The following is a 57,671-nucleotide window of genomic DNA, read 5'->3' as shown; positions in this document are numbered from 1 at the left end:
GCTGTGGCTTCTTCGAGGATGACGACTACTGTCGGCGGGTCGAACAAGCGGGCTATTTCAACGCCTGCGCACGGGATGTATTCATTCACCATCACTTGTCCGCCAGCTTCAAGCTGATGGGAACGCAGGCACGCCAAGCGCTGTTTGAACGCAACAAAGCGATTTATGAAAGCAAGTGGGGAACCTGGATACCCCATCGCCATGGATGACGTCATGCAGACATGCAAAGTGATGGTCGTGGTGGGCACGCGCCCGGAAGTCATCAAGATGGCGCCGGTCATCCAGGCGCTCAAGCGCTCGACGCTGTTCGACTGCCGTGTGGTAGCGACGGCTCAGCATCGTGAATTGATGGACCAGGCGCTGCACGAATTCGGCCTCGTGCCGGATATGGACCTTGACCTGATGCGCGCCGACCAATCGCTGAGCGCGCTCACCAGCCGCCTGCTGACCCAACTTGAACAGTTACTGATCGAGTGGCGCCCCGACGCCGTACTGGCGCAAGGAGACACCACGACGGTGTTCGCAACCGCACTCGCCTGCTTTTACCTGCAAATACCCTTTGGCCATGTGGAAGCAGGACTGCGCACAGGCGACCTTGGCAACCCGTTCCCGGAAGAGCTCAACCGAACCCTGGCCAGCACAATCGCGAAATGGCACTTCGCGCCCACCCAGGCAGCACGCAGCAACCTGCTTGGCGAACGTATTGCCGAGCACCGTATCCATGTCGTGGGAAACACGGTGATCGATGCTTTGCACCTTAGCCTCAGCCGCGACGACGTGGCCTGCGAGCGGCCGTCTGATGGACAGCGCGTATTGCTGGTGACCTTGCACCGCAGGGAGAGTTTTGGCGCCCCCTTGCGTGACATCTGCACGGCGCTTCATACGCTGGTGGAGCGTAATGAGGACCTTCGGGTGATACTTCCCGTCCACCCGAATCCGAATGTGAAAGTTCCGATAGAGACTGCCTTGGGCCGGCATGCACGCGTCGACCTGTGCTCGCCCATGGGCTACCACAGGTTTATCCGCGTGATGAAAAGCGCCTACCTGGTCGTGAGTGATTCCGGCGGCATTCAAGAGGAGGCGCCGGCTCTGGGAGTGCCTGTACTGGTATTGCGCAATGAAACCGAACGCCAGGAGGCCGTGGCACATGGCATGGTCCAACTGATTGGCACCCGCACCGATGACATCGTCGAGTCGGTGCAGTCGCTCCTCGACAACGACAGCCTTTACGCGGCGATGATCAAGGATCACTCCCCCTATGGGGATGGCAGGGCTGCAGAGCGCATCGTCCAGGTGCTGGTGGAGCATTTTTTCATATGCGCCTGATCTACCTTTCCCCAACCCCCTGGCACAGTTTCAGCCAGCGTCCCCATGAGCTGGTTCGATGTTTCCATGAGACACACCAACAACCCGTGCTTTGGATAGACCCCTACCCCACGCGTCTCCCTGCTCTGAGCGATCTACGTCGTCCCCAGCCAGCACCCGGGCACACCGAAGTCCCCCCCTGGCTCACGGTGTACCGGGCCCGCGCCCTACCCATCGAGCCTATTGCGGGTTCAGGGTGGGTCAACCGACTGCTCTGGCAACCCCTGTTTACGCGCGTGCGGCAATTGGCACTGCAGCCCACGGTGCTGGGCATTGGAAAACCCTCTTGCCTAGCGTCAATGCTGCTGCGAGAACCGTTGTTTGAAGCAAGTTTCTACGACGCCATGGACAACTTCTGCGAGTTTTATACCGGCTTATCGCGTCGGGCCATGGCGCGGCGCCAGCGGACAACAGCGCAAACCGTCTCCACCGTGCTGACATCCTCCTCCGCGCTGCACGCGCAATTGTCGACGTATTGCGACAGGGTGACATTACTCGGCAACGCCTGTGCCACAGAGCGTCTTCCTTACCGCATCACCAGGCACGCAGGAAACGCCAACCCGCTGGTGGTGGGCTATGTCGGCACTATTGCGAAGTGGTTCGCCTGGGAAATCGTCGTGGCGCTTGCCGAGGCATTTCCCCTGGCGCAAATACGCTTGGTCGGGCCAATACACACACGCCCGCCTGGGGATCTGCCCAGCAATATCCAATTGATCGGGGAGCTCTCGCACCCGGATGCCATGGCCGCCATGGCTGGCTTCGATATCGGGCTGATCCCCTTCAAATGCGACGCGCTGACACAGTTTGTCGACCCCATCAAATACTACGAGTACCGCGCACTCGGCCTGCCGGTGATCAGCACCGTGTTTGGCGAGATGGCGCACCGGGGCGCTTGCCCTGGCACGTTTTTGCTGGACGGCCCCGAAGGGGTCGGCGCGGCGATGGAAAAAGCCCTGCGTTTCAATCCATCAGATGAGCAGACCCGGAGTTTTCGTCGTGATAACTCGTGGACGGTTCGTTTTTCTACGGCAATACCTTGAGTACACAGGGAGTGGCGACGTTGGCTGTACTGGAAACACCTCAAAAGCACGTGTTGCTCACCTCGCAAGCCCAGGCTGAGTGCGATGTCATTATCGTCAACTACAACGCAGGGCAGATGCTGTTGGCCTGTGTCACATCGGTTTTCAACGCGGGGGCGACGCGGATCATCGTCATTGATAACGCTTCCCACGATGATAGCCTGGGCCTGTTGGAGGGCGAGCCTCTCCTCAGCGATTCACTGCACATCATGCGCAATGAGGCCAACCTCGGTTTCGCCGTGGCCTGCAACCAGGGCGCGCGCCTTTCCACGGCGGCGAACCTGCTCTTCCTCAATCCCGACACCGTGATCGCCGCCGATGCGATAGCCCGTTTACTCGCCGTACTGCGTAGCACCCCGCACGTCGGCGCCGTCGGTGGGTTACTGTGCGGCCTGGACGGCCGTGAGCAACCGGGCGGGCGGCGGGTATTCCCAACCCCACGGCGCGCATTCATGCGGGCCTTTGGCCTGTCGCGCCTTGCGCGGGTAATGCCGTCGCTGTTCTCTGATTTTTTATTGCACCAGGAGCCATTGCCCTCCACGCCCATTGCCGTGGAAGCCATCTCCGGCGCCTGTATGCTGATCAAGCGGGAAACCATCGAGCACATCGGCTTATGGGACGAACGCTACTTCCTGCATTGCGAAGACCTGGATTGGTGTATGCGTTTGCGCCAGGCTGGATGGGTCGTCCTGTTTGTGCCGGACGCCCGGGTAACCCACGCATTGGGCGGCTGCAGCCAACATCGGCCTTACTTCGTCGAATGGCATAAGCACAGGGGCATATTGCACTTCTATCGGAAGTTCTTTCGTCGCAAGTACCCCTTTCTGTTATGGGTGATGGTGGCGGTGGGTGTTTGGTTCCGGTTCAGCCTGGTGGTGACGTATCACCTGGCCACGCGGCTATGGCGGGTGACGTTCAAGTGACTCCAGAATCAGAACGCCCACCGATGTCGGGTCACCGGCACCGGTGGGCGAGCCTATCTCACGAAGTCCATTGCTCCCCGCCTGGCCAATCCTTGGTAGGAATATCGGCAATCGTTCCATCCTTGACGCCATCGATGCCATAACGCTGGATTGAATCCCCCAGCACTTCGCCGAACTTATCCGACTTGGCCTGTGCCTGTCCTTCCTTGACCAGGCCGGGCACGATGGCCGCCAGTACCGCCACGCCAGCCGCCAGGAAGCCCAGCACGCCCGCCGTGGCCGCCAGGCCCGGGAGAAACCGTGGCAGGTTCGCCCCGAGTAAACCCAGGCCGCCCTCCGCGGCCGAGGCGCTGCCGGCCAGCACACCCAGCGAGCCTGCGGTAATGCCGAAGCCACCGCTCAGCTTGTCGCCACGACGCAACGCGTTGACGCCATCAAAAATGCCATACGCCCCGGCGACGATGCCGGCCAGGCCGCCGATACCTTTGGCGGCTTCCTCGAAGTTCTTCGCCACGACCTTGGCGTGCTTGCCATCCTTGACGTTGTCCTTGACCTCATCGAGCAGGTCGAGCATGACCTTGCCGTCTTTCATATCCTTGAGGGTCTGCTCACCGTTCTTGATCGACTTGGCGAGGTGTTCCTGGTAGCCCTTGGTGCCGCCCTCGATCAGCACGGTGGTGGTCTGCACGGAGCCGGTGGTGATGTCGACGATGTTGCGCGTGGTCAGCTTTCCACCGCTCTGCGCCCCGCGTGCAATGGTGACACCCGCCAGGAACAGGCCGCTTACACCATGCAGTACACCGCTGCCGTAGGCGCCTTTGGCGCCGCCATTGGGGTCGAAGTCCGACAACTTGCCCATCTTGTCCAGGGCCTTGGTGCCCTGGCGGAGCAGGTCCCAGTTGCCACGGAAACCCGCCAGGACCTGGTCGGTGGTGGCCACGGTGCCGTCCTGGTTCAGCAGCAGCTCGGGACTTTCCTTGCGCATTTGGTCGATCAACGTGCGGACCTTGTCTTCGTCCAACTCCGCGCCGCCGTCCTTGCCGAAAGCGGTCTTGATGTCGTCGAAGCCAGCCCCCTTGAACAGGTTCTCCTGGGCGATGCTGGAGAAATTCTCGTTGAGCTGTTGGTCGTGCTGGGCCGTGAAGGCCGGATCGAGCGCGGCGTTATAAAGCGCTACTTCCAGGCTGAACTCCGAGGCGGCCTGCTCGGGCGTGTTGTGCTTGAGCAACTCACGCAGGCGGTCGCCACTGGCCAACTGATCCTTGTAGAAGGTCTTGAAGTCTTCGTTATGCGTGGATTTGGCGACCGCGCCCTGGATCGCCTTGGCATCGTCGATACCCAGAATCGACTGCAGGCTGGTGGCGGTGGCGTAGAAACCGGCTAGCGCTGTGTGCTGGTCGGTCTTGCCGTCCTTGGTGTTGGCGTCCCACGCGGCGTCCAGGGCCTTGCCGGACTTGACCTGGTCCTCATAGGTCTTGGTAACGGCGTCCTTCAGGCCGGGATTCTCTTCAAACAGGGTCTTCACCGCCTGGTCGCCGGCGTTCTTGATGTACTCGGCAGTTGGCTTGTCGCCCTGCAAGATGGCCATGTGGTCGTTGATGTCTTGCAGCAGCTTTTGCGGCTCCCAGATCGCGCCCGAGCGGTTGGCGATGGAAACCTTGCCATAGTCGCTGTTCCAGACCCCGGCGTTGGCGCCGTCGACCACAAGTTTCTGCGTCTCCTGCAGTTCCAGCAGCACTGCGGCCTTCTGCTCGGCCGAGTACTTTTCCGGATGCTCGAAGATGTCCTTGTCCAGCTTGCTGGTGGCGACCTTGCCCGTGAGGTTACCGGTGGCCACGTCGGTGATCAGGCTGGCCAGACTCCGGGCATCGGTGGGTGCGGATGTCTTCAGCCAGGCCTGCACGTCGTCGCGGCTGACCTTGCCGTCGGGCTTATCACCGATACTGTTGCCGGCGGTGTCGAGCTTGCGGAAGGCGCCAGGCTGGGCGAAGAAGTTGAGCGCCTCTTTCTCGTCCTTGCTCAGTTGCGGGTTTTGCTTGAGGTAGTCCTTGATATTCTGTTCGGTGACAGCGCCATCGCCGCCGGTCTTGCCGCGGATCGAATCGAACTTGGCATCCAGGATCGCGCCGTACTGAGCGATCTGCCTGGAGCCTGCGTCGGCCTCCGGATGGGTCTTGAGAAAGTCTTTGTAGCTACCGATCTGGTCGTTGGACGGGGGCTTGACCAGCGCTTCGTAACCGTACTTGCCGAAATCCTGCAAGCGCCCCGCTTCGGTGCCATGGCGCGCTTCACCGCTCTTGGTAAAGCCGTCGACACTGCTGTTGGCCACATCCTTGCCTGTCAACGCGTTGCCTTTCTCGTCATAACCCACCACCCGGTCGAGCACCTGGCTGGCACGGAAGGCCGCGTTCGGGTCCTTGTCGAAGTCCCCGACCTGCTCTTTCAACGCATCCTTCACCCCACTCTGGTTGCCAAGGTTCTTCAGCAACGGGTTGTCATTGATGATGTCCTGCGCCGAACGCTTGTCGCCCTCCGGCAGCACCCAGACGATGCCAGCCTTGTCCGCCGCCTCACGGCGCTTATCGTCCTGGCCCACCGTGTCCGCGTGCGGCAGCTCGCCCTTGAGGTTCTCCCAGCCATACTTGCCGAAGTCTTGAAGGCGCCCGGCCTCGGTGCCGTGCTTGGCATCGCCGCCCTTGGTGAAACCGTCCACGCGACCATTGTCGATCGTGTTGCCAGCCAGGCGCGAACCGTTTTCATCGAAGCGCTCGACGTGGCCCAGCACCTGGTTGGCGCGATAAGCCGCGTCCGCATCGTGCTCAAAATCACCGACACGTTCGCGCAACTTGTCCTTCACTCCGCTCTGGTTGCCGAGGTTCTTCAGCAGCGGGCTATCGTCGATGATGTCTTGGGCCGAGCGGTGGTCATCCTTGGGGCGCTGCCATTCGATACCGGCGTCCTTGGCCTTGGCCCGATCGACCGCGTTACCCCATTCGGCGCTGGAATCGTTATTCGTGACAGTCTTGATCGCGGGTGCATTGCTGACCGGTGCTGACATGCGCGTGCTCCTTGATGACGGGGGCCAGTGCATGATCGTCATGGGCGATCATGTCGGGCCGGTCAGGAGAGCAAAGACCTTGAGGGTTACTGAAAGATGACAGGCCGACCTAGTGGGTCGACGTCGCGCGCCTTGCAAGCCACTGATGCACCGATGCCGAAGGGATGAAACCCAGCTTGTGAAATGTTGTGAAAAAATCCGCCGCAGAGCCTGCGGCGGCAACCAAAGGATGTTGTCGAAGCAGAGCGGCTAAGACAGGTTCAACGTACACCCGAAAGAAATTAAACAGCGTGAAGTTAAATTAATTGAGTTTCATCCCTTGACCCGCTGCCGGCCGCGCAGACTGTGCCTGGAATCCACCTCGGCAACCACGCCGAACACAATAAAAAACCGTAACAGCTCACCTGCAAACATCTGCCCAAACAACGTTATGCGCCATTCAATAAGTGCGGTGTTTCTGTGCGCGTTCATTATTCCGGGGAAGTCACAATATGATTAAACAGTCGAGCCTATTGGCACTGGCGGTGTGTGCCGGTATCAGCCAGATGGCCTTTGCCGAGTCGGTCAGCGACCAGGCGGATGCCAAGGGATTTGTCGAGGGCAGCAGCGTCACCGGGTTGTTGCGCAACTACTACATGAACCGCAACCGTGAAGGCGGCCGGGCCGATAATATCGACTGGACCCAGGGCGCAATGCTCAACTACGCCTCGGGTTTCACCCAGGGCACCCTCGGCTTCGGCGTGGACGCCTATGCCTACGGCGGGCTGAAACTCGATGCCACCCATGCGGACGCCGGCACCGGCAACCTGCCGACCGACCGCCATGGCGATCCCGAAGACGCCTACGGCTCAGTCGGCGCCGCAGTGAAGATCAAAGTCTCCAAGACCCAGCTCAAATTCGGCGACATGCAGCCCACCGCCCCGGTCTTCGCCACCGGCGGCACTCGCCTGTTGCCGCAGACCGCCACCGGGTTTGACCTGACCAGCAGCGAAATCGCCGGCCTGGACCTGGAAGCCGGGCATTTCACCAGCACCAACAGTGGCATGACCAGCAACCATGACCACGATATCTACGCCACCTACGCCAACATCGCCGCCAACAGCGCAAGTTTTGTCGGCGGCAAGTACAGCTTCAGCCCGTCCCTGAGCGCGACGCTGTATGCCGGTGAACTGGAAGACATCTGGCGCCAGTACTACACCAACCTCAACTACGTGATCCCGTTGGCGCATGACCAGTCCCTGACGCTGGACGGCAACCTGTACCGCACCCTCGACACTGGCAGCGCCAAGGCCGGGGCGATCAACAATACCACCTACTCGGTGGCGGCGGCGTATTCGTTCCTGCAGGCGCACACCCTGACGCTGTCGTTCCAGAAGGTGCATGGCGACACGCCGTTCGACTACATCGGCACCGGCAACAACGGCGCCGGCGAAGGCGGCGATTCGGTGTACCTGGCCAACTCGGTGCAATGGAACGACTTCAACGGCCCGGGCGAGCAGTCCTGGGGTATCCGCTATGACCTGAACATGGCCAGTTATGGCGTGCCGGGGTTGAGTTTCATGGGCCGCTATATCAACGGCTCGGATATCGATGGCACCCACACGCCGGCCCATAGCGCCTATGTCGGTAATTACGGTGCGGATGGCGCACACCACGAGACCGACCTGGAAGCCAAGTACGTAATCCAGAGTGGCCCGGCGAAGAATCTGTCGTTGCGTGTGCGTGATGCGATCGTGGCGTCGAATGCCGACCAGCGCGATGGTGACCTGAACGAGCTGCGGTTGATCGTCGACTATCCGTTTACCCTGCTCTAAACAAGGCCCACTGGAGGAGCGAGCTTGCTCGCTCCTCCAAATGGAGAGCGTCAGCCTACCCAGCCGACCGCAGTCTTGGGTATGACTTCCGACTCATCCAGTTTCGACGCGAACATGCTCACCGCCTGCACCGCATCGCTGGTGCTGGTGCGAATCTGCAGGATCACCGAACCCGCCTGATCAGCCAGGCTGACGCCGCGTTGCGCGCCTTCCTGGGTCGCGTTCATGCTGGTCACCGCGTCGCGGGTTTCCGAGAGGATCATGCCGATCATCTCGGCGATTTCCGCCGTGGAGCGGCTGGTGCGTCCGGCCAGTTGCCGCACCTCATCGGCCACCACCGCGAAACCACGCCCCTGGTCCCCGGCGCGCGCCGCCTCGATGGCGGCGTTGAGCGCCAACAGGTTGGTCTGGTCGGCAATGCCGCGAATGGTATTGACGATGGCCGTGATCTGTTCGGAACGGTCGCCCAGTTGCCCCACCAGCCGCGCAGACGCGCCAATGTTCTCGGCGATGCGGCGCATTTCCGTGGCGGTCTCCTGGATCACCTGGGTGCCATGCTCGGCAAACCGCTCGGTCTCGGAGGAAATATGGTAGGCGCGTGAGGCGCCACGAGAGTCCTCTTCGAATTTTTCCACGCGCTCGGTGATGTCGCTGGCGAACTTGGCGATCTTGATCAGTTTGCCGTCGCCGTCGTACACCGGGTTGTAACTGGCCTCCAGCCACACCACACGCCCGTGCTTGCCCAGGCGCTTGAATTGCCCGGTGAAGAACTCACCATTGTTCAAGCGGCGCCAGAAGTCGGCATATTCATGGCTGTTGACCAGCGCAGGCTCGCAAAACAGCCGGTGGTGCTTGCCTTTGATTTCCGCCAGGGAATAGCCCATTACGTTGAGGAAGTTCGCGTTGGCGTCCAGCACCTGGCCACTCAAGTCGAACTCGATAACGGCCATCGCACGGTCCACGGCCGTCAACTTGCTGCGGGTGGCCGCGTCCTGCTCCACTTGATGGGTGACGTCCAGTGCGTACTTGACCACTTTCAGCACTTGGCCGCTTTCGTCGAGCACCGGGTTGTAGCTGGCTTCCAGCCAGATGGTCCGGCCATTGGCATCCACGCGCTTGAACGTACCGGAGACAAATTTGCCGGCTTTCAAATCACTCCAGAACTGGCTGTAGGCCGGGCTGCTGGTCAGCGCCGGCAGGCAAAAATCGCGATGGGACTTGCCGGCCAGTTGACTGGCGCTGTAGCCCAGGGTCTTGAGGAAATTGTCGTTGGCCCGCAGCACGTTGCCATTCAGGTCGAATTCGACCACGGCCATGGAGCGCTCCAGTGCGCCGATCAGTCCTTTGTACTCGGTGGCTTCGGCCGTCCTGGCCGCCAGTTCTGTTTTCAGTGTTGTATTGAACATGACGTACCCTCAGCGGCGCGAAAAAACCCGTGTCTTATAGAGGGCTATCGGCTGTGAAATACGCGACTTTACAGGCCTTGAGGGGATTATTTTCTGGCGTCAAATACTTGCGCAATCAGGGTTTTGCGCCTAGCAAAGCGAGGCGCTCGCGCATGCCGACACTGGCCGCCGGCCCGGCCTGTAGCGTGCACTGGTCAAACCCCACCACTTGGCCATCCGCGCTGGCCAACATGGGCTGCACCGGCTTGCCTGTTTCACGCTCCACCAACTCGACACTGGTGCCCTCTTCGGCGTAATGCCGATTGCCCCAAGCCACCAGTGACATCAGCACCATGCGGAAATCCTCGCCTTTGGCCGTCGGCACATATTCATGGCGCGGCGGTCGTTCGCTGTAGGCGCGGCGCTCCAGCATCCCCGCCTCCACCAGCGCGTTCAAGCGACGCGTGAGCATATTCGGCGCGATGCCCAGGCTGCGCGAGAACTCATCGAACCGACGCAAGCCCTGCAATGCGTCGCGCATGATCAGGATGCTCCACCACTCCCCTACCCGTTCAAGGCTGCGGGCGATGGGGCATTCGTCGCGGGTGAGGGACTTGCGTTGCATGGGGATTCCTGTGGGTCAGTGCCAATGTGCGTGACACCATGTTACTTTCATGATGATAGTGACGTCCACAGGGTCTGTTCCTTCACCGCAACTGGAGTCGATTGATCATGAGTAAACGCATCGTTGTAACAGGTATGGGCGCACTGACGCCATTGGGCGCTGACGTGGAATCCACCTGGCAACGCCTGCTGGCCGGGCAGTCGGGTATTCGTCGCTTACCGGAAGACCTGATCGGAGACCTGGCCGTGAGCATCGGTGGCCAGGTGCAGAGCGTGCAGCAGGATCCAGACGCCGGGTTCGACCCTGATCGACTGCTGGCAGCCAAGGAACAGCGCAAGATGGACCGCTTCATCCTGTTCGCACTGGCGGCGGCGGATGAAGCCTTGAAGCAGGCCGGCTGGGCGCCGAGCACGCCCGAAGCGCAGGAACGCACCGCGACCATCATCGCCTCGGGTGTCGGCGGCTTCCCGGCGATTGCCGACGCGGTACGCACCACCGACAGCAAAGGCCCGCGGCGTTTGTCGCCGTTCACCATCCCCTCCTTTCTGAGCAACATGGCCGCCGGGCATGTGTCGATCAACTACGGGTTGAAAGGCCCGTTGGGTGCGCCGGTAACGGCCTGCGCAGCGGGTGTGCAAGCCATCGGTGATGCGGCGCGCATGATCCGCGCCGGTGAAGTGGATGTGGCGGTGTGCGGCGGTGCCGAAGCAGCGATCCATCGGGTCAGCCTTGCCGGGTTTGCGGCGGCACGAGCGTTGTCCAGTGACTTTAACGATAGCCCGGAGCAGGCTTCGCGCCCTTTCGACCAGGCACGAGACGGCTTCGTCATGGGCGAAGGCGCCGGCATCCTGGTCATCGAGGAGCTGGAGCACGCCCTGGCCCGAGGTGCGCAGCCGATTGCCGAATTGGTCGGCTACGGCACCAGTGCCGATGCCTATCACATGACCGCCGGCCCGGAAGACGGCGACGGCGCACGCCGAGCGATGCAGCAGGCCTTGCGTCAGGCGGGGATCGGCGCAGACCAGGTGCAGTACTTGAATGCCCACGCCACCTCGACGCCGGTGGGTGACAAAGGCGAATTGGCCGCGATCAGGACGGTATTCGGTGCAAACGGCAGCCCGGCGATCAGTTCGACCAAATCCGCCACCGGCCATCTGCTGGGGGCGGCGGGCGGTATCGAGGCCATCTTCACCGTGCTTGCCCTGCGCGACCAGATCGCCCCGGTCACCCTCAACCTGCAAAACCCCGACGCCCTCGCCGACGGCCTCGACATGCTGCGCGGTGCTGCCCGGCCGATGCCGATTGACTATGCACTGTCCAACGGTTTCGGCTTTGGCGGCGTAAATGCCAGCGTGCTGTTCCGCCGCTGGGCGTAGTTTGCCCCTGCGGTGATTTTCGGGGACCATGGGCGCCTTTCTGAACCTGCCAACGCGAGGCGCCCATGGCCAACCACGACCTGCACTACACCCCTGACCCCGATGCCGACTCGATTTCTTCGGATGTGATCGGCTTCAACGGCATCCTGGTGTCCACCCAGATCCCGACCCGCGCCGATGGCAGCCTGGAACTGGGCGACATCACCCTGCAAAGCGAATGCACCCTGCAAGCCCTGAAAGTCGCCCTGGAAAAGGCCGGCAGCTCCATGGACCGGGTGATGCACCTGACCATTTATCTGACGGACATGGCCGATCGCGCCGCTTTCAACGAAGTCTACAAACGCTTCTTCGCCAAGCCCTGGCCCGTGCGCGCGGCGGTTGGCGTAGCTGCGTTGGCGGTCGACGGCATGCGCGTGGAAGTCACGGCGATGGCCGCTCAGGCCTGAGTGGGTGCCGGTCAGGCATTTCACAGCTACAATGCGCGCCTCAACCGTGACAAGCCTGACTAAAAAAACTATGTCCTTGCCCAAGCACCACCTTGAATTGCTCAGCCCTGCCCGCGATGTCGCCATCGCGCGCGAGGCGATCCTGCATGGCGCCGACGCCGTGTACATCGGCGGCCCGAGCTTCGGCGCACGCCATAACGCCTGTAACGACGTGAGCGATATCGCGCAGCTGGTGGAATTCGCCCGCCGTTACCACGCCCGCGTCTTCACCACGATCAACACCATCCTGCATGACAACGAACTGGAACCTGCGCGCAAGCTGATCCATCAGCTCTACGACGCCGGCGTCGATGCGTTGATCGTGCAAGACCTGGGCGTGATGGAGCTGGATATTCCGCCCATCGAGCTGCACGCCAGCACCCAGACCGATATCCGTACCCTGGGCCGTGCCAAGTTTCTCGACCAGGCCGGTTTCTCGCAGTTGGTATTGGCCCGTGAGCTGAACCTGCAAGAGATCCGCGCCATTGCCGACGAAACCGATGCCGCCATCGAGTTCTTCATCCACGGCGCCCTGTGCGTGGCGTTCTCCGGGCAGTGCAACATCTCTCACGCGCAGAACGGCCGCAGCGCCAACCGTGGCGATTGCTCCCAGGCTTGCCGCCTGCCGTATACGCTCAAAGACGATCAAGGCCGCGTCGTGGCCTTTGAGAAACACCTGCTGTCGATGAAAGACAACAACCAGAGCGCCAACATCCGTGCGCTGGTCGAAGCCGGCGTGCGTTCGTTCAAGATCGAAGGCCGCTACAAGGACATGGGCTATGTGAAGAACATCACTGCCTATTACCGCCAGCGCCTGGATGACGTGCTGGAAGACCGCCCGGACCTGGCGCGCGCGTCCAGCGGCCGCACCGTGCATTTCTTCCTGCCCGACCCAGAAAAGACCTTCCACCGGGGCAGCACCGACTATTTCGTCACCGACCGCAAGGTCGACATCGGCGCCTTCGACACCCCGACCTTCACCGGCCTGCCGGTGGGTGTGGTGGAAAAAGCCGGCAAGCGTGACCTGCAAGTGGTCACCCATGAGCCGCTGTCCAATGGCGACGGCCTGAATGTGCTGGTCAAGCGCGAAGTGGTGGGTTTCCGCGCCAACATCGCCGAGCCTAAAGGCGAGTTCGAGGAAGACGGTGAGAAGCGCTACCGCTATCGCGTCGAGCCGAACGAGATGCCGGCCGGCCTGCATCAGCTGCGCCCGAATCACCCGTTGAACCGCAACCTCGATCACAACTGGCAACAGGCGCTGCTCAAGACCTCATCCGAGCGCCGTATCGGCCTGACCTGGGCCGCACGTCTGCGCGAAGCACAGCTGGAAGTCACCGCCACCAGCGAAGAAGGTATCAGCGCCTGCGTCACCCTGCCCGGCCCGTTCGGCGTGGCCAACAAACCGGAACAGGCGCTGGACACCCTGCGCGACCTGCTCGGCCAACTGGGCACCACCGAATACCACGCGACCGACATCCAACTGGATGCGCCGCAGGCGTTCTTCATCCCCAACTCACAGCTCAAGGCCCTGCGCCGTGAAGTGATCGAAGCGCTGACCGCCGCGCGCGTGGCTGCGCACCCAAGGGGTGGCCGCAAGGCGGAAACAACGCCACCGCCGGTGTACCCGGACGCGCACCTGTCGTTCCTCGCCAACGTCTACAACCAGAAAGCCCGCGACTTCTACCACCGCCACGGGGTGAAGCTGATCGACGCCGCCTTCGAAGCCCACGAAGAAACCGGCGAAGTACCGGTGATGATCACCAAGCACTGCCTGCGTTTCTCGTTCAACCTCTGCCCTAAACAGGCCAAGGGGGTCACGGGCGTGAAGACCAAGGTGGCGCCGATGCAGTTGATCCATGGCGATGAAGTGCTGACCCTGAAATTCGACTGCAAACCCTGCGAGATGCACGTGGTGGGCAAGATCAAGGGGCATATCCTTGGCTTGCCACAGCCGGGCAGCGCGGTGGAGCACTTCAACCCGGAAAACATTATTTTCCAGGGCACGCACTGATCCCCAACGTATAGGAGAGCGTGCTCACAAAAAGTCGGTGAGCACGTTCGCTTTTACAAACGGCAGTTTTTAATGATACGCCGCCTTGTTCTAAAGCGGCCCGTCAGTGAGAGAAGAGCGTCACCGGGTGAAATGTACCGGTTTATATTCAATCCTAAGTATATGCTCACCGATGTTGGCGCCCTGAGGCGCCGTTTGTATTTGCACGAGGGTGCCGTCGGCTTTGTTGACGAAGATGGACTTTTGACTAAAGAGTTTTTCTATCTCGGCTTGGACCAAAAGTTCGATACCGTTGTCATCCAAGTCTGGATGTAAGGCGCGCATGTCTTTTATTAACTCTTTGCGAACATATTCCATGGCCGTCGCGCCATGCGACGTGGTGACGGTTCCTTCAAAGGCCTTAACAGGTTTACCCACAATCTTTTGAAAATCGCTGGCAAACGAATGCTTTCCGCCGTCTGCCGCATAACATATCAACAGCCGGACATTTTTATAGCGCGGATTTGCGGGATCAATACCCTGTGTCTTCAAATACGCAACCAACTCTTTTGCGCTGTAAGCTTTGCCATCAACCATCACTTTAGAAGGAACGCCCGCCGCTACTTCCGCAGGGCTCCGTTCTATGCCATGCGCGACAACATTCAGCCGTGCCTCGCCCTTATAGATATCCGTAAACGTATGTATTTCACCGCCTAGGACACCGAGCTCTTGCATTGTCCCCTTCATCTGCGTCATGGGCGCGCCGCTTACATCTCGACCCGCCCTTTCGGGCATTTTCCAAACACCTGCCTCATCAGGCTTGGCAACTTTCCCGCTATTGATTAGCTTCGTCGAGTCATCCGGGCTCACCACTCGCAGACTGTAGTGGACGCCATCCCCTGCGTCAGGCTTTGCGGCAACAAAATACTTGATACCTCCCAACTCAATTTCTCTAACGCCCGGCTGGGTCAGAGGTATGGTAGCCATAGCGCCCCTGAATTGTTCTGCCCCCTTGGCTGCCCCCTTGGAAGCGCTCGATGTCCATTTCAGCCCCTGCACGCCACCTTCCCATTTAATTCCTGCAACACCCGGTTTGAAGGTGTAGCTGGCGAAGTTTGTCGACAGTTTCAAAAACTTTGGAATCACGCGTTTAATCATCTGGAAACCGGCCCTCACTACACCTGCGGCGGCTTTTTCAACGGGCATCATGAATGTCAGGATATCTATCCATATTTGTGCGATCCCTTCGATTGGGCGACCGTCAATAATTGCCTCGATTCCGCGCCAGAAAGGCACAAAACCTTTGAGCAATTGGCGACGTTTCTCCCTGTCCTCTTTGAAAGTCTGATAGTTCTCCCTGTCCTTTTTTTCGGATTCGGTGACCCGCTCCGGGTCTTCTTCCGCCATCAGCAGCAAATCCAGGTCCTTCGCATAAAACAGTTTTTGGGATACGGCGGTCCCGATCTGATTGCTTCGCTCTAAGAAGGATGCCTGCGGGCTGGCGCTTCCCTCTGCGTCTTCCGGTGCCGCAGGCCATTTCGCCAGCGGCTCCAACGTATGAAGCTGTGCTGAAAAAGGCGTATTGTCCAATGCCGCGCCAGGTCGGTGATCCACCCTTGGCTGATACCGGCCGTCTTGAATATTCGGCCTTTCCCAAGCAGTGAACACACTGGAATAACTGCCATCGGATAATTTTTGCTTCCCGATAACGTCGTTGCCGTTGAAGAGTTTGATGAAGTCATCACGCTTGGTGGCAGTTCCCCGTTCAGGGGCAATTTGATAAACCGTTGTCTTTCCCTTGTGAACCGTTTTAATCAAGAATTCGGTGCGTTCAAGCTCACCGCCCTCTCCCGGCGCCTTCATTGCGTACACTTCGACTTCACCCTGCCCGATGGCTATCCGATCCGGCAATGGAAGCGTAGCGACCAACTGTTGGATGATCGTGCCATAAGCGGCTTTTTTGGACGCTAGATCAACTTTAAAGTCTTCCGCAAACTTTTTGTCATCATAGAGCGCCACCGGGTATTTTGGATTATCCGGATCGGCATGGCCCTTGATGGGCGATACGAGTTGTGTACCGATGAAGTAATTTTTTCTCATCGGCATAGGCGTGGTCAGCGTGCTGACTGCATTCGCCATTTTTTCGAAATGGAGATTCAGCGCCGTAATAGCCTCGTGAATTTCCGCTTGTGAGTAATCGGTTTTTTCTTCAAGGACTCCGTTAGCTACAGCCCACTCCAGCGCAGGACCAACGCGTGTCGCAGCAATCAACTCTTCTTGCTCAGGTGTAACGGCCGCTGCGCTCATTTTTTCCGGTAGGGCGATCAGTTCTTCCTGAGTCATTCGCTTCGAAGAACCAGGTTCCAGCGCTTCGGCAAGATTGACGCCGTGTTGATAACTCACCCAACGCATTGAGCTTTTGGGGAGCTCTGATGAGGACTCCCTTGATGTAACGTTGGGCTTGGAAATACCTCCGGATTTAGGCTGCGCTACTTCCGGTGGTCCTGGTTCGGTTCGAACGGCAGGGGATTCAACCTCGCGTCGATGACGGTTATTCGTGGGTTGCGACTCCTGTTGAATCTGCGTTGCCAGAGATTTATGCGTCGGAGAGCTGAGTAAGTTGGATTTCATCTTTCATCATCACGGGAGAGAGTTTTCGCTAAAACGGGCAGTACGCTTCGTCTTAAAGTTGTCTCCATGTGTGGCGCAGGCGTAGGAACTCGTTCCCTCGACTTGAGTGAATAAACGCGGTTCAAGCGTCCTCAGTCCACCCATTCGGTTTTAATCGCCACCACCAACCGCGTTGCAATCCAGCCGCCGCCAATAGAATCGCCAGCACCCCCAACCATTGCAGCCAGCCCAGGCGATGCCCGAAGGCGATCCAATCGACGAAGATCGCCGCAATCGGGTAGATAAACGACAGTGCACCGGTCAGGGCTGTCGGCAGTTTCTGGATCGCGCCGTACAACAACACATACATCACGCCGGTGTGCACCACGCCGAGTGTCACCAGTGCGCCCCAGGCGCTGGTCGTAGCCGGCAAGCTGTTCCAAGGCACCAGCGGCGCCAGTAACAACGCGCCGGTGGTTACCTGGATCAACGCCATCAAATGTGGCGGCACTGCTTTCAAGCGTTTGATGATCAGCGCGGCAATCGCGTACAGCAACGCTGCGCCCAGTGCCAATGCGATGCCGGTCAGGTAATCGTCGCCGGTTGTTTGATCACCATGGGCGTTAACAATCGCCAACATGCCCAGGAACGCCACGCTCAGCCACGCGAGTTTCTGCACGGTGATCTTTTCCCCTAAAAACACGGCGGCGAGCACGACCAGCATGAACGGCTGCACGTTGTACACCGCCGTACTGATGGCAATCGACGCGCGGGAATAGGATTCGAACAGCAGCAACCAGTTGCCGACAATCGCCACGCCACTGAGCATCGCCAGGCTGAGCTTGGCCCAGCTGATCAGGTCCAGACGCAGATAACCGAGCAACGCGCACACCAACAGCAACGTCAGCCCGCCGATCACACAGCGCCAGAACACCACTTCGATCACCGACACGCCGGAGACCAGGACAAACCAGCCAATGGTGCCCGAGATCAGCATGGCGGCGACCATTTCCCACGACCCGCGACGGATGGATGTATCCATGATTGAGGCTCCTCAAGTGAGGCCCAATTATGGCAATCTGGTTGAGACTGGCTCCAGCGACTAAAAAAGGCAAAAGCCTTGAGTTGCCTTTACTTATTAGGTGGACACCATGATTGACACCATTGACCAGCAACTGATCGCTGCTTTAATGGACGACTCGCGTCTGTCCCTCAAGGCCCTGGCCGGGATTGCCGGGCTGTCTTCGCCGAGCGTCGGCGAACGCCTGCGCCGTCTCGAAGAGCGCGGCGTGTTGACCCACTACACCGTCGACATCGACCCCAGGCACTTTGGCTACCTGCTGCAGGCCATCGTGCGCATCCGCCCGTTGCCGGGCAAATTGCATGAGGTGGAGCGGCAGATCCAGGCGATCCCCGAGTTTACCGAGTGCGACAAGGTGACCGGCGAAGACTGTTTTATTGCGCGATTGCATGTGCGCACTATGGATCATCTCGACAGCCTGCTTGACCGGCTTAACGCCTACGCGGAAACCAACACGGCCATCGTCAAGAAAACCCCGGTGAAACGGCGTCTGCCGCCCTTGGGGGACTAGCGGTAGTAGCTTGCTTTAGTGAGGGGCCTGTTGTGGGGAGCGAGCTTGCTGTGGCGAGCGGGCTTGCCCCGCGTTGGGGCGCGAAGCGGCCCCCTCTCGGCATCACCGCGTTTCTCCAGAAAAACCGTGGCGCCTGGGTTTGGGGCTGCTTCGCAGCCCAACGCGGGGCAAGCCCGCTCGCCACAACAGGCCCCCCCAATCATAACCAGGCGGCATCCCATAGTGGGTAATCTCCAATGTGCTCCACCAACCCTGCACGCAACGGGTTCGCGACGATGTAACGCGCCATTTTCCGAATATCGTCTTCAGCCCGCACTGCCCGGTCGTGATAGCCACGCTGCCAGAATTTTTCCCGACTGCAACGCGCTCTATTAATGCTCAAGGTGCTGCGCGACTTGGTCTGCCGCATCACATCGGGAAGCGTCGAATGGTTTAGGTCAAACAGCCAATGGAAGTGGTCCGGCATGACGACCCAGGCGAGGGAGTTCACTAAGCCGGCATCATGAATTCGCTTGAACTCGGCGACCAGTAACCGCCCCAATCGGAATTCCCTGAACAAGGGCTGGCGTTGATGCACCACAGCAGTCACGAGGTAAGCACGGCCGGTTTCCGAATAGCGGCCACGGCGTAACAAATGAGAGTTGGGCTGGCGAGGCAATCCATTGCTCCTTTGAGTGGATTTGGCCTTTTCACGCTAGCAATAGGTGCGGCTCAGTCGCGTTGATTTCAGTGTCTTGGTGTTACCCGATTACACCAAGCGTTGATAAGGGCGCTAGTTGTGGCGAGCGGGCTTGCCCCGCGTTGGGGCGCAAAGCGGCCCCCTCTCGGCATCACCGCGTTTCTCCAGAAAAACTGTGGTACCTGGGTTTGGGGCTGCTTCGCAGCCCAACGCGGGGCAAGCCCGCTCGCCACAACAGGCCCTCTCACCACAACAGGCCTCCTCACTACAACAAATCCCCTCACCACAGGAAACCCGGTCATCAGTCGTGAAGGGCCTTGGCAGCGCTCAGCAAAGCTTGAAACTTGTGATAACGCGCCTCCAACACGGGTTGGTGCATAAGATCCGGGCTGTACCGGACCTTGACCGGCATCCCCGCCTCGAGCAATTGCGCACCCTGCCCTATCGCCACAAACCCCAGCTTCGCCGCACCGATACACGCGCTCAATTCGCTGCCATGCAGGGTGAAGATGTCCCGCTGCAGGATATTAGCCAGCAACTGCGCCCAGTATTCACTGCGCGCCCCTCCGCCCACCAACGCGCAGGCGCCCACGTCGGCACCGGTTGATTGCACGGCACGCAACGCATCCAACAGCCCGAACCCCACGCCTTCCATCACCGCATAACCGAGCATCGCCGGTGTACAGTCATGGCCCAGGCCCATGAAACCACCGCGCAGCAGCGGGTCGTTATGCGGGGTGCGTTCACCGGCCAAGTACGGTAGGAACAACGGCGTACTAAGTGACACTGGCTGTTCGATCGGCAACTGCGCCTGCACCTGGTCCAGCAAGGTTTGCTCATCCGCCGTTCCCGTGAGCCGCGTGACCCAACGCAGGCAACTGGCACCGGCGAGCATGGCGCCCATGGTGTACCAGCGATCAGGCAGCGCATGGCAGAAGCTGTGCACGGCACTCGCGGGATTACCGGCGGCGTGATCGGTAATCGCGACAATGGCAGCACTGGTGCCGAGGGTGATGAAGCCATCACCGGCATTGATCGCCCCGATCCCCACGGCCGCCACCGGGTTGTCACCACCGCCGCCGGCAATCACCACCGAGGGCGCCAAGCCAAGGCCTTGCGCCGTCAGCACGGCACTCGCAGCGCCGCCTTCCACCAGCCGAGGCATCTGCTCCAGCGAGAGGCCCGTGGCCCGCAGCATCGGCGCGAACCACTCACGTTGCGCCACATCCAGCCACAACGTCCCCGCTGCATCGGACATCTCGCTGATGCGCTCGCCACTCAAGCGCAAACGCAGGTAATCCTTGGGCGACAGTACGCAATCAATGGCCTTGAACACCTCGGGCTCATGGCGTTGCAGCCACAGCAGTTTCGGCGCCGTCAGCCCGGCCATGGGCAGGCTGCCGGTGATGTCGGCAAACGCAGGACCCAACTCTTCGGCCTCGGCGATGGCACGGGAGTCGTCCCACAGGATCGCCGGGTACAACACGCGGTTGTCCGTGCCCAGCAACACCGCGCCGTGCATCTGCCCGGACAGGCCGATACAGGCCACGCGGGCAAATCCAGGATGCCCGCGCAATTCGGCCAGCGCCTGCAGGCACGCTTGCCACCAATCTTCAGGCGCCTGCTCGGACCAGCCGCTGTGGCGCCGCGACACACTCAAGCGCACGCCGGCATGGGCCAGCACCGTACCGTCAAGATCCATGAGGATGGCCTTGAGTTCCGAGGTGCCGAGGTCGATGCCGAGGGAAACGGGACTGCTCATAAGGGGGTCATTCCAATCCATAACAGCCACATGAACTACGCCATTGCAGAGTCGGCGCCAGGCGCACACTGTGGGCGGGTGCGTCGGGCGACGCCATGCGCTGCAACAAGAGGTTCACTGCCTGCGTGCCCAGCGCCTGGACCGGCTGCGCGATCAGGGTCAGGCGCGGCACGAAAAAATCCGCCCAGTCAAAATCATCAAAACCCACCAGGGCCATTTGCGCCGGTACGTCGATCTGCGCCTCACGCAGGGCCTGCATCGCGCCGAGGGTCATCAGGTTATTGCCGGCCATGATCGCCGTGGGTGGCGCCGCCAGGCCCAGCAACTGCACCGTCGCCTGGCGCGCCGGCGCAGTATTGGAGCCGCCGTTGACCAGCAACTGCGGATCAAACGCCAGCCCCGCGCCGTGCAGCGCCGCGCGGTATCCGGCAACCCGCTCATCGGTGGTGCTGAACCCCTCACGCCCGGCGATAAAGCCGATGCGCCGGTGGCCGTGTTCAATCAAGTGGGTAACCAAGGCTTGGGTGGACTGCGTGTTCTCCACCCCGACCTGGTCGAATTGTTCGCTCATCATGCGGTCCACCAACACCGCCGGGATCTGGTTGTCCCGTAGGTACTGCAGGGCCTTGGAACCGTTGGAGGGCGCCAGCACTATGCCGTCGACCCGTCGATGATGCAGCGCCGTGACCACCCGTAGCTCCTGCTCCGGGTCGTCATGGGTGTCCACAAACAGCATCATGTAGCCGTGCTTGGCGCACTCGTTTTCAATGGCGTGCACGGTTTCGCTGAAGTAATGGTTGGACAGTGCCGAAATCGCCACGCCAATCGTGCTGGTGCTCGACCGTGCCAGCGAACGCGCCAGGGTGTTGGGGATGTAGCCCAACGCCTGGATCGCTTGCTGCACCGCGTGCACCGTTGCCGGGCTGACCTTGCGGGTGCCGTTCAACACATGGGAAACCGTCGACGTTGACACCCCCGCCCTGCTTGCCACGTCATCCATGGTGACCACGGCGCTGTTCCTCTCACTGAATCAATGTTGGCTCGACCAACCGCTGTACGTCGCGACGTTGTCACGGGTGATCAATTTTGGCGTGAGCAGGGTAACCGCTTCGGCCGGGGCTTTGTCATTGAGAATATCGTTGCCCACGTTGACGGCGGTCTGCGCCATGGCCCAAGGGTTCTGGCTGGCCGACGCCTGGATCTGCGTGTCGGTCTTCAGCGCGTTCTCGATATCCGGCGCACCGTCCACCGAGGTGATGATGATGCCGCTGCGCTTGAGCTGCTTGGCCGCCAGGTCGCTGCCGATGGCTTGCGGGTCGTTGATCGCGAACAGGCCGTCGATTTTCGGGAAGCGTGTGAGGTAACCCTGCATCACGTTCAGGCCACCTTCGCGGGAGCCTTTGCCGTCCTGGTCATCAGACAGCACCTTGATCTCCGGTGCGCCGGCCAGTGCCGCCTTGCAGCCTTTGACCCGGTCGGTCACGGCGGTGACCTGCGGGCCGTTCTGGATGATCACATTGCCCTTGCCGGAGAGCTTGTCCACCAGGTACTGGCACGCCAGCTTGCCGGCTTCGACGTTGTCGGTCTGCACCGTGGCGTTGACGCCCTTGGCGTCCACATCCACGGCAACCACGACGATGCCGGCATCCCGGGCTTTCTTGATCGCCGAGGCCATGGCGGACGGGTCGACGGCGTTGATCAGGATCAGGTCGACCTTGGACGAGATGAAGTTATCGATCTGCGAGAACTGCTTGCTCAGGTCATAGTCGGCCGACACCGAGGTGACCTTGACGTTGGGGTTCAGCTCCTTGGCGCGGGCGGTTGCGCCATCGGCCAGGGTCACGAAATACGGGTTGCCCAGCGAGCCCATGCTGATGCCGAGGGCCTTCAATTCACGGGCTTCGACGGCTTGGGACATCAGGGCAGCCAAGGCAATGACCGGAAAGATACGTTTGAGGTTCATGCGGGTCTCTCTTGTGATTGTTTTTGGAGTGAATTCAGGTCCGTGCGCCGGACTGGCGATAACGATCCAGCGCCACCGCGCCGATGATCACGATGCCCTTGATGATGTACTGCCAGATGTCCGACACGCCCAGCAGCACCAGGCCGTTGGTGAGTACTGCAATGATCAGCGCGCCGATCAGCGTGCCGCCGATGGTGCCGACACCGCCGGTGAAACTGGTGCCGCCGAGGATCACCGCGGCAATCGCATCCAGCTCGTAGGATTGCCCAAGTTGCAGGCCATTGGCGGCGAACAGGCGCGACGCGCTCATCACCGCGCCCAGCCCGGCCAACGCACCGGACATGGCGTAGACGAACAGCAGCACCTTCCACACCTTGATCCCCGACAGCCGCGCCGCTTCCGGGTTGCCACCCACCGAGTAGATCTGCACGCCCATCACGGTGCGGCGCAGGATGAACCACGACAACGCCACCACTGCCACGGCGATCACCACCAGCCAGGGCACACCGAGGATCGAGTCGTTGCCGATAAAGGCAAACGGCAGGTCCGGGTTGAACACGGTCTTGTCGTCCGCCAGCAGGCGCGCCAGGCCACGCATGGCCGTGAGTGCGCCAAGGGTGACGATAAACGGCGGCAGGCGCATAAAGGCGATCAAGCCGCCATTGACCAGGCCCAGCAACAGGCCAAAGCCGATACCGGCGGCTATCCCGAACATGCCGAACTGCGGCGACATCGACGCCTGCAACGCCACCACCGCCGACGCCGCGAGGATCGCACCCACCGACAGGTCAATGCCCGCCGTGAGGATCACAAAGGTCATGCCCGCCGCCAGCACCACGTTCACCGACGCCTGCTGGGTGATGATCGACAGGTTCTGTACCGTCAGGAAGTTCTCGCTGGCCAGGGCAAAGCCCACCAGCAGCAGGATCAGCACCGGCAACATGCCGACCGTGCGCATCAGCTCGCGGGCGCGCTCTGCCTTACCGGTTGTTGCGATATTCAATTCAGCCATGGGCCACCACCTGATCGCCACCGGTGGCGAGGTCAATAATACGTTCCTGGGAAATTGCGTCGCCGGAGGCGCCGCCGACTTCTGCGACCAACTGGCCTTCACGCATGATCAGCACGCGGTCGCAGGTGCCGATGATTTCCGGCAGCTCGCTGGAGATCACCACGATGCCGACGCCGGCCTGGGCCAATTGGTTGATGATGCGGTAGATCTCGGACTTGGAGCCGATGTCGACGCCACGGGTGGGTTCATCGAGGATCAGCACGTGCGGCTTGACCTCCAGCAGGCGCGCCAGCAGCACCTTCTGTTGGTTGCCACCGGACAACGCACCGACATTGACCTTGCCCGAGGCCACGCGAATCGACAGCGACTTGATCGCCTGCGTGGCGCGCTGCGCGGCATGGGCGCGATCGAGTACCCCGCCGGCATGGGCATCCGGCACGCAGGCGCAGACATTGATGTTGTCCGCCACGCTCATGTCCAGGAACAGGCCCTGGGCCTTGCGGTCTTCGGTGAGGTAGACGACGCCGGCGCGGATCGCATCCGCCGGGGTACGCAGTTGGGTGACTGTCTTGCCGACCACTTCCAGGGTGCCCGAGGTGCGTGGGTCGGCGCCGAAGATCAGGCGCGCCAGTTCGGTGCGCCCTGCCCCGACCAGGCCGGCGATGCCCAGCACTTCACCGGCATGCAGGTCGAAACTGCACGGGCGCACGCGCTTGCCATCGGCCATGTCGCGCACGCGCATCACCACGTTGCCGGGGTTATAGGCGGCGTGTTGCTTTTTGTAGAACCCTGACAGGTCGCGACCGACCATCATCTTCACCAGCACTTCGGCCGACAGCGCCTCGCGGGTCAGTTCGCCGATGTATTGGCCGTCACGCAGTACCGAGACGCGGTCCGACAGCTCGTAGATCTCGGCCATGCGGTGGCTGATATAGATGATCGCCAGGCCCTGGCTGCGCAGTTGTTTGATCAGCGCAAACAGGCGGTCGGTCTCACGGGAGGACAGCGGCGTGGTCGGTTCGTCCATCACCAGGATCTTGGCGTGGGCGTGCAAGGCGCGGGCGATTTCCACCAATTGGCGTTCGGCAATCGACAGGCTGCTGACCCGCGTGGCCGGGGTGAACTCGGCGCCCAGGCGTTGCAGCACTTCGCTGCACCCCGCCTGCATGCCCTTGCGGTCGATGGTCCAGCCACGCCGCAGTTCACGGCCCAGGTAGATGTTCTCGGCCACACTCAGATTGGGGCACAGGCTCAGTTCCTGGTAGATGACGGCGATGCCGAAGGCTTTGGCGGTAGCAGGAGTGAACGTGGGGACGGGTTGGCCGGCAATGCGGATTTCACCGCCGGGGTCGGCTTGGTAGGCGCCGGAGAGGATCTTCATCAGCGTCGATTTGCCGGCGCCGTTCTCCCCCATCAAGGCGTGGATTTCGCCGGGGTAGACCTTCAGGCCGACATTCTTGAGCACGCGCAAACCATTGAAGGTTTTGCTGATGCCCTGCATTTCAAGCAAGGGTTCAAGGCTCATGAATGAGCTCCTGGTTTTATTATTTTTGTCGTCAGTGGGTCGACTCTAATGTAGAAACATTTCCTTACGCAAGCGCTTGCGTTGCTCATTTGTCGACAGATGAAACGTTTCATCAGCCGTTAATCCGAAAAGCAGCCAATTTGACCCGAAGATATTCATTTGAAGTGGGATAGCCGTTGGCCCGCCATCAAAAAGCCATAATCTCTGCTATTGTCCAAGTACCTCATCTCCTCCTCGTCGCCCTCAAGCGATCTTCTGTGAGCATGCTCTGCGCCATCGTCGTTCGATGATGGCGGGCCTGAACGTCACGGAACGCCAAAGCGATGGACACACCGTTACCCGAACAACCGCAATCGCGGGCTGAAAAGATCGTCGAGTTCAAGCGGCAGAAAACCCTGCTCAAGACCGGCGCCCTGCAAGACGCAATCTTCAACAGCGCGTACTTCTCCAGCATCGCCACCGACGAGAAAGGCGTGATCCAGATCTTCAATGTCGGCGCCGAACGCATGCTCGGCTATGCCGCCGCCGATGTGGTCAACCGCATCACCCCCGCCGATATCTCCGACCCCGTCGAACTGATCACCCGCGCCGCCGCCCTCAGCCTGGAACTGGATACGCCGATCACGCCGGGCTTCGAAGCGCTGGTGTTCAAGGCCTCGAGGGGTATCGAAGACATCTACGAGCTGACCTACATCCGCAAGGACGGCAGTCGCCTGTCGGCCATGGTTTCGGTGACGGCCCTGCGCAATCGGTATGACACCATCATCGGCTACCTGCTGATCGGCACCGACAACACCGCGCGCAAGCAGGAAGAAGCCGAGCGCAAAGGTTTCGAGCGGGCACTGGAAGAAAAGAACCTGGAGCTGGAGCACGCCAGCCATATGAAGTCCGAATTCCTCGCCACCATGTCCCATGAATTGCGCACGCCGTTGAACGCGGTGATCGGCTTTTCCGAAGCGCTCAAGGATGGCCTGGTCGGCGACATGAGCGAGACCCAGCGCGAATACATCGGCGACATTTTCACCAGCGGCCAGCACTTGCTGTCGTTGATCAACGACATTCTCGACCTGTCCAAGGTCGAGGCCGGCATGATGGAACTGGAACTGGAAAACGCAGAACTGGCGGGGCTGTTGGCCAACAGCCTGCTGATCGTGCGGGAAAAGGCCGCGTTGCAACGCATCCAATTGAAGCTGGAGTGTCCCGACGATCTCGGCCTTCTACAGCTGGACCTGCGCAAGACCAAACAGATCGTCTACAACCTGCTGGCCAATGCCGTAAAGTTCAGCGCCCACGGCAGCTCAGTGACGTTGACCGTGCGCCAGGTGCCTCGCGCACAGGTCGGCCAGATTCCCGGCGACTGGCCGGTGTACCGCTTTGCCCTGCCCGACGGCGCTGATCAACCGTTCCTCGAACTCAGCGTCAGCGACACCGGCATCGGGATCGCCGAGGCGGACATGGACAAGCTGTTCAAGGCGTTCAGCCAGATCGACAGCAGCCTGGCACGCAAATTCGAAGGCACCGGCCTGGGCCTGGCGATGGTCAAGCGGCTGACCGACCTGCATGGTGGCAGTGTCGCCGTGGCCAGCCGTGAAGGCTGCGGGGCGCGGTTCGTTGCCTGGCTGCCGCTGCACCGCGCCCCGGAGGCCACATGGCCCACATCCTGATCGTTGAAGACAATGAAGCCAATATGCGCCTGGCGCGCCTGTTACTGGTCAATGCTGGCTACGACGTGCTGTGGGCCGCGGATGCGGAGACCGGCCTGACCCTGGCCCGCGAACAGCAACCGGCGCTGATCCTGATGGACATCCAGTTGCCCGGCATGGACGGCCTGGCTGCCACCGCGCTTCTCAAGCGCGACCCGCTCACGGCCCACATCCCGGTGATCGCCCTGACTGCAATGGCGATGAAAGAAGATCGCGAAAAGACCCGGCTCGCCGGTTGCGACGCCTACATCATCAAGCCACTGCGCTACAAAGAGCTGTACCAGGTGATCGATACCTTGTTGCAACAGCACACCCGCCCTCTCACATGAGTCCTCTCCATGGCCAGCCAACCCGCAACGTTGTTGATCGTTGATGATGAACCCCAGGTGCGCAAACTCCTGGAAACCCTACTGCAACATGAGGGCTACCAGACCCTGAGCGCGAGCAGCGGCGAGGAAGCCTTGCAGTTGGTGGCCCGGCAACCGCCGGACCTGATCCTGCTGGACATCATGATGCCGGGCATGGACGGCTACGAGGTTGCCAGCCAGTTGAAAAACGATGAAACCACGGCGGGTATTCCGATCATCATGCTGTCGGCCCTCAGTGAACCGAGCGCCCGTGTCAGCGGGTTGCAGGCCGGTGCCGAAGAATTCATCAGCAAGCCGGTGGAACGTGTCGAGCTATGGTTGCGCGTGCGTAACCTGCTGCGGCTCAAGGAACGCGGCGACCTGGTCAGCCACTCCCGTGAGTTGGCGCAACGACAGATCGGCATGAACGTGCATGACCTGGCCCACCAGGCCCTGGAAAACGACTTGCGCCAAGCGGTGGCACGCCATGACTTCACGGTGCATTACCAACCCAAGGTCGAGGTGCTGAGCGGTCGCATCTGTGCCCTAGAAGCGCTGCTGCGCTGGGAACGGCCGGAATACGGCGCGGTATCGCCAGCAGTGTTCATACCGATCCTGGAAAGCCTCGGCTTGATCGTGCCCGTGGGGCGTTGGGTGATCGAGCAGGTCTGCCAACAGATCGCCGAGTGGCAACGCGGCGCGATAGGCGCGGTGGAGGTGTCGGTGAACGTCTCCGGCCATCAATTGATCGAAGGCGACCTGATCGCCGATATTGCGCGCACCCTTGCGCGCACCGGGGTCGAGCCGCATTGGCTGGAGGTGGAACTGACCGAGGGCTCGCTGATGGAAAACACCCAGCATACCATCGCCAGCCTGCAGCGCCTGCACGCCATGGGGGTGAAGATCTCCATCGATGACTTCGGCACCGGCTATTCGAGCCTGGCGTACCTGCGACGGTTTCCCATCGACACGCTGAAGATCGACATCGCGTTTATCCGCGAAGTCACCAGCAACCCGCAGGACGCGGCGATCACCCGTACCATCATCGAACTGGCCCACAGCCTCAGCCTGCGGGTGGTGGCCGAAGGCGTGGAAACCCAGGCGCAACTGGCGTTCTTGAAGGAGGCCGGCTGTGATCAGATCCAAGGCTACCTGTTCAGCCGGCCGCTGCCGGTGGACACCCTGGAGCGCCTGTTGCTGGAGCGTTTAGAGAGTCCGTGAGATTTCCGCACACAGGCACTCGATCAAGCCCCGGTGGGTGGTGCATTTCTGTGCCAGCCCGCATCTGGACAGTGCGATGCGGCGGTTGAAGCGGTTGGGCTCACACTTCGACCAATGGCACACTGCGCTAAAAAAGTGGGAGGGGGCTTGCCCCCGATAGCACCAGGCCAGTCAACTCATCTACAGCTGATCCACCGCAATCGGGGGCAAGCCCCCTCCCACACAGACACCGCTACGGGTCCAGCACGCCACCGCTGTAGCTGTCGGATAAGCGCGTCCCGGTGAACTTGGCGACCACCGAACCCTGGGCCACCAGGCGTTCGCGGTGGCCTGTGACCATACGGCCGGCCTGGGCGGCGTGCAGGATCACTTCGGAACACGGGTCACCGGGGCGGCCGATGATGCGTGCGAAACGCTGGCCTTCCTCCACGTAATCCCCCAGGGCTTTCTCGAACACCAGCACCCCGGCGCAAGGCGCGAGGATGGTTTCCATGCAGCCCATGTCGACCACGTCCCCCGGCCACTCGGCGATGGCGGCCACCTCGTCGATCACGCCGTTGATGCACAACCACGCCCACAGGCCGTCGGCATCCTGTTGCGCCAGCGCATCGCTGACGTCCGCCTGGCCGCGCAGTTCAATGGTCGCGGCCAGTTGCGGCGATGCATGGTTGATGATGGTCTCTTCAAAGGAACCATCGCCGCCCTCGTCCCAGACGATCACCAGGTCCACGCGCAAGGCCGCCGCCAACGCCAGGCCCTGGTCGGGCCAGAAGCTGCGGTGGATGTAGAGGTACGGCAGCGCTTCGTCATCGGTGTGCAGGTCCAGCACCAGGTCGGCTTCAGCGGCCAGTTGCACCAGGCGTTTTTGCCACTGCGCCAGGTTGCTCGCCGGCTGCGCCATGGCCAGGGAGTGATCGAAAGCGCGGTTGAAGTTCTGCCCGGTGGCTTCATGAAAGCGCCCCAGCAAACGGCCCTGGCGGAACTGGCCGATGCCGAACGGGTTGGCCTGGGGCACCACGGTGACGTTGCCCTTGAGGCGGCCTTGGTCCTGGCACGCCTGCAAGCGTGGCAACAGCTGATGCAGGACCAGCATGCCGGCGATTTCATCCGCGTGCACACCCGCCTGCAGGTGCACCCTTGGCCCGCTGCCGTCGCCTTCGAAGCGCCAGGCGCCAATGTGCAGCGGGTTGCCGGCGTCGCCGATGACCTGCCACGAAAGGTCGTTTGCCATGCCTTGCCCTCCTCTCATTCATTAACCGCTAGAGATTGAACACACGTTCAACTAACCTGAGCGCTGTGGTGTTTCCATCAAAGGCCTGTCCATGACCGTCGACCCTCCCAAACTGCGCCGTGCCGACCCCGACGAGCGCCGCGACCTGCTGATCGCCGCCGCCCTCACCTGCCTGGCCCGCGACGGGCACGCCGGGATTTCCGTGCGCCGCATCGCCTCCGAAGCCGGTGTATCGGTAGGCTTGCTCAACCACCATTTCGGCAGCATCGACGCGTTGATTGCCGAGACCTACCACAAGCTGGCCAACGAGCTGACCACTGCCCTGTGGGAACAGGTCGAACTGGCTGACGGCGCCGCCGCACGGCTGGACGCGTTTCTCAGTGCCTCGTTCTCGCCACGGGTCATGGACCCCGACCTGCTCGGCGTGTGGGTGGTGTTCTGGAGCCTGATCCGCCACTCGCCCCACGTTAACCAGTCCCACGAAAACAGTTACCACGCCTACCTGGGGCTGATCCAACGCCTGCTGGACGACCTGGCCCGCAGTGAAAGCCTGCTGATCCACGACAGCCACCTGGCCGCCATTGGCCTATCGGCGATGCTCGACGGACTCTGGCTCGAGGGCTGCCTCAACCCCGGCACCTTCAGCCCTGCCAACGGGTTGCACATCTGCCGCTGCTGGGTACAAGGCTTGCGTCACGGTGCCTTCAGCGCCGATCACATCCTGTGACACCGGCTCATCCGGCCGACCTGCGCAGCGGCGTACCGCGCCGTTCGGCGATGGCGTAGACGCCTTCGATCAGGAAGGTCAGGCACAGGTAGACGCCCGCCACCAGCAGCAGCGGCTGGTAGATCTGCAAGGTCTGCGCGCGTACCACGTTGGCCGCGCCGAGCAGGTCGACCACGGCAATGGTCGATGCGAGCGCGGTGGATTTGAGCAGCATTACCGTCTCCCCGGCCAGGGTCGGCAGCAACAGACGCATCGCCCGTGGCAAACGCACGCGCAACAAGGCTTGGCGTGGGGTCATGCCGAACGCCGAGGCGGCTTCCATCTCGCCTTTGGGCACCGCCAGCAGGCCACCGCGAATCACCTCGCCGACATAGGCGCCTACCGACAACACCAGGGCAAACACGATGTACCAGTAGCCATCGCGCAGATACGGCCACAGGAAGCTGCCACGGATCATCGGGAACTGGGCGAACAGGCTGCCCAGGCCGTAGTAGAAAATGTAGATCTGGATCAGCAACGGCGTACCGCGCAGCACGCTGGTGTAGGCCAGCGCACTGCGCGCCAGCCACTTGCGCCGCGACAACCGTGCCAGCGCCACCAGCACCGCCAGGGCAAAACCGAGTACTGCCGAAATCACCAGCAGCGACAAGGTGGTCTGCAACCCCTTGGCGATCAGCCCGGCGTAGTAGCTTATCCACTCAGGCATGTGCGCCTCACTCGACAACCGGCATCCAGCGACGGATACGTCGCTCCAGGCGCCCGGACAGGTAGTTGGAAGCCAGCGTCACCAGGTAATACAAGACGGCGGCCGCGAGGTAGAACAGCAGGTATTGGCGGGTAGACCCCGCCGCCTGCTTGGCGGTGTACAGCAGCTCGTTGGTGCCGACCACGCTGATCAAGGCACTGTCCTTGATCAGGTTGATCCACAGGTTGGACATGCCGGCCAGGGCGTACGGCGCCATGATCGGCAACGTCACCCGCCGGAACAGCCCCAGCCCGCTCAGGCCAAAAGCCCGCGCCGCTTCGATCTGCCCATGGGGGATCGCCAGGATCGCCGCGCGAAAAATCTCCGAGGCATAGGCGCCCTGCACCAGCCCCAGCACCAGGATCGCCACCAGCGGGCCGCTGATATTCACCTGGGCGAAGCCCAGCCACAGCATCAGCGCGTTGAGGCCCATGGAGCCGGCGTAGTACAGCAGCAGGATCAGCAGCAGTTCCGGCACCGCGCGAAACACCGTGGTGTAGCCGCGCATCAGCAGCGCGATGGGACGCGGCGCGCTGAGCTTGGCGCAGGCCACCACCAGGCCGATCAGCAAGCCCACCGCAAATGACCCGGCGGAGATCTGCAGGGTCATCCATAACCCCTTGAGCAACGCCTGGCCCCACCCTTGTTCGCCGAAACCGAGAAGGTCGAGCATGGTTATTCGGTCTTCTGGGCGATTTGCTGGTACGGGCTGTCACAGGTCTTGCTCACAAACGCCGGGGTATCGGTGCGCTTGCACGGGCTGACCGACAGGCCGAAATAGTGCTGTGACAGGTCGTCGTAGTCCTTGCTCACCAGCAACTCGCCGATGGCCTTGTCCAGCCGGGCCTTGAGCGCGGTGTCTTCCTTGCGCAGGCCGGCACCGACGCCACGGCCGATGATCGGGTCGTAGGGCACGCTGGCGATGTGCGCCAGGCCGCTGGCTTCCGGGGTCTTGACCATCCTGGCGATGGCGGTGTCGTCGGCCATCATGTAGTCGATACGCCCGGCGATCAGGTCGGCGTTGGCCGATTCCTGGGTGTCGTAGTACTTGAGGTCGGCGATGTTTTCGTAATACTTCTTCAGGTAATTGGCGCTGACCGTGGAGATCTGCACGCCGATCAACTTGCCCTTGAGGCCCGCCGGGGATATCTCCACTTCGCTGCCTTTTGGCCCCGCAACCCCCAGCAGGGAGTCGTAGTAGGCGCGGCTGAACGCGATCTGTTTTTCGCGCTCGTCGGTCACCGACATCGACGAGAAAATCACGTCGATCTTCTTCGCCAGCAGTGATGGAATGATGCCGTCCCACGCCACTTCCTTGATCTGGCATTCGGCTTTCATGCCTTCACAGAGCTTGTGGATCAGGTCCACCTCGAACCCGGACCACTGGCCGTTACCGCCCTTCACGGTAAACGGCGGGTAGGGTTCGGCCGCCACCGCAAACACGATGGGCTTGTCGGCCGCCCAGGTGAAACCTGCGGCCAGCATCAACACTGCACTGCTCAACCACGTTGCCATACGTTTGAATTGCATGATGTTGCCCCGTCTTTTTCTGGAGTTAGCGAGTTTGGTGCGCGTTGACGAACTGTCGGCAACGTTCACTGCGTGGGTCGATAAACACCGCGTCCGGCGAGCCGGTTTCTTCGATCCTGCCTTGGTGCAGGAACGCCACTTTCGACGACACATCCCGGGCGAATGCCATTTCATGGGTGACCAGGATCATGGTGCGGCCCTCTTCGGCCAGGGAGCGGATCACCCGCAGCACTTCGCCCACCAGCTCCGGGTCGAGGGCCGAAGTGGGTTCGTCGAACAGCATGACTTTTGGGCGCATGGCCAGCGCCCGGGCAATCGCCACGCGCTGTTGCTGACCACCGGAAAGGAAGGCCGGGTATTCGTTGCGCTTGGCGGCCAGGCCGACGCGGTCGAGCAGGCTTTCTGCGCGTTCGATGGCCTCGGCGCGGCTTTCGCGCAATACCTGGGTGGGGGCTTCGATGAGGTTTTCGAGCACTGTGCGATGGGGCCACAGGTTGAAGTTCTGGAACACCATGCCCAGGGTCGAGCGGATGCGCACCAACTGCCTGGCATCCGCCACCAGCGGTGCACCGGGGCGGTCGTAGTTGAGCTTGATGCTTTCGCCGTCCACCTGAATGCTGCCTTGGTCGGGCACTTCGAGCATGTTGATACAGCGCAGCAAGGTGCTTTTGCCCGAGCCGCTGGCGCCGATCAGCGAGATCACCTCGCCTTCGTGGGCCGTGAGGGAGATGCCCTTGAGCACTTCGATATTGCCGAAGCGCTTATGCAGGTCGATGACCTCGATCATCTTCCTGGCTGCGACGGGTTGCACCACTTCAACCCTGGGCGCGGCGGCGATACGCGGCTCACCGGCCAGCTTGGCGACAAACTGCACGATACGTTGGCAGGCCTGCGCCAGGCGCTCTTCGCCGAGGGTGAACGACAACCGCACGAAACCTTGTGCGGGTTCGCCGAATGCCGCCGCGTCCAGCACCGACACCCCGGCCTCGCGAAACAGGCGCCAGGCAAAATCCAGGGAGCCCAGGCCGGTGCCGCGCACGTCCACCAGTACAAACATCCCCGCTTGCGGCGCCTGCACCTGGATACCGGGGCACGCACTCAGCCCGGCCACTACCAGGTCGCGGCGGCGCCGGTAAATCTCGCGCATGCCCTGGGTCACTTCATCATGGGCCAGCACGGCGGCGGTGGCGGCTTCCATCACAAAGCCCGGCAAGCCGTACAGCATGCTGAGCACCAGGGTTTCGGCATGGGCGATCAGCGCGGGCGTGGCGATGAGCCAACCGATGCGCCAACCGGTCATGGCATGGGACTTGGATAGGCTGCCAATCACCACGCAGCGCTCGGCCATGCCCGGCAGTGCAGCGAGGCTGTGGTACTCGCCGTCGAATACCAGGCTTTCGTAGACCTCATCCACCACCACCCACAGGTCATGGGCGCTGGCCAGGTCTGCGATGGCTTGCAGCTCCTGCGGGTTGAGCACCACGCCGGTGGGGTTGTTCGGGTTGGAGAAGAAAATCGCCCGTGTGCGCGGGCTGATCGCGGCGGCGAGCAACGCGGCATCGACACGAAAGCCCGACTCAGGGGAACACGGCACGCGCACCAGTGTCGCGCCGCTGGCCTTGAGCGTGGCTTCGTAGGTGACGTACATCGGGTCGAGCACCAGCACCTCGTCACCGGCCTGCAACAGGCACAACGACGTCACGAACAACGCGTTCTGCGCACCGGCCACGGTGATGACGTTTGCGGCGTTGAGCGGGCGTGCCAGCGTCTGGCTGTAACGTGCGGCAATGGCCTCGCGCAGTGCCGGGCGCCCAGGGATTTCGGTGTAGTGAGTGTCGCCTTCACGCAAGGCGCTGACGGCGGCATCGGTAATGAAGGACGGCGTGGCGAAATCCGGGTCACCGACGCTGAGGATGATGATGTCTTCGCCCTGGCTGGCGGCGTGGAACGCGGCGTGGTGGATGTCCCAGGCCGCTACGCCCTGCCCTGCAATTCGTTCGACGAAGGGGGAAAACCGCATGCCAGAGCCTCTCGTTCAAGAAGAAAAAGCGCGAACCCGTTCTGTTGAAAACGGGTGGGTGCGGTCAACATAGTGCAAACTGAACAGTCGTTCAATGGGCGTGTTTGGCTCGGTGTCGTTTATCGTCCAAAGAGGTCGTTATGGCGATTTCCGCACATTTACAACCAGCCCTTTCAAAGTCTTGGAGGGCGAGCACTGCAACTGTGGCGAGCGGGCTTGTCCCGCGTTGGGTTGCGAAGCGACCCTGGAAAGAGGAATGCGCTGAGTCAGGCACGCTTCGGCCGCGGGTTTCAGGGCTGCTTCGCAACCCAACGCAGGACAAGCCTGCTCGCCACAGGGTGCTTATCACCTGTTCTACGGGGCTGACAGTTACAGCGGGTTCATCAGGTGCCGCGCTTCATGCAAAAACCTGGACATCCCTGTCGAAGGGTCAACACTTGGGCGGGGCTAAAAATTCCGCGCCGATGGGATCTTTTATCGTGCTGGCCAGGATACGGTCGATATGCGACAGGTCTTCGGGCGTCAGGTGCCAGCCGAAGGCTTCTTGATAGCCCTTCAGCTGCTCCGGGCGGCGGGCGCCCCACAGCGCGATGGTCGGGCCTTGGTCAAGCACCCAGCGCAGAGCCAGGGCGAGCACCGACTTGCCGTGGCATTCGCGGGCGTAGCTACTCAGCGCGGCCACGGCGGCCAAGTATTGCTCGAAGCGTGGCGGCTTGAACTTGGGGTCGAGCGTACGCACATCGTCGCCGGCAAAGCGCGTGGCTGTGTGCATGCTGCCGCTGAGCAAGCCCCGGCACAGCGGGCCGTAGGCCAGGACCACCAGCGAATGCTGTTTGGCGTAGGGCAGGATGTCGCTGTCGATGGCACGTTCGAACAGGTTGTACGGTGGCTGCACCGTGGCCAGGGCGGTGTACTGGCTGAAATCGTCCATTTGCGCCGAAGAATAATTACTCACGCCAACCGCCAGGATCTTGCCCTCACGGCGCAGGCGCTCCAGTTCATCGGCGGTTTCTTCCTGGGCTACCAACGGATCGGGCCAGTGCACCTGGTACAAGTCGATGTAGTCGGTTCCCAGGCGTATCAAGGAACCTTCGAGCTCTTTGCGAATGCGCTGGGCCGTGGCGTTGCGCCGGATGGCGCCGGTGTCCCATTGCAGCCCCGCCTTGGTCGCGATCACGGCGCTGTGGCGCACGCCGCGCAAGGCCTTGCCGATCAGCTCTTCGGACAGGCCAAAGCCGTACACCGGCGCGGTGTCGATCAGGTTGATACCCACCGCCAACGCGTGCCGCAAGGTGCGCGAGGCTTGCTCGGTGTCCGCGCCGCCCCACAGGTGCCCGCCCATGGACCAGGTGCCGAGGGCGATCCGCGAGACCGCCTGTTCGATGCCGGCAATTCTGATGGTCTCAACGCGCATGAAAATATCCCGTGGCTTGCAATAGTGCTTAGAAAAACAATTACTCTAAGTCATCCACGGTTGAATCGGGCTCAACGCCGCATACAGCCGAACTCCCGCATAAGAGGCTTGAAAATGGCTGCTTTCAACCGTTCCGAACTGGCCGATCTCAACGTGTTCATGGCTATCATCCGTCGCCGCAGCTTTCGCCACGCCGCCCATGAGTTGGGCGTTACCACCTCGGCCTTGAGCCACACCATGCGCAACCTGGAAACCCGCCTGGGGGTGAAGCTGCTGTACCGCACCAGCCGTGCCGTGGAACCCACCGATGCCGGTTCGCTGCTGGCAGAAAAACTCACCCAGGGCTTTGCCACCATCAAGGACGGCCTCGACACCCTGGAGTTGTACCGCGACGCGCCCATTGGCCGGCTACGCTTGAACGTGCCACGGGACGCGGCGGTATTGCTGCTGGCGCCGATCCTCGGGGACTTCTGCACCGCCTACCCGCAACTGCGCGTGGACCTGATCGTGCAGGACCAGATGATCGACATCATCGCCGAGGGCTACGACGCCGGTATCCGCTACGGCGCCACCGTGCCCCAGGACATGGTGGCGGTGCCCTTGACCGGTGAGCTGCGCTGGATCGTGGTCGCGTCGCCCGCCTACCTGGCCCGCCGGGGCACGCCGCAGGTGCCCAAAAGACCTGCTGCAACACGCCTGCATCCGCATGTACCTGGGCGACAAGACCACCTACAAGTGGGAACTGGGCAACGGCACCCGCCAGCAACGCATCGACGTGCCGGGCCACTTCAGCGCGGCTGATACCGAGACTATTGTGAATGCGGCGCTGCAAGGGGTGGGCATCGCCTACTGCCTGTCCAACCGCGTGGAACAGGAGCTCAAGGACGGCCGCCTGGTGGAGGTCATGCCCGACTGGGCCTGCCTGGGCGAGCCGTTGTGCATGTACTACCCGAGCCGACGGCAGTCGCAGCCAGGGCTGCGGCAGTTGATGGACATGATCCGGATGAAAACCATCGGCAAACAGTTGATCGAATAGGCTTCAATCCGGCGGCTCGGTAGCGTCACCCTCCTGGTCAATCAACGGCACGGTTGCATCGTCCATCAAGGAACCCGGGTCTTCGTTGCCCGGGTCATTCGGTTCTTCTTCCTCGCAGTCGTTTGCCATGACGCTCTCCTCGGTTATGAGCCAGGGTTATCCACCTGAATATAGAACGCGTACGCCCCCAGCAACAGCCAGAACACCATGAACAGCCAGGGCGCTCGCATTGAGAATAGCAGCGACTTGCGATAGCCCTTGTGGGACGACTCCATCTCGGAAAACAACGGTGACTCATCGTAGGCCAGGCCCATCACCGGCTCGCTGCGCAGCAGTTCACTCTGTTTGTAGTGCCAATGGTCGATGATCTCGTAGGCCGCACGGATCCCCGGCCAGGCATTCAACGAGCTGAGCACGCCGAGCATCACCAGGAACACCGGCACCACCAGGGTGAACAGCTTGCCCCACTCAGGGTTGAGGTTACCCATGCCGGAGACGAAGGCGATCACCAGGAATGACTGCGCGGTGAGGTAGGCGTCGGTGCGGTTGGCCAGGATGGTGGTTTCGTACTGGATTTCGCGCCGGTAGAAGTCCAACCGGTCCTTGGGCGAACCGAAGATCTTCGCGTTGTGTTCGCTGTGGTCGGTCAGGGCCGCTTCCGGCGTATGGGGAGAGATGATTCTGGGCACGACGGTGCTCCCAGCAGGTTCGAGTCCTGTTAGAAGAGTCGGTGGCGAGTGAAGTTCAAGTTTGTTCATGCACCAAGTCGGGGCACCTTCAAGCCGCTGCCCTCTTGTGGTGAGCGGGCTTGTTGGGGTGATGGCCTTCTGTGGTGAACAGGCTTCTGTGGCGAGCGGGCTTGCCCGGCGTTGGGCTGCGCAGCGGCCCCAGAAAGAGCGGGAGCGCTGCGCACTCCAACGCGGGGCAAGCCCGCTCACCACAACAAGCCCGCTCACCACAAGATTCGCGGTTTCGGCACAGGCATTGCTTTATCCATTCATCTGCCCGGATACAGGAGCATTCGTTACCCCCCGACCCAGAGCCGACCCCACAAGAAAGTAAGGACCAGGCCCAGTGGCACCCTTAGCCACGGGCTCATAAAAAATGCGTTTTTTGAAACGGCAGTGCCACCCAAGCGTCCCTCGGCACTGACAAGGTACTGGAATGGCTCGATCTTTCTTCGATGAAATGAATGACGCAAACGGCGCCTGCCGTGCGCATTATCAGGACTTCTCCCGCTGGCTGGCGAATACGCCGCCGGAACTGCTGGCCCAGCGTCGCCGCGAAGCCGATTTGCTGTTTCACCGCGCCGGGATCACCTTCACCCTCTACGGCGACGAACAAGACACCGAGCGCCTGATCCCCTTCGACATCATCCCGCGCAGCATCCCTGCCAGTGAATGGAGCGTGATCGAACGCGGCTGCATCCAGCGCGTCAATGCGCTGAACATGTTCCTCGCCGACATCTACCACGACCAGCGCATCATCAAGGCCGGGATCATTCCCGCGGACCAGGTGCTGGGTAACGAGGGCTATCAGAAGGCCATGGTCGGCCTGGACCTGCATCGCGACATCTACTCGCACATCTCCGGTGTCGACCTGGTGCGTGACGGCGATGGCACCTACTACGTGCTCGAAGACAACCTGCGCACCCCCAGCGGCGTCAGCTACATGCTCGAAGACCGCAAGATGATGATGCGCCTGTTCCCCGAGGTGTTTGCCAAGCAACGCATCGCGCCGGTGGACCACTACCCCAACCTGCTGCTCAAGACCCTCAAGAGCTCCAGCCGCCTGGACAACCCCAATGTGGTGGTGCTGACCCCGGGGCGCTTCAACAGCGCGTTCTTCGAACATGCGTTCCTGGCCCGGGAAATGGGCGTGGAACTGGTGGAAGGCGCCGACCTGTTCGTGCACGACCTCAAGGTGTTCATGCGCACCACCGACGGCCCCAAGCCGGTGGACGTGATTTATCGGCGCATTGATGACGCCTTCCTTGACCCCAAGGCCTTCAACCCCGAGTCGATGCTCGGCGTGCCCGGCCTGGTCGCGGCCTATTGCGCCGGCAACGTAGTGCTGGCCAATGCCATCGGCACCGGCGTGGCGGATGACAAATCGATCTACCCCTATGTGCCGGAAATGATCCGTTTCTACCTGGACGAAGAACCGGTGCTACAAAACGTACCGACCTTCCAGTGCCGCAAGCCCGATGAACTGTCCCACGTCCTGGCCCACCTGCCGGAACTGGTGGTCAAGGAAACCCAGGGGTCCGGCGGCTACGGCATGCTGGTCGGCCCGGCCTCCAGCGCCGCCGAGATCGAGGACTTCCGCCAACGCATCAAGGCGCGTCCCCATGCCTACATCGCCCAACCGACCTTGAGCCTGTCCACCTGCCCCACCTTCGTCGAAAACGGCATCGCCCCACGGCATATCGACCTGCGGCCCTTTGTGCTGTCGGGCAAGGAAACCCGCCTGGTGCCCGGTGGCCTCACCCGCGTGGCATTGAAGGAAGGCTCGTTGATCGTCAACTCGTCGCAAGGCGGCGGAACCAAGGACACCTGGGTGGTGGAGGGCTGAGTATGTTGAGTAGAACCGCCGCAGATCTGTACTGGATGTCCCGTTACCTGGAGCGTGCCGAAAACCTGGCGCGCATGCTCGAAGTCAGTTACTCGCTGTCGTTGATGCCACAAGCCGGGCGCAGCGACGGTCTGGACGAACTGGCCATGTCGTTGCTCAGCAGCGGCACCCTGGACAGCTACCTTGAGCGGCATAAACAGCTGGATGCCGAGCGCATGCTGCACTTCTTCGCCCTCGACGAAGAAAACCCCGCCAGCATCTACAACTGCCTGCGCGCCGCCCGTGGCAATGCCCACGCCGTACGCGGACGCATCACCGCCGACATGTGGGAAAACCTCAACGCCACCTGGCTGGAAATGCGCAGTATCGCCGCCGGCGGCCTGGCGCGACATGGCATCAGCCACTTCTGTGACTGGGTCAAGCAGCGTTCGCACCTGTTTCGTGGTGCCACCTCGGGGACGATCATGCGCAATGACGCCTATCGGTTCATTCGCCTCGGCACCTTTGTCGAGCGCGCCGACAACACCCTGCGTTTGCTGGATGCGCGCTACGAGATGTTCGGCGAGGAATCGGAAGAAGTCAGTGATTTGTCGGCACGCGGTTATTACCAGTGGAGCGCCCTGCTCCGTGCGTTGTCGTCGTTCGAGGCGTATACCGAGCTGTACCCGAACGCGTTGAATGCCCGTTCCGTGTCCGAATTACTGCTGTTGCGCAGCGATGTGCCGCGCTCGTTGCATGCGTGCATCGAGGAGTTGAGCCATATCCTCGCGGACCTGCCCGGCAGTTATGGGCGCACGGCGCAGCGCCTGGCAGCGGAGTTCGAGGCGCGGCTGCGGTATACGGGGATTGATGAAATCCTTGAAGACGGCCTGCACAGCCGTCTTACGGAATTTATCGACACCGTGCGCGAACTGGCGCGGGCGATTCACAGCTCGTACCTGGAGGTCATCTAACGTCCACTGGGATTAAACAATGTGGGAGGGGGCTTGCCCCCGATAGCAGTGGGTCAGTCAGCCAATTCGGGGACTGATTCACCGCTATCGGGGGCAAGCCCCCTCCCACATTCCGGTTACTGGTGTTTTACCAGCACCGGCTCGGCGCGGTACTGGTCGGGGAAAAGCTTCTTGAGCTGCGCCACCTTCGGCAGATCATTGATCACGATGTACGGGTAAGACGGGTTCTCGGTGAGGAAGTCCTGATGGTAGGACTCCGCCGGGTAGAACACCTTGCCCATCTCGATTTTAGTGACGATGGGTGCGTCGAAGGACTTGGCCGCATCCAGCTGGGCAATGTAGGCCTGGGCGACTTTTTGCTGGTCGGCATTCTGCGCAAAGATCGCCGAACGGTACTGGGTGCCGGTGTCAGGGCCCTGGCGGTTGAGTTCGGTGGGGTTGTGGGCCACTGAGAAGTAGATTTGCAGCAATTTGCCGTAGCTGATCTTGCTCGGGTCGTAGGTGACCGACACCGACTCGGCGTGGCCGGTGTTGCCGTCGCTGACGGACTCATACTGCGCCGTGCTTGCGGCGCCGCCATCGTAGCCGGACACGGCGTTTTTCACGCCTTGCACATGCTGGAACACCCCTTGCACACCCCAGAAACAGCCCCCGGCGAACACAGCGGTTTGCAGGTTGCCGGCTTCGGCGGGCAGGTCCAGCGCGGGTGGCGCGATCACTACGGCGTCGGCGGCGGCGCCGAAGGAAAAGGCCTGGCTTTGGCCGACGAACGCGGCGAAGGCCAACACGGGCAGGTATTTGAATACATTCATGGCAGGCACTCCGGGTTAACCAAAGGTGAAGGCATACGCCGACACGTTGGGGTCAAGGAATTCAATGGTGAAGGTGCGGTCTTGCACGGCACCCGGTTGACGCACCAGTTGGTACAACCGTTGTTCGGTGACGGTGCCGCTGCCATCCGGCGTGACGTCGGTGCCATGGGCATCGCCAAGCGCCTGGCCGTCGAGCGTGACCTTGAAACGCACCGGTTTGCCGTCGGCGCCCGGGGCGAGCACCAGGTGCAGGTCGCGGGCGTGGAAGCGGTAGACGATGCGCCCACCGGCCTGGTCGAGGGTGGCTTGCTGGCCGCCGACGTTCCATTGGCCTTGCAGGGTCCAATTATTGAGTGCCAGGGGGCCGGACTTGACGAAGTTTTCGGCGCGCTGCGAACCCAGGTAGGTTTCCGGCGACTGCACCTCGTTCATGTCCGGCGCTTCTTGCACGCCCTTGGCATCGGCCTCGATCAAACCGCCCGCGACGTTCTTCGCGCCGGCTTCACGCAGCAACTGCTGGATCACTCGCTCCGACTCGGCGTAGTCGCCTTCACCGAAGTGGTGATAACGAATCTGGCCCTTGGCGTCGGCAAAATAATGCGCCGGCCAGTACTGGTTGTTGAACGCGCGCCAGATCTTGTAGTTGTTGTCGATGGCCACCGGGTAAGTGATGCCCAGGTCCTTCATGGCCTGGGTGACGTTGTTCACGTCGCGCTCAAAGGCGAATTCCGGCGCATGCACGCCGATCACCACCAGGCCCTGGTCGCGGTATTTTTCGGCCCAGGCCTTTACATACGGCAGAGTGCGCAGGCAATTGATGCAGGAGTAGGTCCAGAAATCCACCAGCACCACCTTGCCCTTGAGTGCTTCGGCGGTCAGTGGCGGGCTGTTGAGCCATTGCACGGCGCCATCGAGGGATGGCAGCGCGCCTTCGATCGGCAAGGTGTCGCTGTGATTGGCGGCCATCATCATCGCACCGCCGGGCTGCGCCGGCTTGGCGCTGAGGCGATCCACCAGGCTTTGTTCCAGGCCACCGGTGGACGCGGTCGACAGCCGCGACAGCACGCCTGTGTCGAGGCCCAGCGCAATCGCGGCCACACCGGCCAGCATCAGCGCGCCCAGGCCACGGCGCAGCCATTCGCCGGCACCGAGGGACTTTTTCATGAAACCAAAGACTTTACCGCCGACCAGCAACGCCAGCGCGAGGGAGGTGGCAGCACCGGCGGCGTAAGCCAGCAAGAGCAAGGTAGTACCGATGCTGGCGCCCTGCAGCGCGGCACCGGTGAGCACCAGCCCCAGGATCGGCCCGGCGCACGGCGCCCACAGCAGCCCGGTGGCCACGCCGATCAGGAACGACGCGCCCGGACGCGGCCTGGCATCGGCCCCGGCGGCTTCCGACAAACGACTGCCGGCGGCTACCAGTGGGCGCGTCAGGCGCTCCGAGAGTTGCGGCAACAACAACGTGAGTCCGAACAGGGCAACGCACAGCAACGCGAGCCAGCGCCCGTATTGATTGACTTGCACCACCCAGCCGCCGCCCACCGCCGCCAGCGAGGCCACCAGGGCGAATGTCACCGCCATCCCCGCTAACAGCGGCAAGCCACTGCGCAAAAACGGCTGCCCGGTGCGAGCGAAGACAAAAGGCAGAACAGGCAGGATGCACGGACTGACGATTGTCAGCACGCCGCCCAGGTACGCGAGAACCAGAAGCCACATGGGATGGACCCTTATAAGAAATAGACATCGGCTTACGCCGCCGTGAACGTCATGGCGGCGCCGTTCATGCAGTAGCGCAGGCCGGTGGGTGGCGGGCCGTCATCGAACACGTGCCCCTGGTGGCCGCCACAGCGGCGGCAGTGGATTTCCTTGCGCACCACGCCGTAGGACGTATCGGTATGGCTGGCCACCGCGTTGTCCAGTGGCTGCCAGAAACTCGGCCAGCCGGTGTGACTGTTGAACTTGGTGGTCGAGGCAAACAGCGGCAGCGCGCAACCGGCACAGGCGAAGGTGCCGGCGCGGTGTTCATCGTTGAGCGCGCTGCTGTAGGGGCGTTCGGTGCCCTCCTCGCGCAGGATGGCGTATTGCTCGTCGGTGAGCAGGCTGTGCCATTGCGCGTCGGTGTGGCTGACCTCGAAGGTTTCGGCGGCTTCGGCTTCGGTGACCATACTGAGTTGCTTGAGCAGGCCGCCCGCCAGGACGGCGACACCCAGGCCGCCACTGGCCAGGAGTATTTGTCGGCGTGAGTACATGGTGCTTTCCCTCTTTGAAGTGAGGGAATCTTGGGCTGTTTACGGTCGCGGAATCCTCACGCAGAGTTAAACAATTCGTGATAACTACACTGTTGCAAAAGCCGCACAATGCGCGAACTACAAGCGAAGGTTTCTCTTACATGGATCAGCCCAAACGTGTCCTGGTGGTCGAGGACGATGCCCATATCGCCGACCTGATCTGCCTGCACCTGCGTGACGAACAGTTCGAGGTGGTGCACAGCGCCGATGGCAACGAAGGCCTGCGCCTGCTGGAGCAAGGCGGCTGGGATGCGCTGATCCTCGACCTGATGCTGCCCGGCGTCGACGGTCTGGAGATCTGTCGCCGCGCCCGCGCCATGACGCGCTACACCCCGATCATCATCACCAGCGCACGCTCCAGCGAACTGCACCGCATCCTCGGCCTGGAGCTGGGCGCGGATGATTACCTGGCCAAGCCGTTTTCCATGCCGGAACTGGTCGCCCGCGTGAAGGCGTTACTGCGCCGGGTCGACGCCATGGCGCGCAACCTGAAGATGGACGCCGGCAGCCTCGACCTCGGCCAATTGTTCATCAACCCGCTGACCCGCGACGCCACGTTGCAAGGCCAGCGCCTGGACCTGACCCCGCGGGAATTCGACCTGCTGTACTTCTTCGCGCGTCAACCGGGCAAAGTGTTCTCGCGCATGGACTTGCTCAACGCGGTGTGGGGCTACAGCCACGAAGGCTATGAACACACGGTCAACACCCACATCAACCGCCTGCGGGCCAAGGTCGAAGCCGACCCGGCCAACCCGGCGCGCATCCTCACGGTGTGGGGCCGTGGCTACAAGTTTGCCGAGAGCCCGCCATGAAGCTCACCCTCACCCAGCGCCTGTCGCTGGTGTTCGCGGTTTTGCTGTTGATCTGCAGCGGCACGTCGGCGTGGCTGCAGGTGCGTTCCAACCACATGCACGAGCTGGAAGTGGTGCAAGGCCTGTCCCGCGATCTCGCGGCGCATATCGCCCGCGACACCCAACTGATGGACGCTGATGGCCTCAAGCCCGACGCCGTGCGCAACCTGTTCAGCCAGTTGATGCTGGTCAACCCCAGCGTCGAGGTGTACCTGCTCGACATCGATGGCCGTGTGGTCGGCAACGCCGCGCCCAGCGGCCACCTGCTGCGTGACAAGGTCGACCTGGCGCCCATCCGGCGCTTCCTGGCGGGCTTCATGCTGCCGATCCTCGGGGACGACCCGCGCAGCGTCGATGGGCGCAAGGTATTCAGCGCCGCGCCCCTCACCGCCGGCGGACAGCAAACCGGGTTCCTGTATGTGGTCCTGCTCGGTGAAGCCCACGATGCGTACGACGCCAAGGACGCCACAGGCATGGCCTTGAAGATTGCCCTGTGGTCCATCGGCCTGGTCGCCCTGCTCTGCCTGATGGCCGGCCTGATTGCATTTGCCTGGATCACCCGGCCGCTGCGTCAACTCACCGACAAGGTTGGCCAGTTCGACATCAATGGCGCGCCCAAACCGGCAGAAACCACCGCACCGCCACTCACCAGCGGCGATGAGATTGCGGTGCTGGACCAGGCCTTCATGCAAATGGAGAACCGCCTGGGCGAACAATGGCGCGCCATCACCCATCAGGACCAGGAACGCCGGGAAATGGTCGCCAATATCTCCCATGACCTGCGCACACCGCTGGCCTCTTTGCATGGCTATCTGGAAACCCTCTCGCTCAAGGACGCCAGCCTCAGCCCGGAAGAGCGCCGTCGCTACCTAGGGATTGCTTTGGACCAGAGTCGCAAAGTCGGCGGCCTGGCCCAATCGCTGCTGGAACTGGTACGCCTGGAGCATGGCTTTGTGCAGCCAGTGATCGAAGGTTTTTCATTGCCCGACCTGGTGCAGGACATCTTCCAGAAATTCGAACTCACCGCCGAAGCACGCGGCATCACGCTGACGGCGAGCCTGCCGCCGCAGGTGCCGACGGTGCAGGCAGACCTGGGGTTGATCGAACGGGTGCTGACCAACCTGTTGGACAATGCCCTGCGGCACACACCGGTGAATGGCGAAATCGAGGTCATCCTGTCGCCTCAAGCACACGCGGTAGCGGTCACGGTCAGCGACAGCGGGCCTGGCATCGACGCTGAATTACGCGAAGGCTTGTTCCTGCGCGCATTCACCATTGGTGGCGCCCGGCGCGACGGGGGGTTGGGCCTGCGCATCGTGCACCGCATCCTGCAACTGCACGGGCGCAGCATCAGCCTGGTGGACCGCCCCGGCCGAGGTGCGACCTTTACGTTTTGCCTAGAAACCCGAGCATCAGCGCGTTGACCTGTTGCCCCTGCTCGTTCTGGATCCAGTGGCCGCAGTTGGGCAGCACGTGCTGCTCAAGCTGAGGTACTGAGTCCGGCATACGCTTGAGCGTATGCGCCTCGAATACCCCGACCGGGTCGCGGTCGCCGATCAGGAACAACGTGGGTTGCAGCACCTGCTTGCCCGCCAGGTGTTCCGTGCGTTGCCAATTGCGCTCGAAGTTGCGGTACCAGTTCAACGGGCCGCGAAACCCCTGCTCGGCGAAGGTTTGCACGTAGACGTCGAGGTCTGCCTGGGAGCACCAGTGTGGCAACGCGCCGGGTGCTGGAACGCCTTCAAGCAACCTGGCATTCGCCGGTTTGCGTTGCAAAAACACATCCTGATCCTGCATGAACAGCCGCAATGTGCGTTCGATATCGGCGTTCAATTCCTGCTCGGCAACGCCGGGTTCCTGGAAATACAGGATGTAGTTGAAACGGTCGGCGTACAGCTCACGCATGATTTCTATCACCGGCCGCCGCGCTCGCCCGGCGAACGGCACCGACATCGTGATCAGGCGCGTGACCCGTTCAGGTTCGAGCAACGCCATGTGCCAGGCCACCACCGCGCCCCAGTCGTGGCCGACCATCACCACCTGGGAATGACCAAAGTGGTCCATGGCCTGCTGGATATCGCCGCATAGCGTCAGCACGTCGTAATCAGCCACCTCGGCCGGTGCGCTGGAATGGCCGTAGCCACGCATTTGCGGGGCAAATACCCGATAGCCCGCCGCCGCCAGCGCGGGAATCTGCTCGCGCCAGGAGTGCCAGCACTCCGGGAAACCGTGCAGCAGCCAGATCGGCGTGCCCTGCTCAGGGCCGACAATGTGGACACTCAACTCAATACCGTTGACGCTGATGATCTGCTGGCTCATGGGCATCGCCTTCTTCCAGGTTTTTGCCAGCGTGCGCGATTGCCGGCCACGGCGCCAGCATCATTGATAGCAGGAATAACTCACGCCAGCGCCCACCAGCGCGGCAACAACTGGCGTACCCGGCCTTCTCCGAAACGGTCATCGATCAGCATCACCACGCCCCGGTCCTGCTGGCTGCGGATCACCCGGCCCGCCGCCTGCACCACCTTCTGCAGGCCGGGATACAGGTAGGTGTAGTCGTAGCCCGCGCCGAAGATCGCACCCATGCGCAGTTTCATCTGTTCATTCACCGGGTTCAGTTGCGGCAACCCGAGGGTGGCAATGAACGCACCGATCAAGCGTGCCCCCGGCAGATCGATGCCCTCGCCAAAAGCGCCGCCCAGCACGGCAAAGCCGATGCCCTGGCTGTGCTCGGTGAACTGGTCGAGGAACGCCTGGCGCTCGGCCTCGGCCATGCCGCGTGACTGCTGCCACAGCACGATCTGCGGATGTCGCTCGGCGAGTAACTGCGCGACCTGTTGCAGGTAATCGAAGCTTGAGAAAAACGCCAGGTAGTTGCCCGGTTGTTGCGTGTACTGGTGCGCAATCAGCTCGACGATAGGCTCCAGCGAAGCGTGGCGATGCACGAAGCGCGTGGAGATTTCATCGACGATGCGCACCTGCAATTGCTCGGCCTTGAACGGTGATTCCACGTCGACCCATGCGGTGTCGGCCGGCAGGCCCAGCAGGTCGGCGTAGTAATGCCGGGGGCTCAGGGTCGCGGAAAACAGCACGCTGCTGCGGGCAGCCGTCAATCGTGGGCGGATGAATTCGGCGGGCACCACATTGCGCAGGCACAGCGTGGAACTGCTGCGTTTGCCGCTGAGCTGGCGCTTGCTGATGTCGAAAATGAAGTGCTCGTTGAACAGCTCCGCCACCTTGGCAAATTGCAGCACGTCGAAATAGAAGGTTTGCAGGTCGCCGCTGAGGGACTCCGGATGCTCGTTGAAGTATTCGCCCATGGCGCTGGCGCACAGGCTCAGGGCCTGCAGCAGTTTGTCCGGGCGGACGGCGTAGGCCTGGTACGGCGCGAGCTGGTCCTTGTGCAGCGCGTTCCACTCACGGTTGAGGCGCTGCAAGGGTTTCTTCAACGGCTCCGGGGCGCTGTCACGCAGGGTCTTGAGGTGGTACTGGTCGAGGCTGGCGCTGTACATCGAACGCGCCCGTTCGACCAGGTTGTGCGCCTCGTCCACCAGCACCGCCGCGCGCCATTGGTTGAGCTGGGCCAGGCTGAACAGCATGGCGCCAAAGTCAAAGTAGTAGTTGTAGTCGGCGACCACCAGGTCGGCCCAGCGCGCCATTTCCTGGCTCAGGTAGTACGGACAGACCTGATGGGCCAGGGCCACGTCACGCAGGTTGCGCTGATCGAGCAGGCGCACCCTGGACGCGGCGATGCGCGCGGCGGGCAAGCGGTCGTAGAAGCCCTTGGCCAACGGGCAGGACTCGCCGTGACAGGCTTTGTCCAGGTGCTCGCAGGCTTTGTCCCGCGCCACCAGTTCCAGCACGCGCAGTGGCAAGCCAGGGCGGCTGGCATACAACACTTGGGCGGCGTCCAGGGCGAGTTTGCGGCCGGGGGTCTTGGCGGTGAGGAAGAACAGCGTGTCCAGTTGCTGGGGCGCCAGGGCCTTGAGCAACGGGAAAATCGTGCCGATGGTCTTGCCGATGCCGGTCGGTGCCTGGGCCATCAGGCAGCGGCCGGTGCTGACCGCCTTGTACACCGACTCGGCCAGTGAACGCTGGCCAGGGCGAAAATCCGCATGGGGGAACGCCAGCTCCTGCGCGGCGGCGTTGCGCGCTTCGCGGTGCTGCATTTCCTGCTCGGCCCAGCCGAGGAACAGCGCGCATTGCTGGTTGAAGAACGCTTCCAGGTCGCTGGCGTCGAAGCGTTGATTGAGCAGCGTCTCGCCCTCGCCGACGATATCGAAGTACACCAGCGCCAGGTCGATGTCCGGGAGCCCGAGTTTCTGGCACATCAACCAGCCATACACCTTGACCTGAGCCCAGTGCAATTGCCGATGGTTGGCGGGCTGCGCATCGAGGTCACCACGATAGGTCTTCACTTCTTCCAGGCGATTGGCGTCCGGGTCATAGCCATCCGCCCTGCCCCGCACCGTGAGCTGCTGGTATTGACCCTCCAGCGCCACTTCATTCTGGTAGTGCTGGCTGCGCCGCGAGGCCACGGTGCGGTGGCCGGCGATGCCCTCCTGGGCGCTCGGCGACGGCGTGAAGCGCAGGTCGAGGTCACCGACCTTGGCCGTGAATTCGCACAGCGCCCGCACCGCCACGGTGTAACTCAAGCGGGCTCTGCCCAGCGCACATAGCAGACCGTCACCGGCATCTGGTACTCGCCGCAGAACTCCAGCCAGCGCAGTTGGTTGTCTTGCAGGCGATCGCCGGGGCCTTTCACCTCGATCATGCGGTAGGTCTTTTGCGCGGGCCAGAACTGGATCAGGTCGGGCATGCCGGCGCGGTTGGCGCGAATGTCCAGCAGCAGCCGCTCGAACCAGTAGCGCAGGTGCTCGGCGGGCAAACAGGCCAGCGCCTGCTCCAGCAGCTCTTCGCTGAGCAGGTTCCAGAACACGAAGGGCGACTGGATGCCCCATTTGTCGCGGTAGCGTTGGCGGATAGTGGTTTTGTAGCGCTCGTCCTGCAGCTGCTCGAAACACGCGGCGAACAGCGGCGCTCGGCGCTGGTGAAAATCCGCGCTGTGCAGGTCGGCAGGGCCGCGCTGGAACGGGTGGAAGAACGAACCCGGCAGCGGCGCAAAAATCACCTCCCAGCACAGCAGGCCGAACAGCGAATTGATCAGGCCGTTTTCCACGTAGTGCACCGGCCCATCCGGCTCGCTGAGGTGCGCCTGCACGCAGTACTCCACCGACATCAAGGGTTCCGGCAGCGTGAGGGCCAGGTCCAGGCGCGTCAACGGTCGTGGCTTGACCTTGGGCAATGCCGGCTCGCCGAGTTTGCGGCGCAGGCGCGGGATGACGCGCAGCAAGTGCTGCTGTTCGGCGGCGCTTTCCGGCGCCTGTTGGGCGGTGTTCGCCAGGGCCATGGCGTGGGCGTAATCCTCCTGGCGCTCGAGCACGCGGATCAACCGTGAGCGGGCACCGGGGTAGGTGCAGTTCCGGTAAATCCGCTCCGCCAGGGCCAGCTCGGCAGTACGCTCGCAATATTGACCCATCTGAAACAACAACTTGGCGCGGCGTTTCTCCAGCCAGGGGTTATCGGTGTCCAGCGTGGCAATCCCGGCCAGTACATCTTCCAGCGGCTCACCGGCCTCGTACGCCTGCTGGCATTGGTGCAGGAACAGATACCCCTGCACATCGTCACGGTGGCGCAAACCACGGGATTCGGCGCAGAACTCGACTTTTTCATAGGTGTAGATGCCCAGGTCAGCCAACACGAACTCGGACCAGTCCTGATGCAGGTTGCCGAAGAACATCAGGCGCAGACGGTCGCACAGTTCCATCACAGTAAGGCTGAACAACCTGTCGGCCAGGTCGGGGCACCAGGTGGCAAAGCTGCGGCTGTCGGTGAATTGTGCCGACAACCCTTCCAGCCAATCGGTTTTCTTGCCTTTGGGCTGCTCGATCCAGGGTTTGAAAGTGGCCAGGATTTCACCTTTTTGCAGCACGGCGAACAGCTCTTCAAAGGCCAGCAGGTACTGATCGTCCACCCAACCCAGTTCCATCAGCGGCCCGGCAGCAGCGTGGGGGCAACCAATCTCCAGGTAATTGAGCTTGCCCGCACGAAAGTGCACGCCCTTGCGCATCACCATGCGCACCAAAAGCGCCTGGGACGCCTGCGGCAACCTGTCAAATTGCTGAATAAAACGCTGTTCGTCCGGGTCGAGCAAATCGGCATAGCGCAGCCCCAGCCAGAGCAGCACTTGGCGGAAGTTATGCAGGTAATACAGGGGATCGTCGAGGGGATTGGCCATTTCACGCGCTGATCGAATACTGGTTATGCATACAGAGTGCCGCTCCAAATGCGGTGTTGCAATCGGTAATAGATAAATGGCGCCTGCAACTTTTTGTATAAAAGCGATCAGATGGGAGAATCGATGGCGTAACATTTGTGGCCCGCCGCCTCTGGCGCGGGACTTTTCAAAGTCAAGGTAAGGGTTATGAACATGAAGAATTTGGGTCTGCCGCTGGTTGCACTCACTTTTCTGGTATTGGCCGGTTGCGCGACGCAAACCGTAGTGACACTGCAAAATGGCACGCAGTATTTGACCAAGGACACCCCAAACGCCAAGACCGCCGATGGCTTCTACGAATTCACCGACATCGCCGGTAAGCGGGTACGGGTCAAGGCTGCCGATGTCGCGACGGTGATCAAAGAAAAATAACAATGAAAAGCCCCGCAGTGCGGGGCTTTTTTTGCATTGTCGCCCTGTCAATACCGGTAATACGGGTGGTAATACGGGTGATAGTAGGGATGGTAATAGTACGAGTGGTAGTACGGGTGATAGCAGCACGGGCCCGAATACGCCGGGTACACCGCACACCCACCCAACCCCAGTAGTACCAGGGCGCACAGCAACAATCGCAATCGGCACATGCTCGGTTCCTCCCACGTCATCACGCGAAACGGCTCGCTTGATCGTTAAACGCAGGCGTACCGGGCGATCCGTCGCAACAAATAGTTAGATATTTATTTACCGAAGGATTTTCCACGCCGCTGCGTGCAACCGATACCACAGGCCTTACCGGGTGATGGCTGGTGGGGGCAGCATCGCATTGATCAGCCGATGCTGACGCCGTCCGCCCACAGGCCGCCATGCCCGACGCCCACCAAAGTCACCGAGTCGGCGCCAAAGGTGAGCACCGTATCCGCGCCAACCACTTTTGCATGGTCGCGCAGGTCGGTGCTGCCTTCCACATCCTTGAACACCAGCTTGTCCGTGGGTTGATAGCCAATCACCCGATCGTTGCCGAAGTGGCCGCTGAACAGAAAGGTGTTATGCCCACTGTTATCGCGGATCGTGTCATTACCCTTGCCGCCCTCGATAAAGTCCGCGCCCTTGCCGCCCTGGATCAGGTCATTGCCGTCGCCGCCGATGATGAAGGTATTGCCTTTATGCGGTTCGGCATTGCGGTTGAGGTCCTGCACCCAGGTGTTGGCCCGCGCCGGGTCGGACAGGTTGGCCACGATCACGGTGGAATCGCGAGTCATCTGCCCGTAGAAGCCCGATTCGAGAATACGCGTCATGCCATCGCCATAGCCGGTGGGCAGGTGCGAGATCCAGGTCGGCAGGTTGACGATGGAGAACGGCATCACATTCCACAGCGTCGACGCATAGTGGTCGTTGAAGCTGACGATGTTGTCGGTGGTCGACTCATGGGGTTTGTCGTGCACGCCCAGGGACGACAGGTTGAAGGACGAGCCATCCAGGGCCCGGAACACCGGGTCGTTTTCGTAGCCGATATTGAGCACCTTGTCGCCGGCACTCTGGGTCGGCGAGGCATAGGCCACGTAGTTGGTATCCTTGTAGAACCCGGCCCATTGGTTGTTGCTCAGGTCGGCCATGCTGTTGACCGCCAGGCCGCCCAGGCTATGCCCACTGACCACCACATCCTTGCCGCTCAAGCCATGGGCGCTGGCGTAGTCGGCGACATTTTTGAGCAAGCCGCCGAAGGCTTCGCCGGCGTAGTTCTTCGCGTAATCCTTTGGCCCCAGGGCCGCGAGCAAGTCGCTGACCAGATCGCCGATAGAATCGCTGATCAGGGTTTCCCGTGGTCCGGAGGTGCCGCGAAAGCCAATGCCGATTTCCAGCAGCTTGCCGGCATCATCGTACTTGCCCAGCACCTCGACCTGGGCGGTGGTGTAGCCGGCCTTTTCGCCGAAGAAAGTGCCACGGGCATCGACCTTGCCACCGTAGCCCAGGGCGCTGGCGCTGAGCGGCGTCCAACCGGCCTTTTGCACTGCTTCCAGGGCGGCTTTTTCCGAATCCGGGTTCCACGGAATGCCGGGGATAACGCCCTGTGAATCGGTGCTGCCGAGCAACGCGCCGACCAATGTTGCCGGCAAGCCCAGCCCCAGGCCATTGTGCTGGTACCCCACGGCAAAGCCGTTATCCAGGTTGTGATAGCTGTACAACGTGATCGCCATCGCATCGGCGAACAACGCCTTGGAACCCTCGGTGCCGAGGTTTTTGTAGTCAAAGATACCCATGGTATTACCCCTCTTATTATTGATTTACACCCCTTGCAGGGCCGAACGCCTCATCCACTTTGGCCAAATCGGTATCGCGCAGATTGCCCGCGTAGTAATGCAACTTGGTCCAGGCCATCAGGTAGTCATACCGCGCCTGGGCCAGATCACGCCGGGTGCTGTAGAGCTGCTGCTCGGCGTTCAATGCGTCGAGGTTGACCCGCTCGCCACCGAGGATGCTTTGCCTGGTCGACACCACCAGCGCCTCAGCCGACACCAGGGCCTTCTGGTACGCGCGCAATTTGCTCACCCCCGACAGGCAGGCGCTGAACTGGCGGCGCAGTTCGATCAGGGTTTCGCGGGTCTTGCCCTCAAGCTCGTACTCGGCCTGCTCCATGGCGCGGCTGGCCTGGCGGGTAGAGGCCGAGATGCCGCCACCGGCATACAGCGGCAGGCTGACTTCGACGCCGATGGTGTTGGTGTCGTAGCGCTGGTTGTAGGTGTTGCCGCTGTCGGACTCCTGTTGACGCGAACTGGCATAGGCCGTGACCTTGGGCAGATGCCCGGCGCGGTTGCGTTCTACATCATAACGCGCCACTTCCAGGGCCTGGCGCTGGGAGGCCAGCGTGGGGTTGTTGCTGATCGCCAGCTCATGCCAGGTGTCGTAGTTGGCCGGGGTCAGGGTGAACGCGGCAAAACCCTGGTTCAGTGGCGCCAGGTCGTGGATGTCGACGCTCTGTACGCCGATCAAGGCGCCCAGCTCGCGCAAGGACGCGTCCTGTTCATCCAGCGCCTGGATCTCTTCGGCGGTGGCCAGCTCGTAGCGCGATTCGGCTTCCAGAATGTCCGTGCGAGTGCCCTCGCCCTGTTGGAACAAGTGCCGGTTCTGCTGGAACTGTTGCTCGAAGGCCTTCTTCTTGGCGCGGGCGATGTCGATCTGGTCCTGGGCGAACAAGGCCTGGGTGTAGTAGGTCAGCACCCGCACCAGCAACGCCTGGCTCTTGTCACGAAAGCTTTCATCGGCAAACAGCGCCTGGGCCACGCCCTTGCGGTAGTTGGCGTAGGCCTCGTAGTCGAACAGCGGCTGTTGCAGGCTGAAGGTGGAGCCGTAGCTGTTGTAGTTACGGTCGTCGTGATAATTGCCACCGCGCCCGTCTGGCAAGGTGGCCTGGGAGTTGTTACGGCCCTTGTTGTAGTTGTACGACAGCCTGGGCAGTAGCCCGGCGCGGCCGATGGTGCGGTTTTCCAGGCCGGCGTCGCGCTCCTTGATCGCACCGAGAAACACCGGATCGTTACGCAGGGCCTGCTCGTACACATCGAACGGGCCCATGGCCGCCTGGGCACTGGCGCAGGTCAACAGCAAGGCAATAAACACGGGTTTCATGCTCATTCCTCGGTCAGCGCCGAGCCGGCACGGTCGAGCAGCGGCTTGAACAGGTAATTGAGCAACGAGCGCTCGCCGGTGCGCACGAACATCTCGGCGGGCATGCCCGGCTTGATCACCAGCCCATGGAGTTTTTCCAAGGCCGCTTCGCTAACCGTGGTGCGCAGCACGTAGTAAGGCGCACCGGTCTTTTCATCGAGCATCTGGTCCGCGGAAATCAGGCTGACCTCCCCCGGCACCCGGGGCGTGCGGCTCTGGTTGAAGGCGGTGAAGAGGATGTCCACCGGCAGGTGCGTGCCGACCTTGTCCACCAGGTGTACCGGCAGGTGCCCTTCCACTTCCAGGCGCGTGCCCTGGGGCACGATTTCCAGCAGGGTTTCGCCGGCGCGGACCACGGCGCCCTCGGTGTGCACGCTGAGATTGACCGCAATGCCATCCGCCGGGGCGTTGATTTCGCTGTGCTGCAGGTCGAACCCGGCCGAGGTGAGTTGCTGCTCCAGGGTCAGGCTGCGCAGTTGCGCATCGGCCAACTGGCTGCGTACCTCTTTTTGATATTCCTCACTGTGTTGTTGCAGCTTGAGGCGCGACTCGAGAATGCCCTGCTCCACACGGCCACTTTCGCCGGTGTTTTGCGCCAGGTCCTGTTGCACCTGGGACAACTGCCGCTGGTACTCCATCAAGCGGTTGCGCGGGATGTAGCCGTTGTCGGCCAGGGGTTGCAGGTTGCTCAGTTGATCGCGCAGGGACTGGGCCTGGGCGGTCAGGTCAGTGCGCGCACGGCGCATACCGCCCAGCTGTGCGGTGGCGCCCTCGATATTGGCGCGGATGCCGGCCTGCTCGCGGGCAAAAGCTTCGCGGCGACTGCTGAACAACTGGCGCTGGCCTTCCAGCACCAACGCCAGGGCGGGGTCGGGATCGGCACTGAGTTCGACGGGAAAGCGGATGCTGGCGAGGTTGTCGCGCTCGCTCTGCCAGCGCGCCACGCTGGCCCAGGCCATGCGGTACTGGGCTTGCAGGGATTGCACGTCGGCCTGGTGCTGGGTCTGGTCAAGGCGGAACAGCGGTTGGCCTTGTTTTACAAGCTCGCCCTCCTTCACCAGGATCCGGCTGACGACGCCCGGGCTGAGGGTTTGCACGGCCTTGCGCTTGCCCGACACCACCACCGTGCCCTGTACCGGGATGCCCTGGTCCAGTGGTGCCAGGCTGGCCCACAGGAAAAACCCGCCGGCGCCGACCACGGTCAGCAACCATCCCATGCGCGTAAAAAACCTGGCGTCGTGCTCTTTGAAGCGTGGTTCAACTGTGATACTGCTCATGCGCCTGGATTCCTTGCGGCCTGGTACTGACGACTGAAACTCACGCCCGTTTTCTCCCTGGGCGTTTCCTGCTGGCCGGACAATGCGCGAAGCACCTCCTGGCTCGGCCCGAACGCTTGCAAATGACCGTCGCTGAGCACCAGCAACTTGTCGGCCTGGGCCAGCGCCGACGAACGATGGGTCACCAGCACCACGCTGCTGCCCTGGGCTTTCATCTGCACGATGGCGCTGGCCAGGGCGGCTTCGCCCACGGTGTCGAGGTTGGAGTTGGGCTCATCCAGCACGATCAGGCGCGGCCCGCCGTACAGGGCGCGGGCCAGGGCCACCCGTTGCTTCTGGCCGCCGGACAGGCCGCCGCCGTTGTCGCCCAGCACGGTGTCGTAGCCCTGGGGCAAACGCAGGATCAGTTCATGTACACCGGCCTGCTGTGCGGCACGCACCACCTGCTCGGGGTCGGCCTCGCGAAAGCGTGCGATGTTGTCGGCGATGCTGCCGCTGAACAACTCGATGTCCTGGGGCAGGTAGCCGATGTGCGGGCCCAGGTCGTCGCGGTCCCAGCGATGGATGTCGGCGCCATCCAGGCGCACGGTGCCAGCCAGTGTCGGCCATACGCCCACCAGCACACGGGCCAGGGTGGATTTGCCGGAGCCCGACGCCCCGAGCACACCGAGCACTTCGCCGGCGCCCAGATTGAAGCTGACCTGGTGCAAGGTCGCCATACGCCGCCCGGGCGGGCCGGCGCTGACCTGTTCGAAGCTGACCTGGCCCTTGGGCGCCGGCAGCTTCATCTGCTCGACCTCCGGGGGGAACTCGCGCAGCAAGTCATCCAGGCGCTGATAGGCCAGCTTGGCCGAACTCCATTGCTTCCACACCGCGATCAACTGGTCGATGGGGCTGAGCACCCGGCCCATCAGGATGGAGCCGGCGATCATCATCCCGGCGGTCATATCGCCCTTGATCACCAGCAACGCCCCCAGGCCGAGCACCAGCGATTGCAGGCACAGGCGCAGGGATTTGCTCAGGGAGGTGATCACCGAGCCGGTATCACTGGCCTTGTTCTGCAAGCCAAGAAACTGCGAATGCAACGCGAACCAACGGCTGCGCAGTGCGCCGAGCATGCCCATGGCCTGGATGGTCTCGGCATTGTGCAGGTGGCTGGTGGCCAGTTGCGTGGATTGCTGGGAGTAACCACTGGCCTCGCCCAAGGGCTTTTTGGTCAGGTATTCATTCAGGCACGCCAGGCCGATCAGCAGCACGGCGCCGGCCGTGGCCAACACGCCAAGCCACACGTTGAACAGGAAAATCACAAACAGGTAGATGGGAAACCACGGCGCATCAAAAAACGCGAACAGCGCCGGCCCGGTGATGAATTGGCGAATATGGGTCAAATCCCCCAGGGACTGCCCGGCGTGCCCCTGGCCGCGTTGCAGGTTGCGTTCGAATGCAGCCTTGTACACGCGCAAGTTGAAACGCCGCTCCAGTTGGCTGCCGATGCGGATCACGATAAAACTGCGGATCACCTCCAGCAGGCCAATAAACGCAAAGAAGCCCACGACCATCAGCGTCAGCATCACCAGGGTGGTTTCATTCTGGGAGGACAGCACGCGGTCATACACTTGCAGCATATAAATCGACGGCACCAGCATCAGCAGGTTGATCAACGCCGTGAAACAGCCAATGCTGATCAAAATACTCTTGTACTCACCCAGCGCCTTGAATAACGGCGCGGCGGCATGGGATTTTGCCATGGTGTCTGATCTTC

At 61.8% G+C, this 57,671-nt stretch carries 48 protein-coding genes and 1 pseudogene (1 of these 49 running past the window's edge); 19 read left to right on the top strand and 30 right to left on the bottom strand.

What is annotated here, in order from left to right:
* From NL123_RS16140 to NL123_RS16125, 4 genes are all read left to right on the top strand, one after another.
* On the top strand, positions 1–209 hold the 3' portion of the coding sequence (locus NL123_RS16140) for a glycosyltransferase (protein WP_494355769.1). Its footprint begins 1,828 nt before the window's first position; the window shows 209 of its 2,037 coding nt (coding positions 1,829–2,037); the start codon falls outside the window, past its left edge; it ends in the stop codon at positions 207–209.
* Positions 202–1,326, top strand: a complete 1,125-nt coding sequence (gene wecB, locus NL123_RS16135; protein WP_248481547.1) for a non-hydrolyzing UDP-N-acetylglucosamine 2-epimerase — start codon at positions 202–204, stop codon at positions 1,324–1,326. The genes NL123_RS16140 and wecB overlap by 8 nt, the downstream gene beginning before the upstream one ends.
* Positions 1,327–1,664: 338 nt before the next feature.
* On the top strand, positions 1,665–2,405 hold the full coding sequence (locus NL123_RS16130) for a glycosyltransferase family protein (protein WP_248481548.1): 741 nt from the start codon (positions 1,665–1,667) through the stop codon (positions 2,403–2,405).
* Complete coding sequence (locus NL123_RS16125; RefSeq protein ID WP_494355768.1) at positions 2,372–3,367, top strand: glycosyltransferase family 2 protein; 996 nt, start codon at positions 2,372–2,374, stop codon at positions 3,365–3,367. Before NL123_RS16130 ends, NL123_RS16125 begins: the two co-directional genes overlap by 34 nt.
* Before the next feature lie 58 nt (positions 3,368–3,425).
* Here NL123_RS16125 and NL123_RS16120 read toward each other — a convergent pair whose 3' ends face one another.
* Positions 3,426–6,425, bottom strand: a complete 3,000-nt coding sequence (locus tag NL123_RS16120; protein WP_494355767.1) for a type III effector HrpK domain-containing protein — start codon at positions 6,423–6,425, stop codon at positions 3,426–3,428.
* A gap of 491 nt (positions 6,426–6,916) precedes the next feature.
* Between NL123_RS16120 and NL123_RS16115 the strand changes: the two genes are divergently transcribed.
* On the top strand, positions 6,917–8,239 hold the full coding sequence (locus tag NL123_RS16115; RefSeq protein WP_248481552.1) for an OprD family porin: 1,323 nt from the start codon (positions 6,917–6,919) through the stop codon (positions 8,237–8,239).
* A 50-nt stretch (positions 8,240–8,289) separates the two neighbouring features.
* Here NL123_RS16115 and NL123_RS16110 read toward each other — a convergent pair whose 3' ends face one another.
* Positions 8,290–9,645: a methyl-accepting chemotaxis protein gene (locus tag NL123_RS16110; RefSeq protein ID WP_494355766.1), complete on the bottom strand. Its 1,356-nt coding sequence runs from the start codon at positions 9,643–9,645 to the stop codon at positions 8,290–8,292.
* Positions 9,646–9,760: 115 nt separating this feature from the next.
* On the bottom strand, positions 9,761–10,249 hold the full coding sequence (locus tag NL123_RS16105) for a winged helix-turn-helix transcriptional regulator (RefSeq protein WP_494355765.1): 489 nt from the start codon (positions 10,247–10,249) through the stop codon (positions 9,761–9,763).
* A 107-nt stretch (positions 10,250–10,356) separates the two neighbouring features.
* On the opposite strand from NL123_RS16105, the gene fabF reads away from it, so the two are divergent.
* The 3 genes from fabF (at position 10,357) to NL123_RS16090 (ending at position 14,121) form a co-directional block, all read left to right on the top strand.
* Positions 10,357–11,625, top strand: a complete 1,269-nt coding sequence (gene fabF / locus NL123_RS16100) for a beta-ketoacyl-ACP synthase II (RefSeq protein WP_494355764.1) — start codon at positions 10,357–10,359, stop codon at positions 11,623–11,625.
* A 65-nt stretch (positions 11,626–11,690) separates the two neighbouring features.
* Positions 11,691–12,071, top strand: a complete 381-nt coding sequence (locus NL123_RS16095) for a RidA family protein (RefSeq protein ID WP_028616142.1) — start codon at positions 11,691–11,693, stop codon at positions 12,069–12,071.
* Between the two features lie 70 nt (positions 12,072–12,141).
* Positions 12,142–14,121 (top strand): peptidase U32 family protein, encoded by a 1,980-nt coding sequence (locus NL123_RS16090; RefSeq protein ID WP_494355763.1) that lies wholly within the window; start codon positions 12,142–12,144, stop codon positions 14,119–14,121.
* A 120-nt stretch (positions 14,122–14,241) separates the two neighbouring features.
* Here NL123_RS16090 and NL123_RS16085 read toward each other — a convergent pair whose 3' ends face one another.
* Together NL123_RS16085 and NL123_RS16080 are read right to left on the bottom strand one after the other, a co-directional pair.
* Positions 14,242–16,443: a hypothetical protein gene (locus NL123_RS16085; protein ID WP_494355762.1), complete on the bottom strand. Its 2,202-nt coding sequence runs from the start codon at positions 16,441–16,443 to the stop codon at positions 14,242–14,244.
* Between the two features lie 409 nt (positions 16,444–16,852).
* A complete protein-coding gene (locus NL123_RS16080) occupies positions 16,853–17,752 on the bottom strand; it encodes a DMT family transporter (protein ID WP_494355761.1) in 900 nt (299 codons plus the stop codon).
* A gap of 109 nt (positions 17,753–17,861) precedes the next feature.
* Between NL123_RS16080 and NL123_RS16075 the strand changes: the two genes are divergently transcribed.
* Entirely contained in the window at positions 17,862–18,302 is a 441-nt protein-coding gene (locus NL123_RS16075) for an Lrp/AsnC family transcriptional regulator (protein ID WP_494355760.1), read from the top strand.
* Positions 18,303–18,501: 199 nt separating this feature from the next.
* Here the strand turns inward: NL123_RS16075 and NL123_RS16070 are convergent, their stop codons facing one another.
* The 6 genes from NL123_RS16070 to NL123_RS16045 form a co-directional block, all read right to left on the bottom strand.
* Entirely contained in the window at positions 18,502–18,960 is a 459-nt protein-coding gene (locus tag NL123_RS16070) for an REP-associated tyrosine transposase (protein ID WP_494355759.1), read from the bottom strand.
* A gap of 322 nt (positions 18,961–19,282) precedes the next feature.
* The gene (xylB, locus tag NL123_RS16065) at positions 19,283–20,743 is read right to left on the bottom strand and encodes a xylulokinase (protein WP_494355758.1); all 1,461 of its coding nucleotides are present in this window, start codon (positions 20,741–20,743) and stop codon (positions 19,283–19,285) included.
* A 7-nt stretch (positions 20,744–20,750) separates the two neighbouring features.
* Positions 20,751–21,752: a LacI family DNA-binding transcriptional regulator gene (locus NL123_RS16060; protein ID WP_494355757.1), complete on the bottom strand. Its 1,002-nt coding sequence runs from the start codon at positions 21,750–21,752 to the stop codon at positions 20,751–20,753.
* A 21-nt stretch (positions 21,753–21,773) separates the two neighbouring features.
* Complete coding sequence (locus NL123_RS16055; protein ID WP_494355756.1) at positions 21,774–22,706, bottom strand: ABC transporter substrate-binding protein; 933 nt, start codon at positions 22,704–22,706, stop codon at positions 21,774–21,776.
* A gap of 34 nt (positions 22,707–22,740) precedes the next feature.
* A complete protein-coding gene (locus tag NL123_RS16050; protein WP_025854715.1) occupies positions 22,741–23,718 on the bottom strand; it encodes an ABC transporter permease subunit in 978 nt (325 codons plus the stop codon).
* Positions 23,711–25,243, bottom strand: coding sequence for a sugar ABC transporter ATP-binding protein (locus NL123_RS16045; protein WP_494355755.1), 1,533 nt, complete (start codon positions 25,241–25,243; stop codon positions 23,711–23,713). The genes NL123_RS16050 and NL123_RS16045 overlap by 8 nt, the downstream gene beginning before the upstream one ends.
* Positions 25,244–25,566: 323 nt before the next feature.
* Here NL123_RS16045 and NL123_RS16040 point away from each other — a divergent pair, with 323 nt between their 5' ends.
* The 3 genes from NL123_RS16040 to NL123_RS16030 are packed head-to-tail and all read left to right on the top strand — an operon-like array spanning position 25,567 to position 28,514.
* The gene (locus NL123_RS16040; protein ID WP_494355754.1) at positions 25,567–26,907 is read left to right on the top strand and encodes a sensor histidine kinase; all 1,341 of its coding nucleotides are present in this window, start codon (positions 25,567–25,569) and stop codon (positions 26,905–26,907) included.
* Positions 26,892–27,275 carry a response regulator gene (locus tag NL123_RS16035; RefSeq protein ID WP_494355753.1) on the top strand — a complete coding sequence of 128 codons (384 nt, stop codon included), beginning with the start codon at positions 26,892–26,894 and terminating at the stop codon, positions 27,273–27,275. Before NL123_RS16040 ends, NL123_RS16035 begins: the two co-directional genes overlap by 16 nt.
* Before the next feature lie 9 nt (positions 27,276–27,284).
* Entirely contained in the window at positions 27,285–28,514 is a 1,230-nt protein-coding gene (locus NL123_RS16030) for an EAL domain-containing response regulator (protein ID WP_248481571.1), read from the top strand.
* A gap of 232 nt (positions 28,515–28,746) precedes the next feature.
* On the opposite strand, the gene NL123_RS16025 is transcribed toward NL123_RS16030, so the two are convergent.
* Entirely contained in the window at positions 28,747–29,745 is a 999-nt protein-coding gene (locus tag NL123_RS16025; RefSeq protein ID WP_494355752.1) for a M14 family metallopeptidase, read from the bottom strand.
* 91 nt (positions 29,746–29,836) lie between these two features.
* Here NL123_RS16025 and NL123_RS16020 point away from each other — a divergent pair, with 91 nt between their 5' ends.
* Positions 29,837–30,472 carry a TetR/AcrR family transcriptional regulator gene (locus NL123_RS16020; RefSeq protein WP_248481575.1) on the top strand — a complete coding sequence of 212 codons (636 nt, stop codon included), beginning with the start codon at positions 29,837–29,839 and terminating at the stop codon, positions 30,470–30,472.
* Between the two features lie 7 nt (positions 30,473–30,479).
* On the opposite strand, the gene NL123_RS16015 is transcribed toward NL123_RS16020, so the two are convergent.
* The 5 genes from NL123_RS16015 to NL123_RS15995 form a co-directional block, all read right to left on the bottom strand.
* Positions 30,480–31,178, bottom strand: coding sequence for an ABC transporter permease (locus tag NL123_RS16015; RefSeq protein WP_248481578.1), 699 nt, complete (start codon positions 31,176–31,178; stop codon positions 30,480–30,482).
* A gap of 7 nt (positions 31,179–31,185) precedes the next feature.
* A complete protein-coding gene (locus NL123_RS16010) occupies positions 31,186–31,890 on the bottom strand; it encodes an ABC transporter permease (RefSeq protein ID WP_248481580.1) in 705 nt (234 codons plus the stop codon).
* 2 nt (positions 31,891–31,892) lie between these two features.
* Positions 31,893–32,747 carry a transporter substrate-binding domain-containing protein gene (locus NL123_RS16005; protein ID WP_494355751.1) on the bottom strand — a complete coding sequence of 285 codons (855 nt, stop codon included), beginning with the start codon at positions 32,745–32,747 and terminating at the stop codon, positions 31,893–31,895.
* Positions 32,748–32,772: 25 nt separating this feature from the next.
* Complete coding sequence (locus NL123_RS16000; RefSeq protein WP_494355750.1) at positions 32,773–34,767, bottom strand: aminotransferase class I/II-fold pyridoxal phosphate-dependent enzyme; 1,995 nt, start codon at positions 34,765–34,767, stop codon at positions 32,773–32,775.
* A 430-nt stretch (positions 34,768–35,197) separates the two neighbouring features.
* On the bottom strand, positions 35,198–36,181 hold the full coding sequence (locus tag NL123_RS15995) for an aldo/keto reductase (protein WP_494355749.1): 984 nt from the start codon (positions 36,179–36,181) through the stop codon (positions 35,198–35,200).
* 114 nt (positions 36,182–36,295) lie between these two features.
* On the opposite strand from NL123_RS15995, the pseudogene NL123_RS15990 reads away from it, so the two are divergent.
* A pseudogene (locus NL123_RS15990) lies at positions 36,296–37,217 on the top strand (LysR family transcriptional regulator).
* Positions 37,218–37,220: 3 nt separating this feature from the next.
* Here the strand turns inward: NL123_RS15990 and NL123_RS15985 are convergent.
* Positions 37,221–37,346 (bottom strand): hypothetical protein, encoded by a 126-nt coding sequence (locus NL123_RS15985; RefSeq protein ID WP_282578163.1) that lies wholly within the window; start codon positions 37,344–37,346, stop codon positions 37,221–37,223.
* Between the two features lie 14 nt (positions 37,347–37,360).
* Positions 37,361–37,906: a hypothetical protein gene (locus tag NL123_RS15980; RefSeq protein ID WP_058425920.1), complete on the bottom strand. Its 546-nt coding sequence runs from the start codon at positions 37,904–37,906 to the stop codon at positions 37,361–37,363.
* 475 nt (positions 37,907–38,381) lie between these two features.
* On the opposite strand from NL123_RS15980, the gene NL123_RS15975 reads away from it, so the two are divergent.
* Both NL123_RS15975 and NL123_RS15970 read left to right on the top strand, forming a co-directional pair.
* Positions 38,382–39,791: a circularly permuted type 2 ATP-grasp protein gene (locus tag NL123_RS15975; RefSeq protein WP_058425921.1), complete on the top strand. Its 1,410-nt coding sequence runs from the start codon at positions 38,382–38,384 to the stop codon at positions 39,789–39,791.
* Between the two features lie 2 nt (positions 39,792–39,793).
* The gene (locus tag NL123_RS15970) at positions 39,794–40,744 is read left to right on the top strand and encodes an alpha-E domain-containing protein (RefSeq protein WP_071495662.1); all 951 of its coding nucleotides are present in this window, start codon (positions 39,794–39,796) and stop codon (positions 40,742–40,744) included.
* Between the two features lie 116 nt (positions 40,745–40,860).
* On the opposite strand, the gene msrA is transcribed toward NL123_RS15970, so the two are convergent.
* Genes msrA through msrB form a run of 3 tightly spaced genes read right to left on the bottom strand, consistent with a single transcriptional unit; the run spans position 40,861 to position 43,805 of the window.
* A complete protein-coding gene (gene msrA / locus NL123_RS15965) occupies positions 40,861–41,556 on the bottom strand; it encodes a peptide-methionine (S)-S-oxide reductase MsrA (RefSeq protein WP_494355748.1) in 696 nt (231 codons plus the stop codon).
* Positions 41,557–41,571: 15 nt separating this feature from the next.
* Positions 41,572–43,272 (bottom strand): cytochrome c biogenesis protein DipZ, encoded by a 1,701-nt coding sequence (locus NL123_RS15960; protein ID WP_494355747.1) that lies wholly within the window; start codon positions 43,270–43,272, stop codon positions 41,572–41,574.
* A gap of 32 nt (positions 43,273–43,304) precedes the next feature.
* Positions 43,305–43,805: a peptide-methionine (R)-S-oxide reductase MsrB gene (gene msrB, locus NL123_RS15955; protein ID WP_248481592.1), complete on the bottom strand. Its 501-nt coding sequence runs from the start codon at positions 43,803–43,805 to the stop codon at positions 43,305–43,307.
* A 140-nt stretch (positions 43,806–43,945) separates the two neighbouring features.
* Between msrB and NL123_RS15950 the strand changes: the two genes are divergently transcribed.
* Together NL123_RS15950 and NL123_RS15945 are read left to right on the top strand one after the other, a co-directional pair.
* Complete coding sequence (locus NL123_RS15950; protein WP_058425926.1) at positions 43,946–44,656, top strand: response regulator transcription factor; 711 nt, start codon at positions 43,946–43,948, stop codon at positions 44,654–44,656.
* Complete coding sequence (locus NL123_RS15945) at positions 44,653–46,119, top strand: sensor histidine kinase (protein WP_248481594.1); 1,467 nt, start codon at positions 44,653–44,655, stop codon at positions 46,117–46,119. The genes NL123_RS15950 and NL123_RS15945 overlap by 4 nt, the downstream gene beginning before the upstream one ends.
* Here NL123_RS15945 and NL123_RS15940 read toward each other — a convergent pair.
* From NL123_RS15940 to NL123_RS15930, 3 genes are all read right to left on the bottom strand, one after another.
* On the bottom strand, positions 46,082–47,014 hold the full coding sequence (locus NL123_RS15940; protein WP_494355746.1) for an alpha/beta fold hydrolase: 933 nt from the start codon (positions 47,012–47,014) through the stop codon (positions 46,082–46,084). The genes NL123_RS15945 and NL123_RS15940 overlap by 38 nt on opposite strands.
* An 80-nt stretch (positions 47,015–47,094) precedes the next feature.
* Complete coding sequence (locus NL123_RS15935) at positions 47,095–49,350, bottom strand: ATP-dependent DNA helicase (RefSeq protein ID WP_494355745.1); 2,256 nt, start codon at positions 49,348–49,350, stop codon at positions 47,095–47,097.
* Positions 49,347–50,993, bottom strand: coding sequence for a VRR-NUC domain-containing protein (locus tag NL123_RS15930; RefSeq protein WP_494355744.1), 1,647 nt, complete (start codon positions 50,991–50,993; stop codon positions 49,347–49,349). The genes NL123_RS15935 and NL123_RS15930 overlap by 4 nt, the downstream gene beginning before the upstream one ends.
* A 186-nt stretch (positions 50,994–51,179) precedes the next feature.
* Here NL123_RS15930 and NL123_RS15925 point away from each other — a divergent pair, with 186 nt between their 5' ends.
* Positions 51,180–51,404, top strand: a complete 225-nt coding sequence (locus NL123_RS15925; RefSeq protein WP_494355743.1) for a YgdI/YgdR family lipoprotein — start codon at positions 51,180–51,182, stop codon at positions 51,402–51,404.
* Between the two features lie 47 nt (positions 51,405–51,451).
* Here NL123_RS15925 and NL123_RS15920 read toward each other — a convergent pair whose 3' ends face one another.
* The 5 genes from NL123_RS15920 to NL123_RS15900 form a co-directional block, all read right to left on the bottom strand.
* Entirely contained in the window at positions 51,452–51,616 is a 165-nt protein-coding gene (locus NL123_RS15920; protein ID WP_494355742.1) for a hypothetical protein, read from the bottom strand.
* A gap of 183 nt (positions 51,617–51,799) precedes the next feature.
* Positions 51,800–53,230 carry a polyurethane esterase gene (locus NL123_RS15915; protein ID WP_494355741.1) on the bottom strand — a complete coding sequence of 477 codons (1,431 nt, stop codon included), beginning with the start codon at positions 53,228–53,230 and terminating at the stop codon, positions 51,800–51,802.
* Between the two features lie 16 nt (positions 53,231–53,246).
* Entirely contained in the window at positions 53,247–54,593 is a 1,347-nt protein-coding gene (locus NL123_RS15910; RefSeq protein ID WP_494355740.1) for a TolC family outer membrane protein, read from the bottom strand.
* Between the two features lie 2 nt (positions 54,594–54,595).
* On the bottom strand, positions 54,596–55,909 hold the full coding sequence (locus tag NL123_RS15905) for an HlyD family type I secretion periplasmic adaptor subunit (RefSeq protein ID WP_071488358.1): 1,314 nt from the start codon (positions 55,907–55,909) through the stop codon (positions 54,596–54,598).
* Positions 55,906–57,657: a type I secretion system permease/ATPase gene (locus tag NL123_RS15900; protein ID WP_071488359.1), complete on the bottom strand. Its 1,752-nt coding sequence runs from the start codon at positions 57,655–57,657 to the stop codon at positions 55,906–55,908. Before NL123_RS15900 ends, NL123_RS15905 begins: the two co-directional genes overlap by 4 nt.
* Between the last annotated feature and the right edge of the window lie 14 nt (positions 57,658–57,671).

The organism is Pseudomonas sp. FBCC-B1565, from assembly GCF_059133265.1.
The sequence above is the reverse complement of the archived record's forward strand: the minus strand, read 5'-3'. Positions and strand labels throughout refer to the sequence as shown.

Excerpts from the sequence above, each read along its gene's own strand:
- NL123_RS15915 (WP_494355741.1), bottom strand. The coding sequence starts at position 53,230 with ATGGGTATCTTTGACTACAAAAACCTCGGCACCGAGGGTTCCAAGGCG.
- NL123_RS15910 (WP_494355740.1), bottom strand. The coding sequence starts at position 54,593 with ATGAAACCCGTGTTTATTGCCTTGCTGTTGACCTGCGCCAGTGCCCAG.
- NL123_RS15900 (WP_071488359.1), bottom strand. The coding sequence starts at position 57,657 with ATGGCAAAATCCCATGCCGCCGCGCCGTTATTCAAGGCGCTGGGTGAG.
- NL123_RS16075 (WP_494355760.1), top strand. The coding sequence starts at position 17,862 with ATGATTGACACCATTGACCAGCAACTGATCGCTGCTTTAATGGACGAC.
- NL123_RS15930 (WP_494355744.1), bottom strand. The coding sequence starts at position 50,993 with ATGGCCAATCCCCTCGACGATCCCCTGTATTACCTGCATAACTTCCGC.
- NL123_RS16005 (WP_494355751.1), bottom strand. The coding sequence starts at position 32,747 with ATGCAATTCAAACGTATGGCAACGTGGTTGAGCAGTGCAGTGTTGATG.
- NL123_RS16055 (WP_494355756.1), bottom strand. The coding sequence starts at position 22,706 with ATGAACCTCAAACGTATCTTTCCGGTCATTGCCTTGGCTGCCCTGATG.
- NL123_RS16095 (WP_028616142.1), top strand. The coding sequence starts at position 11,691 with ATGGCCAACCACGACCTGCACTACACCCCTGACCCCGATGCCGACTCG.
- NL123_RS16035 (WP_494355753.1), top strand. The coding sequence starts at position 26,892 with ATGGCCCACATCCTGATCGTTGAAGACAATGAAGCCAATATGCGCCTG.
- NL123_RS16110 (WP_494355766.1), bottom strand. The coding sequence starts at position 9,645 with ATGTTCAATACAACACTGAAAACAGAACTGGCGGCCAGGACGGCCGAA.
- NL123_RS16015 (WP_248481578.1), bottom strand. The coding sequence starts at position 31,178 with ATGCCTGAGTGGATAAGCTACTACGCCGGGCTGATCGCCAAGGGGTTG.
- NL123_RS16040 (WP_494355754.1), top strand. The coding sequence starts at position 25,567 with ATGGACACACCGTTACCCGAACAACCGCAATCGCGGGCTGAAAAGATC.
- msrA (WP_494355748.1), bottom strand. The coding sequence starts at position 41,556 with ATGAATGTATTCAAATACCTGCCCGTGTTGGCCTTCGCCGCGTTCGTC.
- NL123_RS16025 (WP_494355752.1), bottom strand. The coding sequence starts at position 29,745 with ATGGCAAACGACCTTTCGTGGCAGGTCATCGGCGACGCCGGCAACCCG.
- NL123_RS16050 (WP_025854715.1), bottom strand. The coding sequence starts at position 23,718 with ATGGCTGAATTGAATATCGCAACAACCGGTAAGGCAGAGCGCGCCCGC.
- NL123_RS16085 (WP_494355762.1), bottom strand. The coding sequence starts at position 16,443 with ATGACTCAGGAAGAACTGATCGCCCTACCGGAAAAAATGAGCGCAGCG.
- NL123_RS15945 (WP_248481594.1), top strand. The coding sequence starts at position 44,653 with ATGAAGCTCACCCTCACCCAGCGCCTGTCGCTGGTGTTCGCGGTTTTG.
- wecB (WP_248481547.1), top strand. The coding sequence starts at position 202 with ATGGATGACGTCATGCAGACATGCAAAGTGATGGTCGTGGTGGGCACG.
- NL123_RS15905 (WP_071488358.1), bottom strand. The coding sequence starts at position 55,909 with ATGAGCAGTATCACAGTTGAACCACGCTTCAAAGAGCACGACGCCAGG.
- NL123_RS16105 (WP_494355765.1), bottom strand. The coding sequence starts at position 10,249 with ATGCAACGCAAGTCCCTCACCCGCGACGAATGCCCCATCGCCCGCAGC.
- fabF (WP_494355764.1), top strand. The coding sequence starts at position 10,357 with ATGAGTAAACGCATCGTTGTAACAGGTATGGGCGCACTGACGCCATTG.
- NL123_RS16080 (WP_494355761.1), bottom strand. The coding sequence starts at position 17,752 with ATGGATACATCCATCCGTCGCGGGTCGTGGGAAATGGTCGCCGCCATG.
- NL123_RS15950 (WP_058425926.1), top strand. The coding sequence starts at position 43,946 with ATGGATCAGCCCAAACGTGTCCTGGTGGTCGAGGACGATGCCCATATC.
- NL123_RS16120 (WP_494355767.1), bottom strand. The coding sequence starts at position 6,425 with ATGTCAGCACCGGTCAGCAATGCACCCGCGATCAAGACTGTCACGAAT.
- NL123_RS15975 (WP_058425921.1), top strand. The coding sequence starts at position 38,382 with ATGGCTCGATCTTTCTTCGATGAAATGAATGACGCAAACGGCGCCTGC.
- NL123_RS15970 (WP_071495662.1), top strand. The coding sequence starts at position 39,794 with ATGTTGAGTAGAACCGCCGCAGATCTGTACTGGATGTCCCGTTACCTG.
- NL123_RS16030 (WP_248481571.1), top strand. The coding sequence starts at position 27,285 with ATGGCCAGCCAACCCGCAACGTTGTTGATCGTTGATGATGAACCCCAG.
- NL123_RS16045 (WP_494355755.1), bottom strand. The coding sequence starts at position 25,243 with ATGAGCCTTGAACCCTTGCTTGAAATGCAGGGCATCAGCAAAACCTTC.
- NL123_RS15925 (WP_494355743.1), top strand. The coding sequence starts at position 51,180 with ATGAACATGAAGAATTTGGGTCTGCCGCTGGTTGCACTCACTTTTCTG.
- msrB (WP_248481592.1), bottom strand. The coding sequence starts at position 43,805 with ATGTACTCACGCCGACAAATACTCCTGGCCAGTGGCGGCCTGGGTGTC.
- NL123_RS15960 (WP_494355747.1), bottom strand. The coding sequence starts at position 43,272 with ATGTGGCTTCTGGTTCTCGCGTACCTGGGCGGCGTGCTGACAATCGTC.
- NL123_RS16000 (WP_494355750.1), bottom strand. The coding sequence starts at position 34,767 with ATGCGGTTTTCCCCCTTCGTCGAACGAATTGCAGGGCAGGGCGTAGCG.
- NL123_RS15920 (WP_494355742.1), bottom strand. The coding sequence starts at position 51,616 with ATGTGCCGATTGCGATTGTTGCTGTGCGCCCTGGTACTACTGGGGTTG.
- NL123_RS16115 (WP_248481552.1), top strand. The coding sequence starts at position 6,917 with ATGATTAAACAGTCGAGCCTATTGGCACTGGCGGTGTGTGCCGGTATC.
- NL123_RS16010 (WP_248481580.1), bottom strand. The coding sequence starts at position 31,890 with ATGCTCGACCTTCTCGGTTTCGGCGAACAAGGGTGGGGCCAGGCGTTG.
- NL123_RS15995 (WP_494355749.1), bottom strand. The coding sequence starts at position 36,181 with ATGCGCGTTGAGACCATCAGAATTGCCGGCATCGAACAGGCGGTCTCG.
- NL123_RS16020 (WP_248481575.1), top strand. The coding sequence starts at position 29,837 with ATGACCGTCGACCCTCCCAAACTGCGCCGTGCCGACCCCGACGAGCGC.
- NL123_RS16090 (WP_494355763.1), top strand. The coding sequence starts at position 12,142 with ATGTCCTTGCCCAAGCACCACCTTGAATTGCTCAGCCCTGCCCGCGAT.
- xylB (WP_494355758.1), bottom strand. The coding sequence starts at position 20,743 with ATGAGCAGTCCCGTTTCCCTCGGCATCGACCTCGGCACCTCGGAACTC.
- NL123_RS15985 (WP_282578163.1), bottom strand. The coding sequence starts at position 37,346 with ATGGCAAACGACTGCGAGGAAGAAGAACCGAATGACCCGGGCAACGAA.
- NL123_RS15940 (WP_494355746.1), bottom strand. The coding sequence starts at position 47,014 with ATGAGCCAGCAGATCATCAGCGTCAACGGTATTGAGTTGAGTGTCCAC.
- NL123_RS16130 (WP_248481548.1), top strand. The coding sequence starts at position 1,665 with ATGCTGCTGCGAGAACCGTTGTTTGAAGCAAGTTTCTACGACGCCATG.